Origin of the sequence: Amycolatopsis sp. NPDC051106 (assembly GCF_040682775.1) — a bacterium.
Taxonomy (GTDB): Bacteria; Actinomycetota; Actinomycetes; order Mycobacteriales; family Pseudonocardiaceae; genus Amycolatopsis.
Genome location: NZ_JBFBBQ010000040.1, coordinates 1 through 55,578, shown reverse-complemented (window position 1 = coordinate 55,578; position 55,578 = coordinate 1). Strand labels below are relative to the sequence as shown.

The 55,578-nt window shown below is 70.5% G+C and carries 54 protein-coding genes and 1 pseudogene (1 of these 55 only partly in view); 20 read left to right on the top strand and 35 right to left on the bottom strand.

The genetic code is table 11. The features are described 5' to 3' along the window. Positions 1-856: the 5' portion of an aminotransferase class I/II-fold pyridoxal phosphate-dependent enzyme gene (locus AB0M83_RS27345; protein ID WP_364521229.1), read on the bottom strand. It extends 386 nt beyond the left edge of the window; the window shows 856 of its 1,242 coding nt (coding positions 1-856); it begins with the start codon at positions 854-856; its stop codon lies off the left edge, out of view. 63 nt (positions 857-919) lie between these two features. Between AB0M83_RS27345 and AB0M83_RS27340 the strand changes: the two genes are divergently transcribed. Then, complete coding sequence (locus tag AB0M83_RS27340; protein WP_364521228.1) at positions 920-1,399, top strand: hypothetical protein; 480 nt, start codon at positions 920-922, stop codon at positions 1,397-1,399. A 272-nt stretch (positions 1,400-1,671) separates the two neighbouring features. Here AB0M83_RS27340 and AB0M83_RS27335 read toward each other — a convergent pair. From AB0M83_RS27335 to AB0M83_RS27270, 14 genes and pseudogenes are all read right to left on the bottom strand, one after another. Beyond that, positions 1,672-2,279: pseudogene (locus AB0M83_RS27335) on the bottom strand (HNH endonuclease signature motif containing protein); the annotation flags it as partial. A 166-nt stretch (positions 2,280-2,445) separates the two neighbouring features. Then, a complete protein-coding gene (locus AB0M83_RS27330; protein ID WP_364521227.1) occupies positions 2,446-2,928 on the bottom strand; it encodes a hypothetical protein in 483 nt (160 codons plus the stop codon). After that, entirely contained in the window at positions 2,925-3,407 is a 483-nt protein-coding gene (locus tag AB0M83_RS27325) for a hypothetical protein (RefSeq protein WP_364521226.1), read from the bottom strand. The genes AB0M83_RS27330 and AB0M83_RS27325 overlap by 4 nt, the downstream gene beginning before the upstream one ends. Beyond that, positions 3,404-4,639, bottom strand: coding sequence for an MCE family protein (locus tag AB0M83_RS27320; RefSeq protein WP_364521225.1), 1,236 nt, complete (start codon positions 4,637-4,639; stop codon positions 3,404-3,406). Before AB0M83_RS27320 ends, AB0M83_RS27325 begins: the two co-directional genes overlap by 4 nt. Then, positions 4,636-5,790, bottom strand: a complete 1,155-nt coding sequence (locus tag AB0M83_RS27315; RefSeq protein ID WP_364521224.1) for an MCE family protein — start codon at positions 5,788-5,790, stop codon at positions 4,636-4,638. The genes AB0M83_RS27320 and AB0M83_RS27315 overlap by 4 nt, the downstream gene beginning before the upstream one ends. Beyond that, positions 5,787-6,980, bottom strand: a complete 1,194-nt coding sequence (locus AB0M83_RS27310) for an MCE family protein (RefSeq protein WP_364521223.1) — start codon at positions 6,978-6,980, stop codon at positions 5,787-5,789. Before AB0M83_RS27310 ends, AB0M83_RS27315 begins: the two co-directional genes overlap by 4 nt. Further along, on the bottom strand, positions 6,977-8,008 hold the full coding sequence (locus AB0M83_RS27305) for an MCE family protein (protein WP_364521222.1): 1,032 nt from the start codon (positions 8,006-8,008) through the stop codon (positions 6,977-6,979). Before AB0M83_RS27305 ends, AB0M83_RS27310 begins: the two co-directional genes overlap by 4 nt. After that, on the bottom strand, positions 8,005-9,042 hold the full coding sequence (locus AB0M83_RS27300) for an MlaD family protein (RefSeq protein ID WP_364521221.1): 1,038 nt from the start codon (positions 9,040-9,042) through the stop codon (positions 8,005-8,007). Before AB0M83_RS27300 ends, AB0M83_RS27305 begins: the two co-directional genes overlap by 4 nt. Next, positions 9,039-10,373, bottom strand: coding sequence for an MCE family protein (locus tag AB0M83_RS27295; protein ID WP_364521220.1), 1,335 nt, complete (start codon positions 10,371-10,373; stop codon positions 9,039-9,041). The genes AB0M83_RS27300 and AB0M83_RS27295 overlap by 4 nt, the downstream gene beginning before the upstream one ends. Continuing rightward, positions 10,370-11,218, bottom strand: a complete 849-nt coding sequence (locus AB0M83_RS27290) for an ABC transporter permease (RefSeq protein WP_364521219.1) — start codon at positions 11,216-11,218, stop codon at positions 10,370-10,372. Before AB0M83_RS27290 ends, AB0M83_RS27295 begins: the two co-directional genes overlap by 4 nt. Further along, positions 11,218-12,006: an ABC transporter permease gene (locus AB0M83_RS27285; protein WP_155542112.1), complete on the bottom strand. Its 789-nt coding sequence runs from the start codon at positions 12,004-12,006 to the stop codon at positions 11,218-11,220. Before AB0M83_RS27285 ends, AB0M83_RS27290 begins: the two co-directional genes overlap by 1 nt. Positions 12,007-12,100: 94 nt before the next feature. Then, positions 12,101-12,865 carry a glucose 1-dehydrogenase gene (locus AB0M83_RS27280; RefSeq protein ID WP_364521218.1) on the bottom strand — a complete coding sequence of 255 codons (765 nt, stop codon included), beginning with the start codon at positions 12,863-12,865 and terminating at the stop codon, positions 12,101-12,103. After that, positions 12,862-13,719, bottom strand: coding sequence for a 3-oxoacyl-ACP reductase (locus AB0M83_RS27275; RefSeq protein WP_364521217.1), 858 nt, complete (start codon positions 13,717-13,719; stop codon positions 12,862-12,864). The genes AB0M83_RS27280 and AB0M83_RS27275 overlap by 4 nt, the downstream gene beginning before the upstream one ends. An 82-nt stretch (positions 13,720-13,801) precedes the next feature. Continuing rightward, positions 13,802-13,993, bottom strand: a complete 192-nt coding sequence (locus AB0M83_RS27270; RefSeq protein ID WP_364521216.1) for a ferredoxin — start codon at positions 13,991-13,993, stop codon at positions 13,802-13,804. A 70-nt stretch (positions 13,994-14,063) separates the two neighbouring features. Between AB0M83_RS27270 and AB0M83_RS27265 the strand changes: the two genes are divergently transcribed. Next, on the top strand, positions 14,064-15,224 hold the full coding sequence (locus AB0M83_RS27265; protein ID WP_364521215.1) for an acyl-CoA dehydrogenase family protein: 1,161 nt from the start codon (positions 14,064-14,066) through the stop codon (positions 15,222-15,224). A gap of 9 nt (positions 15,225-15,233) precedes the next feature. Beyond that, positions 15,234-16,256, top strand: coding sequence for an acyl-CoA dehydrogenase family protein (locus AB0M83_RS27260; protein WP_364521214.1), 1,023 nt, complete (start codon positions 15,234-15,236; stop codon positions 16,254-16,256). 139 nt (positions 16,257-16,395) lie between these two features. On the opposite strand, the gene AB0M83_RS27255 is transcribed toward AB0M83_RS27260, so the two are convergent. The 4 genes from AB0M83_RS27255 to AB0M83_RS27240 all read right to left on the bottom strand — a co-directional run bounded on the left by AB0M83_RS27255 (position 16,396) and on the right by AB0M83_RS27240 (position 22,451). Then, complete coding sequence (locus AB0M83_RS27255; protein ID WP_364521213.1) at positions 16,396-17,523, bottom strand: serine hydrolase domain-containing protein; 1,128 nt, start codon at positions 17,521-17,523, stop codon at positions 16,396-16,398. A gap of 3 nt (positions 17,524-17,526) precedes the next feature. Further along, entirely contained in the window at positions 17,527-20,208 is a 2,682-nt protein-coding gene (locus tag AB0M83_RS27250) for a GNAT family N-acetyltransferase (RefSeq protein ID WP_364521212.1), read from the bottom strand. A 2-nt stretch (positions 20,209-20,210) separates the two neighbouring features. Next, a complete protein-coding gene (locus AB0M83_RS27245) occupies positions 20,211-21,380 on the bottom strand; it encodes an acetoin utilization protein AcuC (protein WP_364521211.1) in 1,170 nt (389 codons plus the stop codon). A gap of 225 nt (positions 21,381-21,605) precedes the next feature. Then, complete coding sequence (locus AB0M83_RS27240; RefSeq protein ID WP_364521210.1) at positions 21,606-22,451, bottom strand: sulfurtransferase; 846 nt, start codon at positions 22,449-22,451, stop codon at positions 21,606-21,608. A gap of 213 nt (positions 22,452-22,664) precedes the next feature. Between AB0M83_RS27240 and AB0M83_RS27235 the strand changes: the two genes are divergently transcribed. The 3 genes from AB0M83_RS27235 to galE all read left to right on the top strand — a co-directional run bounded on the left by AB0M83_RS27235 (position 22,665) and on the right by galE (position 25,645). Continuing rightward, entirely contained in the window at positions 22,665-23,381 is a 717-nt protein-coding gene (locus tag AB0M83_RS27235) for a metal-dependent transcriptional regulator (protein ID WP_284741136.1), read from the top strand. Beyond that, positions 23,378-24,562, top strand: coding sequence for a galactokinase (gene galK / locus AB0M83_RS27230; protein ID WP_364521209.1), 1,185 nt, complete (start codon positions 23,378-23,380; stop codon positions 24,560-24,562). The genes AB0M83_RS27235 and galK overlap by 4 nt, the downstream gene beginning before the upstream one ends. Positions 24,563-24,664: 102 nt before the next feature. Further along, on the top strand, positions 24,665-25,645 hold the full coding sequence (galE, locus tag AB0M83_RS27225; RefSeq protein ID WP_364521208.1) for a UDP-glucose 4-epimerase GalE: 981 nt from the start codon (positions 24,665-24,667) through the stop codon (positions 25,643-25,645). Positions 25,646-25,725: 80 nt separating this feature from the next. Here the strand turns inward: galE and AB0M83_RS27220 are convergent, their stop codons facing one another. Next, a complete protein-coding gene (locus AB0M83_RS27220) occupies positions 25,726-26,850 on the bottom strand; it encodes a DUF4192 domain-containing protein (protein WP_364521207.1) in 1,125 nt (374 codons plus the stop codon). 158 nt (positions 26,851-27,008) lie between these two features. After that, entirely contained in the window at positions 27,009-27,863 is an 855-nt protein-coding gene (locus AB0M83_RS27215; protein WP_364521206.1) for a M23 family metallopeptidase, read from the bottom strand. A gap of 97 nt (positions 27,864-27,960) precedes the next feature. On the opposite strand from AB0M83_RS27215, the gene AB0M83_RS27210 reads away from it, so the two are divergent. Together AB0M83_RS27210 and AB0M83_RS27205 are read left to right on the top strand one after the other, a co-directional pair. Then, complete coding sequence (locus AB0M83_RS27210) at positions 27,961-29,073, top strand: histidine kinase (RefSeq protein ID WP_364521205.1); 1,113 nt, start codon at positions 27,961-27,963, stop codon at positions 29,071-29,073. Next, the gene (locus tag AB0M83_RS27205) at positions 29,070-29,711 is read left to right on the top strand and encodes a response regulator transcription factor (protein WP_364521204.1); all 642 of its coding nucleotides are present in this window, start codon (positions 29,070-29,072) and stop codon (positions 29,709-29,711) included. Before AB0M83_RS27210 ends, AB0M83_RS27205 begins: the two co-directional genes overlap by 4 nt. Before the next feature lies 1 nt (position 29,712). On the opposite strand, the gene AB0M83_RS27200 is transcribed toward AB0M83_RS27205, so the two are convergent. Beyond that, the gene (locus tag AB0M83_RS27200; protein ID WP_364521203.1) at positions 29,713-30,351 is read right to left on the bottom strand and encodes a YdcF family protein; all 639 of its coding nucleotides are present in this window, start codon (positions 30,349-30,351) and stop codon (positions 29,713-29,715) included. Continuing rightward, the gene (locus tag AB0M83_RS27195; protein WP_364521202.1) at positions 30,351-32,159 is read right to left on the bottom strand and encodes a Xaa-Pro dipeptidyl-peptidase; all 1,809 of its coding nucleotides are present in this window, start codon (positions 32,157-32,159) and stop codon (positions 30,351-30,353) included. The genes AB0M83_RS27200 and AB0M83_RS27195 overlap by 1 nt, the downstream gene beginning before the upstream one ends. 84 nt (positions 32,160-32,243) lie before the next feature. Between AB0M83_RS27195 and AB0M83_RS27190 the strand changes: the two genes are divergently transcribed. The 5 genes from AB0M83_RS27190 (at position 32,244) to AB0M83_RS27170 (ending at position 37,525) form a co-directional block, all read left to right on the top strand. Beyond that, a complete protein-coding gene (locus tag AB0M83_RS27190; protein ID WP_364521201.1) occupies positions 32,244-33,797 on the top strand; it encodes a DUF4139 domain-containing protein in 1,554 nt (517 codons plus the stop codon). Between the two features lie 655 nt (positions 33,798-34,452). Then, the gene (locus AB0M83_RS27185; protein ID WP_364521200.1) at positions 34,453-35,940 is read left to right on the top strand and encodes a hypothetical protein; all 1,488 of its coding nucleotides are present in this window, start codon (positions 34,453-34,455) and stop codon (positions 35,938-35,940) included. Continuing rightward, entirely contained in the window at positions 35,937-36,530 is a 594-nt protein-coding gene (locus AB0M83_RS27180; RefSeq protein ID WP_364521199.1) for a sigma-70 family RNA polymerase sigma factor, read from the top strand. The genes AB0M83_RS27185 and AB0M83_RS27180 overlap by 4 nt, the downstream gene beginning before the upstream one ends. Continuing rightward, positions 36,523-37,173, top strand: coding sequence for a hypothetical protein (locus AB0M83_RS27175; RefSeq protein ID WP_364521198.1), 651 nt, complete (start codon positions 36,523-36,525; stop codon positions 37,171-37,173). The genes AB0M83_RS27180 and AB0M83_RS27175 overlap by 8 nt, the downstream gene beginning before the upstream one ends. Positions 37,174-37,177: 4 nt before the next feature. Then, positions 37,178-37,525, top strand: coding sequence for a hypothetical protein (locus AB0M83_RS27170; protein ID WP_364521197.1), 348 nt, complete (start codon positions 37,178-37,180; stop codon positions 37,523-37,525). Positions 37,526-37,604: 79 nt separating this feature from the next. On the opposite strand, the gene AB0M83_RS27165 is transcribed toward AB0M83_RS27170, so the two are convergent. The 3 genes from AB0M83_RS27165 to AB0M83_RS27155 form a co-directional block, all read right to left on the bottom strand. Then, the gene (locus AB0M83_RS27165) at positions 37,605-38,036 is read right to left on the bottom strand and encodes a CBS domain-containing protein (protein WP_364521196.1); all 432 of its coding nucleotides are present in this window, start codon (positions 38,034-38,036) and stop codon (positions 37,605-37,607) included. Between the two features lie 101 nt (positions 38,037-38,137). Then, positions 38,138-38,560, bottom strand: coding sequence for a hypothetical protein (locus AB0M83_RS27160; protein WP_364521195.1), 423 nt, complete (start codon positions 38,558-38,560; stop codon positions 38,138-38,140). Continuing rightward, complete coding sequence (locus AB0M83_RS27155; RefSeq protein WP_364521194.1) at positions 38,557-39,969, bottom strand: PLP-dependent aminotransferase family protein; 1,413 nt, start codon at positions 39,967-39,969, stop codon at positions 38,557-38,559. Before AB0M83_RS27155 ends, AB0M83_RS27160 begins: the two co-directional genes overlap by 4 nt. Positions 39,970-40,046: 77 nt before the next feature. Here AB0M83_RS27155 and AB0M83_RS27150 point away from each other — a divergent pair, with 77 nt between their 5' ends. Continuing rightward, on the top strand, positions 40,047-40,619 hold the full coding sequence (locus AB0M83_RS27150; protein WP_364521193.1) for a TIGR03086 family metal-binding protein: 573 nt from the start codon (positions 40,047-40,049) through the stop codon (positions 40,617-40,619). Here AB0M83_RS27150 and AB0M83_RS27145 read toward each other — a convergent pair. After that, positions 40,612-41,568 (bottom strand): neutral zinc metallopeptidase, encoded by a 957-nt coding sequence (locus AB0M83_RS27145; RefSeq protein ID WP_364521255.1) that lies wholly within the window; start codon positions 41,566-41,568, stop codon positions 40,612-40,614. The two genes, AB0M83_RS27150 and AB0M83_RS27145, sit on opposite strands and share 8 nt — an antisense overlap. A gap of 173 nt (positions 41,569-41,741) precedes the next feature. On the opposite strand from AB0M83_RS27145, the gene AB0M83_RS27140 reads away from it, so the two are divergent. Continuing rightward, positions 41,742-43,757: a prolyl oligopeptidase family serine peptidase gene (locus AB0M83_RS27140; protein WP_364521192.1), complete on the top strand. Its 2,016-nt coding sequence runs from the start codon at positions 41,742-41,744 to the stop codon at positions 43,755-43,757. Between the two features lie 83 nt (positions 43,758-43,840). Here the strand turns inward: AB0M83_RS27140 and AB0M83_RS27135 are convergent, their stop codons facing one another. Together AB0M83_RS27135 and AB0M83_RS27130 are read right to left on the bottom strand one after the other, a co-directional pair. Next, complete coding sequence (locus tag AB0M83_RS27135; RefSeq protein ID WP_364521191.1) at positions 43,841-44,161, bottom strand: multidrug efflux SMR transporter; 321 nt, start codon at positions 44,159-44,161, stop codon at positions 43,841-43,843. Then, a complete protein-coding gene (locus AB0M83_RS27130; RefSeq protein ID WP_364521190.1) occupies positions 44,161-44,772 on the bottom strand; it encodes an NAD(P)H-dependent oxidoreductase in 612 nt (203 codons plus the stop codon). The genes AB0M83_RS27135 and AB0M83_RS27130 overlap by 1 nt, the downstream gene beginning before the upstream one ends. Positions 44,773-44,849: 77 nt before the next feature. On the opposite strand from AB0M83_RS27130, the gene AB0M83_RS27125 reads away from it, so the two are divergent. Further along, on the top strand, positions 44,850-45,389 hold the full coding sequence (locus AB0M83_RS27125; RefSeq protein WP_364521189.1) for a helix-turn-helix domain-containing protein: 540 nt from the start codon (positions 44,850-44,852) through the stop codon (positions 45,387-45,389). Here AB0M83_RS27125 and AB0M83_RS27120 read toward each other — a convergent pair. Next, complete coding sequence (locus tag AB0M83_RS27120; RefSeq protein WP_364521188.1) at positions 45,386-46,120, bottom strand: ferritin-like domain-containing protein; 735 nt, start codon at positions 46,118-46,120, stop codon at positions 45,386-45,388. The two genes, AB0M83_RS27125 and AB0M83_RS27120, sit on opposite strands and share 4 nt — an antisense overlap. A 100-nt stretch (positions 46,121-46,220) precedes the next feature. Here AB0M83_RS27120 and AB0M83_RS27115 point away from each other — a divergent pair, with 100 nt between their 5' ends. Beyond that, positions 46,221-46,373: a ribbon-helix-helix domain-containing protein gene (locus AB0M83_RS27115; RefSeq protein ID WP_364521187.1), complete on the top strand. Its 153-nt coding sequence runs from the start codon at positions 46,221-46,223 to the stop codon at positions 46,371-46,373. Further along, positions 46,373-46,699: a VOC family protein gene (locus tag AB0M83_RS27110; protein ID WP_364521186.1), complete on the top strand. Its 327-nt coding sequence runs from the start codon at positions 46,373-46,375 to the stop codon at positions 46,697-46,699. The genes AB0M83_RS27115 and AB0M83_RS27110 overlap by 1 nt, the downstream gene beginning before the upstream one ends. A 4-nt stretch (positions 46,700-46,703) precedes the next feature. Here the strand turns inward: AB0M83_RS27110 and AB0M83_RS27105 are convergent, their stop codons facing one another. After that, positions 46,704-47,402 carry a TetR/AcrR family transcriptional regulator C-terminal domain-containing protein gene (locus AB0M83_RS27105; RefSeq protein ID WP_364521185.1) on the bottom strand — a complete coding sequence of 233 codons (699 nt, stop codon included), beginning with the start codon at positions 47,400-47,402 and terminating at the stop codon, positions 46,704-46,706. A 91-nt stretch (positions 47,403-47,493) separates the two neighbouring features. Here AB0M83_RS27105 and AB0M83_RS27100 point away from each other — a divergent pair, with 91 nt between their 5' ends. Further along, a complete protein-coding gene (locus tag AB0M83_RS27100; protein ID WP_364521184.1) occupies positions 47,494-49,056 on the top strand; it encodes an FAD-dependent monooxygenase in 1,563 nt (520 codons plus the stop codon). Continuing rightward, positions 49,053-49,844, top strand: coding sequence for an isocitrate lyase/phosphoenolpyruvate mutase family protein (locus tag AB0M83_RS27095; RefSeq protein ID WP_364521183.1), 792 nt, complete (start codon positions 49,053-49,055; stop codon positions 49,842-49,844). Before AB0M83_RS27100 ends, AB0M83_RS27095 begins: the two co-directional genes overlap by 4 nt. 97 nt (positions 49,845-49,941) lie before the next feature. Here the strand turns inward: AB0M83_RS27095 and AB0M83_RS27090 are convergent, their stop codons facing one another. The 4 genes from AB0M83_RS27090 to AB0M83_RS27075 all read right to left on the bottom strand — a co-directional run. After that, entirely contained in the window at positions 49,942-50,085 is a 144-nt protein-coding gene (locus tag AB0M83_RS27090; protein ID WP_364521182.1) for a hypothetical protein, read from the bottom strand. A 265-nt stretch (positions 50,086-50,350) separates the two neighbouring features. Further along, positions 50,351-54,235, bottom strand: a complete 3,885-nt coding sequence (locus AB0M83_RS27085) for a vitamin B12-dependent ribonucleotide reductase (RefSeq protein ID WP_364521181.1) — start codon at positions 54,233-54,235, stop codon at positions 50,351-50,353. Between the two features lie 31 nt (positions 54,236-54,266). Then, positions 54,267-54,761, bottom strand: a complete 495-nt coding sequence (gene nrdR, locus AB0M83_RS27080) for a transcriptional regulator NrdR (RefSeq protein WP_364521180.1) — start codon at positions 54,759-54,761, stop codon at positions 54,267-54,269. 463 nt (positions 54,762-55,224) lie between these two features. Next, the coding region (locus AB0M83_RS27075) for a LysM peptidoglycan-binding domain-containing protein (protein WP_364521179.1) at positions 55,225-55,578 on the bottom strand (354 nt) is incomplete at its 5' end.

Genomic DNA, 55,578 nt, shown 5'->3' with positions numbered 1-55,578 from the left:
TGACCTTGTCCGGGCCGATGGTGCGCTTGCCGACGTTGCCGACCCACCAGGCGAGGTTGGCCTCGGAGGCGCCGAAGAAGCCGACGCCGGCGCCGGCGTAGGTGATCTTCGAGGTCGAGCCGAAGACGAACACGCGGTCGGCGTTGCCTGCCTCGGTGGCCAGGGCCAGGATGTCGGCCAGCTCCGGCTCGTCGTCGGTCAGGTGGTGCACGGCGTAGGCGTTGTCCCAGAAGATCCGGAAGTCGGGCGCCGCGGTGGTCATGCTGGCGAGCCGCCGCACGACGTCGTCACCGAACGTGACGCCGGTGGGGTTGCTGTACTTCGGCACGCACCAGATGCCCTTGACGGCGCTGTCCTCGGCGACGAGCCGCTCGACGACGTCCATGTCGGGGCCCTGGTCGGTCATCGGCACCGGGACCAGCTCGATGCCGAAGCGCTCGGTGAGCGCGAAGTGGCGGTCGTAGCCCGGGACGGGGGCGAGGAACTTCAGGGTCGGCTCGTCGGCCCAGCGGCGCTCGGCACCGGGGAGCTTCGACAGCAGCGCCTGGACGACGGCGTCGTGCATCAGCTCGAGGCTGGAGTTGCCCGCGGCGAGCAGCTGCTCGGCCGGGACCTGCAGGGCGCCCGCGAAGATGCGGCGCAGCTCCGGCAGGCCCTTGAGGCCGCCGTAGTTGCGGACGTCGGTGCCGTCCTCGGCCTTGAAGGTGCCGTCGCCGGGGAGGTTCAGCAGGCCGTTCGCGAGGTCGAGCTGCTCCGGGGAGGGCTTGCCGCGGGTGATGTCGAGGGAGAGGCCGCGGTCGACCAGGGCCGCGTAGTCGCGGCGGGCCGTGTCGACGTCGACGGAAGCAGTGGTCATGACGTCAACGCTAAACCCGGCGTCGATACCATTTCGGGGCGGGTCCTGGCTAGGGTGGTTGGTGTGCATTTGGTAGTCCACGCCGACCAGCGGCAGTTCTCGTTGCGCGACTCCGGTTCCCGGCTGGACGGAAGCGGCTGGACCGCGCTCGCCGTGGAATCCCACCGGATCGGGGTGGAGCCGGGCGGGTTCGCGATCGCCACGGCGAGGTCCGACCTGGTGGAGTCGTCGATCACGCTCCTTCCCGCACCGCCCGCGTTGTCGCCTTCCGCGGAGCACGTGGTGGAAGCGGATCTTCCGGTTCCGAGCGGAAAACTCGTGATTTCCGGTCCGGCGGACTACCCATCGCAGGAAAAGCTCTTTTCGGTGCTGCCGGGTTTGTACCGCGCCCGGGTCTCGTACGTCCCGGCCGGGCCGCCGCCAGTCGACTGGAACGACCACGAGTACGGCGAGCACTACCGGTACGTGGTGGAGATGTGGCCGGCGTCGTCGGAGTCGGACGTCGAGGTCCTGAGGCAGGGCGCGGCGGTCTGGGACGGTTAGGCGTGGGTGGCACGCATGCCGCTCGTCGTAGCTGCCTGGCGGGTGGCCGGTGCGCCGTTGAGTGCGGTGCGTGGCGGCGGTGGCTGCTGTTCGGCGTTGAGGACTCGAGCCGGCTCGGCCGCGCTGGGTAGCGATGGCTGTTCCGCCACGGCCGGGCATTGGTCGCGCGGTTCGTTGGTGCCGATCGTGACTGGTGCTGCTGTTTGGGCTGCTGTGGCCGGGGCGTGGGTGTAGGCCCGTAGCCGGTTGGCTGCGGGCCTTTCCCGTTTTGTTCACGCCGCGAATGGCAGTGGTTGGTGCAGGTTGTTGCGCCGGGGTTTTCGGCGTTTGTCCAGGAACACCGGTGGCAGGAACTCCGGTAGGCCGTCGGCGGCGATGCGGACTTGCCAGCCGGAGCGGTGCAGGAGTCGGTGGTGGTGGGCGCACATGAGGACCAGGTTGCCCAGCTCGGTCGGCCCGCCGTCAGCCCAGTGGTGGATGTGGTGGCCCTTGAGCAGTGGCGGGGTGGGCGGTTACAGCCGGGGAAGGCGCAGCCGCGGTCGCGCAGGTACAGCGCGTGGCGGAGTGGGGTGGAGACAAGGCGGTGGCGGCGGCCGAGATCGAGAAGCTCGCTCTTGGTGCCAAGGACGGCGGGGATGAGTGTGCAGTCGCAGGCGTGGATGCGGGCTTCGGCGGCGGAGATGGTGCCGAGGTCACCGAGCACGGCGCGGCCGACGCTGACCTTGGGTGCGGTGTCGAGGGCGGCTTGATCGGGAGCCGGGTCGGGCAGGGTTCCGGTGTTGCCGAGCATGGCCTGGCCGATGCCCGACCTCAGGTCCGCCAACGACACCGCGACCATCACGTGGGTTCGCTCGCCGGCCTGCATCGGCAACTCCGGAGAGTTGAAAGCCAGGTCGATCGCGTCGGAGAAGGCGTCGCTGGAAGCTGTACAGCGGCGGGGACACCACTGCGTGGGGAATCGGCGCTCCGGCACCGAGCGGCAAGCAAGGACAAGAAGCGCCGATTTCCCACGCCCCGGCGAAGCCGTATCTTGAAACTAAAGAACCCTAAAGCGCAGTAAGCGAAGCCAACTTCCAGCGCCCATCAACCCGCTTGGCAGTCACCGCAAGCTGAGCAACGGAAGTAGACGGCGCACCCCCACCCTGGGTAACAGTCTGCTGATCCAAGAACAACAACAACGAAGCATCATCCCCCACCAAGGTCCGCACCCCCACCGCCCGAACAGTCGTAGTCCGAACCAGCTTCTCCGCCGTAGCCCGCGTACGCGCCGAAGCGAACTGGTCGCGGTACTGGCCGACCGCCGCCCCCGTCAGCACCTCCGAAGCCGCCCGCTCGGTGCGCGGCAGGTTCGCGTAGTCGTACGAAAACACCGACTTCACCGCATCGCTCACCTCGGACGAAACCGAGGCAGTAGCCGAAGTGTCCACCAAAGCGAGATTGTCCCCAGGGGACAAGGAAGCGGTCTCGATACCGAACCACACAGCGCTGCCCAGCGCCACCGCCACGACCAAAGCCAGCACCCGCGTCACGAGCCCGCCGCCTGCACACCCGCGACCTTCCAGCCGGAGCCGGAGCGCGCAACGTCCACCGTCAGCCGGTTCAAGCGAGGCGAAGCGGGAGAACCGCCCGTCGAGACCCGTACGTCCAGCACCGCCAGCAGACGCGCCGTCCCGCGGGACACGTCGATCTCCGTCACCGCGGCCTGGACCAACGACGCCGTCGAAACAGTGCGAGCCGTGGTCGCCCGGTCGATCTGCACCTGGCGGTCGCCCGCGAGGTCCTTGCCGTACTGGCCCGTAGTAGCCGCGATCCAGCGGTCCACGTCCGCGCCCGCCGCCCGGTAGTCGATCGTGTTCAGCGTGACCAGTTCCGGGCCCGCCGCCGCCAGCACGGCGTCGCGCTCGCGGCCCCGGGCAGAAGCATCGTCCGAAGCGGCCCGCCACCAGGACCAGCCGGAGAACAGAGCCGCGAGCACCGAAACCACCGCGGCGACGACCAGAACCTTCACGGCGCGCCCAGCAGCTTGCCGAGCCCGCCCGCCGACGGCCCGGTCAGCAGGCTCAGCATCCCCGGCAGCTGCGCCGGCGAAGAAGCGGCCGCCTGCTGCTGAGGCGCGGCCGGGATCGCCGGCGGCTTGCCCGCGTAGGGCGCGTTCTGCGACCCGCGCACCCCGGTCGGGCTACCCGGTGGCTCGGCGCAGTACGCGTTGAGGTTCACCGGCGCTTCGGACTCGTCGTTCGCCGGACGCTGCTTCGTCCCTTCGTAGCCCTTCGTGCACGAAGCCGGGTCGAAGAAGTTCAGCACCACGCCCAGGTGCCCGGTGCCGTCCGGGGACGTCGACGGCGAGAACGCCGAGATGATCGGGTACGCCACCAGCAGTTCCTCGATGGCGTCCTTGCGCGACGTCGTGATCTGCGCCGTGGTCAGCAGGTTGGCGAACAGCACACCCAGGTCGGTCCCGGACGCCGCGAGCACGTCGCTGATCTGCCGGCTCAGCGCGGGCGCCTCGGCGATCACGCGCCGCAGATCCGGGTCCGACGTCTTGAGCTGACCCGCGATCGTCTTCAAACCGGAAGCGAAGTCGGTGATGTTCGCGGCCTGCCGTTCCTGCGTGTCCAGCACGATCCGCGAACTCGCCAGCAGGCCCTGCGTTTCCGGGAGGTACTGCGTGGCCACGGAGGTCAGCGAACTCGTGCTGTCCAGCAGCTGCTGCAGTTCCGGGCCCGCGCCGGCGAACGCGTTGTACGTCTCGTCGACGACCGTGCGCAGCGAGTCCGGGTGCACGCTCGCGACCAGGTCGTCGAGGTGGGTCAGCACGGTGTCCGGCGACGGCGGCAGCGACGTCTTGTCCGCGGTGATCACGGACCCGTCCGTCAAGAACGGACCGCCGTCGTGCAGGGGAAGGAGGTCGACGAACTGCTCCCCCACCGCCGACCGGTTCGCCACCTGCGCGTGCGCGTCGGCCGGGATGGCCGGGGCGCCGGAATCGATGTCGAGCGCGACGTCGACGCCGTGCTCGGTCAGCGTCATCCCGGTCACCCGCCCGACCGTGACCCCGCGGTAGGCGACCTCGGAGTTGACGAAGATGCCGCCGGAGTCGGTCAGCTGCGCGGTGACGACGTAGCCGCGGTTGCCGAAGAGCCGGTCCAGCCCGGCGTACCGGCCGCCGGCGTAGACGACCGACACCACCGCGATGACGACGAACGCGAACAGCTGGATGCGGACCTTGCGCGTGGTCACCTGCCGCCCCCGATCAGGCCGAGCAGCCCGCCCAGCAGATCCGGGCCCGCGCTCTGCGGACCCGGTCCGAGGTCCGGCAGCGGCAACGGCGGCGCGACCGTCGACGGCTGCCCGCCGATCCCGGAAGGCAGCGCGATCGGCGGCTGCGACGAGTTCGTGAAGTTCTGGATCAGCGTGTCCAGGTCGAGGTTCACGTTCGCCTCGACGTTCGCGTAGTCGCCCTTGATCACGTTGCCCGCGTAGTCCGGGAACGGGTACGTCAGCAGGATCTGCAGCGCGTTCGGCAGGTCGGAACCGGCCTCGCCGAGCTTGGTCAGCGTCGGCTGCAACGCCTTGAGGTTCGCGACGAGCTGGTCACGGCTCTTCGTGACCGTGTCCACCGCGACGCCGGAGAGCGTGTTCAGCGCGTTGAGCATGCTCACGAGCTGGTCACGCTGGTCGGTGACGATCTTCAGCCCTGGCGCGAGGTTGTCGAGCGCGTCGGAGAGATTCTGCGTCTGAGCGGTCAAGGTGTGAGACAGCTTCCCGAGCCCGTCGATCGCGCGCAGGATCTCCGTCCGGTGCCCGTCGAGCTGGGTGGCCAGTTCGTCCACTCGCGACAGCAGCGCGCGGATCTCCGGCTCGTTGCCGGACAGCGCGTCGTTGAGCTCGTGGCTGATCTTCTGGATCTGCTCGACGCCGCCGCCGTTCAGCAGCAACGAAAGCGCGCCGAGCACCTCCTCGACCTCGGGGTTGCGGTTGGTGCGCCCGAGCGGGATCTGCGCGCCGTCGGCCAGCTTGCCGCTCGCCGGTTCGGCGGCCGGCACGCTCAGCTCGACGAACTTCTCCCCCAGCAGCGAAGACTGCTTCAGCTCGGCTCGGGCGTTCGCGGGCAGCGCGATGTCGCCGTTGACGGTCATCGCCACCAGCGCGGACCGCGTGTCCGGCGTCAGGGTGATCTTGTCGACCCGCCCGACCGCGACGTCGTTGACCTTGACGCTGGACTGCGGGACGAGGTCGAGCACGTCGGTGAACAGCGCGGTGACGTGGTACGGGTGGTCGCCGACGTCCGCGCCGCCGGGCAGCGGCGTGCCGTAGAGGCCGTTGAACCCGCCGTCGCTGCAGGCCGCCAGCACCAGCACCCCGGCGAGCACTCCCGCGAGCCGCTTCACTTCGCACCCCCCGAAAGCTGCTCCATCACGTCGACGAGCGGGAGCGGCAACGGCGGGAGGGTGCCGTTCTGCAGGGAGTTGAGCACCTGCGGGATCGTCGGCAGCTTCAGCACGCCGTCCAGCACCGGCGCGAGCTGCTTGCAGATGTTCCCCAGCGTGTCGGGGACTTCCTTCGGGGTGCCCGCGCTGATCAGCCGGCACACGGTGAGGATCGGCGGGTTGGTGAGCTCGTTGAGGTTGTCGCGGACGGCGATCGTGCCCGACGCGGCGTCGTAGGAGTTGATGAAGTTGGTCGCGCCGGTCGGCGCGATGTCCAGCACCTCGGCGAGCGACGCGCGCTGGTCGACCAGGACCTTCGACAGCGACGCCAGCTTGTCCACATTGGACTCCAGTGCGCCCTTGTTGTCGTTGACGAACTGCTGGACGTCCCCGAGCGCCCCGCCGAGGGACTGCAGTGCCGCTCCGACGTCGGAGGAGCCCGCGGCGAGGAACTGGCTGACGTCGGCGACGCGCCCGTAGAACTCGTTGAGCTGCTGGTCGCTCTGGGCCAGCGCACCGGTGAAGGAGTTGAGGTTCTGCACGGTCGAGAACAGGTCGTCCTTCGAGCCGTCCAGGGTCTTCGCGAGGTCGGCGAGCTGCCCGACCGTCGAGTTCAGCGAGGCGCCGTTGCCCTTCAGCGCGTCCGCCGCGGTGTCCAGGACGCCGGACAGCGCGCCGTCCTTGTTGGCGCCGTTCGGGCCGAGCGCCGTCGACAGCTTGTCCAGGCTGGAGTACAGGTCGTCCAGCTCCACGGGCGTCGCCGTCCGGTCCTTCGCGAGCACCGTGCCGGTGGCCAGGGTCGGGCCGCTGTCGTAGGCCGGGGTCAGCTGGACGTACCGGTCGCTGACCAGGCTCGGCGCGACGACGACCGCGCCGACGCCGGCCGGCAGCGGCACGTCGTCGACTCGCATGTCCACGCGCACCGCGTCACCCTGTGGCGTGACGTCGGTGACCTGCCCGACCGGCACGCCGAGCACCCGCACCGACGAACCCGCGTAGAGCCCGACGGTCTTGCCGAAGTACGCCGACAGCGTCGTGCCGGTGGAGGCGCGGAACACCAGCCACAGCCCGGCGGTGACGACCAGTGCCACGATGCAGGCGAAGGCCAGCCACGTCACGAGGCTGCGGCCGCGGTAGGTCCGGATGGTCATCGGCCGCCCACCCCCTGGTTCGGCGCCGCGATCGGCGGGGTGCAGCCTTCGGGGTTGATGTGCAGCCCGGCCGCGGTGATCGTCGGCGGCAGCAGCCCGCACAGGTAGCCCTCGAACCAGCGGCCGTTGCCGGTGGCGTTCGCGCCGACGCGGGCGAACGGCGCCATCAGCTTGAGGCTCTGGTCGAGGTTGCCCTGGTTGCGCTGCAGGATGTCGGTCACCTTCCCGAGCTTGTCCAGCGTCGGCTTGAGCTGCGCGCGGTTGTCCGCGACGAGCCCGGACAGCTGCGCCGACAGCTGCTGGGTGCCGGTGAGGAGCGCGTGGATGGCGGTCTTGCGGTTCTGCAGTTCGGTGAGCAGCAGGTTGCCGTCGCTGATCACGCGCTGCAGCTGCGCGTTGCGGTCGGACAGCGTCTTCGAGACCTGGCTCGTGTTGGCCAGGAGCGTGTGCAAGTCGTTGTCGCGGGAGGAGACGGTCTTGGCCAGCGAAGACAAGCCGGTCAGCGTGTCCTTGAGGTACTGCGGGCTGTCCTTGAGGCTGTCGGAAAGCGCGTTGAAGCTGTCCGCGAGCTGTTCCGTGTCGATGTCGCCGACCGTCGTCGACAGCTGTTCGAAGGCGTCCTGCAGCTGGAACGGCGTGCGCGTGCGAGTCTGCGGGATCGTCGCGTCCGGCTCCTGTGCGCCGCCGCCCTTCGGGTCGAGCGCGAGGTACTTCTCCCCCAGCAGCGTCTTGATCTCGATGGACGCCGTCGTGGCGTCACCGACCCGGACGTCCTTGACGCGGAAGCGCACGAGCACCTGCTTGCCTTTGAGCGTCACGGACGACACCGTGCCGACCTTGACGCCGGCGACCTCGACCTCGTTGTCCGGCGCCAGTCCGGCGGACTCGCCGAAGTACGCCGAGTACGTGGTGCCGTTGCCGAAGAACGGGAGCTGGTCGGAGAAGTACGTCGTGGCCGTGACGAGCACGATCAGCACGAGCGCGACCGCCCCGACCGCGGCCTGGTTGCGATCCTTCAACGGCTTCACGGACCACACCTTTCCGCGCGCTGGGTGCCGGGGATCGGGATGATCGGCAGAGTGATGTCGAGCGACGAAATGCCGATGGTGCCGGTGATCCCGCACAGGTAGTAGTTGAACCAGCTGCCGTAGCTCAGCGTCCGGGTGAACTTCTGCAGGTTGCCCGGCAGCACTTCGAGCAGGTGGTTGAGCAGCACGCCGGAGTCGCCGAGGTGCTGCGACAGCACGCCGAGCCGGTCGACGTCGTCCTTCAACGCGGGTCGCGCGTCGGCGAGCAGGCCCGTCGTGGACACCGCGAGGTCGCCGAGCGCGCTGACCGCGTCGCCGATCGGCTTGCGCTGCTCGGCCAGCCCGCTGACGAGCTTCTGCGTCTGCTCGATGAGGTCGCCCAGCTGCGGGCCGTGGGCGTTGACCGTGCCGAGCACGGTGTTGAGGTTCGCGATGACCTGCCCGATCACCTGGTCCTTGCTCGCGATCGCCGTGGTGAGCGACGCGGTGTGCTGCAGCAGGCTGGTGATCGTGCCGCCCTCGCCCTGGAAGACGCTGATGATCTCGGCCGAGAGCTGGTTGACGTCCTTCGGGCTCAGCGCCTTGAACAGCGGCTTGAACCCGTTGAACAGCACGGTGAGGTTCAACGCGGGCTTGGTGCGCTCGGGTGGGATCGTGCCGCCCTCCGGCAGTGCGCGCTCACCCGGGACGTCGGTGCCGAGGGCGAGGTAGCGCTGGCCGACGAGGTTACGGTACTTGATCGTCGCGGTCACCGTCTCCGGCAGCCGGTAGGTGTGCTCGACGTCGAACCGCACCTCGGCGAGGTTCCGCTCGCCTTCGACGACCTCGATCGCGTCGACCTGGCCGACCTTGACCCCGGCGATGCGGACGTCGTCGCCTTCCTTGAGACCGGACGCGTCGGTGAACTTCGCCAGGTAGCCGGACGTCTCGCCGAAGTTCGTGTTCGCGATGGTGGCCGCGAGGACGCCGGTGAGCAGAACGGTGACGACGGCGAACACCGCCAGCTTCACCAGGGACGGGACGAAACTCCTCACTTCAGCTCCACCTCCGCCCCGCGGTAGAGCGGCCCCACGAGCAGGCCGGCCCAGCCGGGCACCTGGTCCGGCCGGGCGCCCAGCGCCGGCGACGCCAGCAGCGCGATCAGGTCCGACTCGTCGGCCGAGCCGACGATGCTGCCGGACCCGCCGATCGCGCCGCCGCCCGCGGTGAACGGGCCGGGCAGTTCCCCGGACGGCGACTTCGGCGGCGCGGGCTTGCTGGAGCCGTCCTCGATCGGGCCGTCGGGCGGGTACTGCGGCCACACTCCCGGCTTCGGGACCGAGGGGTAACACCGCGGCCCGCGCTTGTCCTCGTACTTCGGCTCGTCGACGCCGGGCAGGTACTTGCCGCGGCTCGCGGCGAACTCGATGGTGACCCGGCTGACCTCGGGGTGCGCGGTGCCCTTGCCGAACGCCAGTTCCGCCCGCGGCACGGACTCCGCCAGCTGCCGCATCAGGCACGGGTACTCGGGCGCGTACTTGGCGAGGACGTCCAGCGTCGGCTGGACCGCGGTGGTGAGGCGGATCAGGTTGTCCTTGTTGACCTGCAGGAAGCTCGTGAGGTCCACCGACGCCGCGGTGACGGTGGCGTAGAGGTCGGTCAGCCGGGCGCGCTGGTCGACGATCGTCCGGCTCGTCGTCGTCAGGTCGGACAGCGCCTGCAGCAGGTCCGGCGCCGCCTTGTCGTAGGTGTTCGCGACGTTCGCGAGTCCGGTGATGTCGGCCTTGATGTCCGGCAGCGACGGGTTGAGCTTGCCGAGGTAGTCCGACAGCTGCACGAGGGTCTGGCCGAACTGCTTGCCGCGGCCTTCGAGCGCGGTCGACACCGCCGTCAACGTGCTCGACAGCTTTTCCGGCTGGACCGCCTGCAGCAGCGGCATCACGTCGTCGAGCACCTTCTGCAGCTCGATCGCGGTGCTGCTGCGGTCCTGCGGGATGACGTCGCCGGCCTCGATCGGGCCTTGTGACGTCTCGGGCAGCTGCAGCGAGACGTACCGCTCGCCGAAGAGCGTCTTCGGCAGCAGCCGCGCCGAGACGTTCTTCGGGATGACGTGCGTCTTGTCGGCGTCGAGGGCCAGCTCCAGCTCGGCGTGGTCGCCCTTCGCCAGCACCGACCGGACCTCGCCGACGAGCATGCCGCGGACCTTGACGTCGCCACCCGTGCGGAGCTGGCTGCCGACGCGGTCGGTCTCCAGCTTCACGAGCGTCACCGGCGTGAACGCCTTGTTGTAGACAGCGAGCGTGAGCGCGATGAACAGCGCGGCCACGAGCAGGAAGGCGAGCCCCAGCACCTGGTACCGAAGCCGCTGCCAGAGCTCGCGCCTCATCCCGAGATCCTCACCGTGGTGTTCGCGCCCCAGATCGCGAGGGACAGGAAGAAGTCCAGCACCGAGATCAGCACGATCGACGTCCGCACCGCGCGGCCGACCGCCACGCCGACCCCGGCCGGGCCGCCGCTGGCGTTGAAGCCGTAGTAGCAATGGGAAAGGATCACGAGCACGCTGAACACGATCACCTTCCCGAACGACCAGAGGACGTCGCCGGGAGGCAAGAAGAGCGTGAAGTAGTGGTCGTAGGTGCCCGCGGACTGGCCGTAGAGCCAGATGGTGATCTGCCGCGACGCGAGGTAGCTCGAGAGCAGGCCGACCGCGTACAGCGGGATCACCGCGGCGACGCCGGCGAGCACCCGCGTGGTCACCAGGTACGGCATGCTCGGCACGCCCATGACTTCCAGCGCGTCGATCTCCTCGGAGATCCGCATCGCGCCGAGCTGCGCGGTGAAGCCGCAGCCGACGGTCGCGCTCAACGCGAGCCCGGCCGAGAGCGGCGCGACCTCGCGTGTGTTGAAGTAGGCGGAGATGAATCCGGTGAGGGCGGCGGTGCCGAGCTGGTTCAGCGCGGAGTAGCCCTGGAGCCCGACGATGAGGCCGGTGAACAGCGTCATCCCGATCATCACGCCGAGCGTGCCGCCGATGACGGCGAGGCCGCCGGTGCCGAAGCAGACCTCGGTGAGCAGCCGCAGCGTTTCCCGGCTGTAGCGGCGGATCGTGCGCGGCGACCAGGCGAGCGCCTTCGCCGCGAAGGCGAGCTGCTTGCCCAGGCCTTCCAGGCTCTGGCCCGGGCGCGCGATGTACTCGAGCGTCCGGTCGTGGTCGAGGGGCTCCGCCGTCATCACATGGCCTTCGGCGGGACGATCCGCAGGTAGATCGCGGTGAGCACGACGTTGATGAGGAACAGCAGCAGGAACGTGATGACGACGGCCTGGTTGACCGCGTCGCCGACGCCCTTCGGCCCGGGCGGCGGGTTCAGCCCGCGGAACGCCGCGACGACCCCGGCGACGAAGCCGTACAGCAGGGCTTTGATCTCGCTGACCCACAGGTCCGGGACTTGGGCGAGGGCGTTGAAGCTGGCCAGGTACGCGCCGGGCGTGCCGCCTTGGAGGACGACGTTGAAGAAGTAGCCGCCGAGCACGCCGACGACGCTGACCAAGCCGTTGAGCAGCACCGAAACGACCATCGCGGCGAGCACGCGCGGCACGATGAGGCGCTGGATCGGGTTGACGCCGAGGACCTCCATGGCGTCGATCTCTTCGCGGATCTTGCGCGCGCCGATGTCCGCGCAGACCGCGCTGCCCCCGGCGCCGGCCACGAGCAACGCGGTGATCAGCGGGCTGGCCTGCTGCACGATGGCCAGCGCGCTGGCCGCGCCGGTGAACGACTGGGCGCCGATCTGCGCGGTCAGCGAGCCGAGCTGCAACGCGATGACCGCGCCGAACGGGATGGCCACGAGCGCGGTCGGGAGGATGGTGACGCTGGCGAAGAACCAGCACTGCTGGATCCACTCGCGGGTCTGGAAGGGGCGCTTGAAGATCGCGCGCAGGACCTCCCACGAGAGCGTCGCGAGGCGTCCGACCTGGGTCAGGGCCGCGGTTCCCGGGAGCGTGCCCGTGCTCTCGCTCACCACACCTCCCAGTAGGTCGTCGCTGACCCCCGAGTGTTCTCCATACCCGGTGCCCGATTTTCGTTAGCGGTGTTAACTGATCTCCGTCAAGGCGTCAGAAGCTGAGGTTGAGGGCGTGCGACGCCGTGGCACCGCCGTCCGCGACGAACTCCGCTCCCGTGCAGTACGCGCTCTCGTCGCTGGCGAGGAACAGCACCAGTTTGGCGACGTCCTCGGGCTGCCCGACCCGGCCGAGGGCGACCTTCTTCCCGACGTACGACATGTCGACTTTCTGCCCGCCGGCGGCGGTCTCGACCATCTGCGTGTCGATCGCGCCGGGGTGGACCGAGTTGACCCGGATGTGCTTCTTGCCGAGCTCCATCGCCGCGACCTTGGTCATCCCGCGGATGGCGAACTTGCTCGCGGTGTAGGCGACGAGGTAGGGCATCCCGGCCAGACCCTCCACAGAGGACACGTTGACGATGGAGCCACCGCCGGCGGCGGTCATCGGTTCAACGACCGAGCGCATCCCGAGAAACGCCCCGATCTGGTTCACCCGGATGACGCGTTCGTAATCGGCCAGCTTCGTCTTGCCGAGTTCCGAGAAATGGAGGATCCCGGCGTTGTTGACCAGCACGTTCGGCGCGCCGAACTCGGTGGTCACGCGCTCGAGGGCGGTGACCCAGCCGTCCTCGTCGCCGACGTCCAGGTGCTGGTAGACGGCCTGCTCCCCGAGCTCGGCGGCGAGCTGCTTGCCCTCGTCGTCGAGGATGTCGGCGATCAGCACCCGCGCGCCTTCGGCGACGAACGCGCGCGCGGCGGCCGCGCCCTGGCCGCGCGCGGCGCCGGTGATGAGGGCGATCTTCCCGTCCAGCCTCATGACTCTCCCAGGATCTCGGTGGCGGCGAACATCCGGCCGGGGTCGCGCTCGGCGAAGAACGCGCTGACCGACGTCTCGAGCTCGTCGAGGGACCAGCGCCGCTCGATCCGCGGGGCCTCGACCAGCGACACCGTGCCGCCGTGGACGATGAACACCTGGCCGTTCACGTGCTCGGCCGCAGGTGAGGCGAGATAGGCGACGAAGGGTGCGACGTGCTCGACCGAGAGCGGGTCGGTGCCCTCGGCAGGGGCCGCACCGAACACGCCCTCGGTCATCGCCGTCCGCGCGCGCGGGCAGATCGCGTTGGCGCGGACGCCGTACTTGGCCAGGCCGCGGGCGGCCGACATGGTGAGCGCGGTGATGCCCGCCTTCGCCGCGGCGTAGTTGGGCTGGCCGGGCGAGCCGATGAGGAAGGCTTCGGACGCGGTGTTGATCAACCGCCCGTAGACCGGCTGACCGTCTTCTTTGGACTTATCGCGCCAGTACTTGGCAGCGTTGCGGGACAACAGGAAGTGGCCGCGCAGGTGCACGCGCAGCACCGTGTCCCAGTCGTCGTCGGACATCGAGAAGAGCATCTTGTCGCGCAGCACGCCGGCGTTGTTCACGACGACGTCGAGCCCGCCGAGGTCGAGGGCGGCACTCACGAGCGCGTCGGCCGTGGCGCGTTCGCCGACGTCACCGGCGACCGCGACGGCCTTGCCACCGGCGGCTTCGATTTCTTCGACGACGTCCTTCGGCTCGCCGATGTCGTTGACGACGACCGTGGCGCCCTGGGCGGCGAGGGCGAGCGCTTCGGCTCGGCCCAAGCCCGCGGCGGCGCCCGTGACGATCGCTGTCCTGCCGGTCAGGCTCACGCGAGGCCTCCTCGTCGAGTCCGGTGATCGGGCCTACATTAGAATCTGTTCTTGCCGAGGGCAAGCCCTTGAGTGAACACCGCTAACTGGCGATGAACAGGGCATTCTTGGGGCAACCCTTCACGGCATCTGTAACATGTTCTACTCGACTGGCCGGAACCGGTCCCGGCTGGATGACGAGTTCTTCGTCGTCGTCCAGGTCGAAGACGTCCGGCGCGAACCCCACGCACACCGCGTTCGCCTCGCAGAGCGAACGATCGACGCCGATCTCCATGCTTCCTCCGTCGCGTGAGTCCTGGTACAACTAGAACAGGTTCTACTATAACGCCGGATCGAGGTGACGGGTGCGGATCGACTACACGCCGGAGCAGCGGGCACTGGCCGCGGAGCTCCGGGAGTACTTCGCCGAGCTGATGACGCCCGAGCGGCGCGAAAGCCTCCGCGCGGGCGACGAGTACGGCGATGGCGTGGCGTACAAGGAGATCGTCCGGCAGCTGGGCAAGGACGGCTGGCTGGCGCTCGGCTGGCCAAAGGAGTACGGCGGGCAGGGCCGGCCGATGCTCGACCAGCTCATCTTCACCGACGAGGCGGCCGTCGCCGGGGTGCCGGTCCCGTTCCTCACGGTGAACACCGTCGGACCGACCATCATGCGCTACGGCACCGACGAGCAGAAGGCGTTCTACCTGCCGAAGATCGCCGCCGGTGAGCTGCACTTCTCGATCGGCTACTCCGAACCGGAGGCCGGCACCGACCTGGCGTCGCTGCGGACGCGCGCGGTGCGCGACGGCGACGAGTACGTCGTCACCGGGCAGAAGATGTGGACCAGCTTGATCGAGTACGCCGACTACGTGTGGCTCGCCGTCCGGACCGACCCCGACGCGAAGAAGCACCGCGGCCTGTCGATGCTGATCGTGCCGACGTCGGCTCCCGGGTTTTCGTGGACCAAGGTGCGCACGGTCGCGGGCGCCGGGACGAGCGCGACGTACTACGACGGCGTGCGCGTGCCGGTGTCCGCGCGGGTCGCCGAGGAGAACGCGGGCTGGCCGCTGATCACCAACCAGCTCAACCACGAGCGCGTCGCGCTGACGTCGTCGGCGCCCGTCCGCAAGGCCCTCGCCGACGTCCTCGCGTGGGCGAAGGAGACCGGCGCCATCGAGCAGGAGTGGGTGCGGCTGCACCTCGCGCGGGTGCACGCCGGCGCGGAGTACCTGAAGCTGCGGAACTGGCGGATCGCCTGGGCGGCCGCGGCGAGCGAGCTCGGCCCGGCGGACGCGTCGGCGACGAAGGTGTACGGCACCGAGTTCGCGATCGAGGCCTACCGCCTGCTGATGGAGGTGCTGGGCGCGGCGGCCGTCGTCCGCGACGGTTCGCCGGGCGCGCTGCTGGCCGGGCGGATCGAGCGGCTGCACCGGTCGGCGCTGATCCTCACCTTCGGCGGCGGCACCAACGAGATCCAGCGGGACATGATCGCCGCGACCGCCCTCGGCCTGCCCGTCACGCGCTAGGAGCGTCTCATGGACTTCACCCCCTCCGAGGCGTCGGCCGACCTCGCCGCGCTGACCCGGCGGATCGTCACCGACAAGGCCACCCACGACCCGCACGGCACCGGCGGCTTCGACGCTCCACTGTGGACCGCTCTGGGTCAGGCGGGCGTGCTCGACGCGGCATTGCCGTCCTCGCTGGGCGGCGGCGGGTTCGGGCTGCTGGAACAGTGCGCGGTGCTCACCGAGACGGGCCGCGCGGTGGCGGCGGTCCCCTACCTGCCGTCGATCACGATGGCGGCGTCGGCGCTGGCCGAGTTCGGCACGCCGGAGCTGGTGGACCGCTGGGTGCTGCCGGTGCTGCGAGGAGAACGCGTTCTAGCGGTGGCACTGGACGGCTTCACGGCGTCGGACGGAGTGCTGTCGGGCTCCCGGTCCGCGGTGCACTTCGGCGCGTTCGCCCACGGGTTCCTCGTGGCGGCGTCCGGCGAGGTCTTCCTGGTCGACGCGTCGGCGCCCGGCGTGACGGTGCGGCCGCAGCAGACGACCGACCACGCGGACGCCGGTCTGCTGGAACTGTCCGGCGTGCCCGGGACCTCGCTGGGCGACATCGGCGAATGGCTGCGCCTGCGCGGGACGGTGGGGGTGTGCGCCCAGCAGCTCGGCGTGGTCGAGCGGGCACTGGAGCTGACGGCGGCGTACGCGGCCGAGCGGAAGCAATTCGACCACGTGATCGGCGGGTTCCAGGCGGTCCGCCAGCGGCTGGCGGACGCGTACGTGGACGTGGAGGCGGTCCGGCTGACGTCACTGCAGGCGGCCTGGCGGCTGGCTTCGGACCTCCCGTCGGCGGAAGCGGTGGCGACGGCCAAGTTCTGGGCGGCGGAGGCCGGCCACCGGGTGGCCCACACGACGGTCCACATCCACGGCGGCGTCGGCATCGACGTGGACCACGAGGTCCACCGCTACTTCACGGCGGCGAAGCGCCTGGAGTTCCTGCTGGGCTCGGCAACGACCCAGCTCCTGGCCCTGGGCGACGAGCTGGCCGCGGACGCCTGACGTACCCAGGAGGTCGGCTCACGTACCCAGACAGTCGGCTCGGGTACCCAGCCGGTCGGCTCACCGGCCGACCCTCCAGGTACGCAAGCCGACTCCCCAGGTACGCGAGCCGACCCTCCGGGTACGCCCGGGTGCCTGGCTACTGGGCCGCGTAGGTCCAGAACTCGCGCATCAGCCGGGTCGGTTCCGGGCTCGTCATCTCGACCTGCGTCAGCAGGATCGTCACCGTGCCCGTCGCCGGGAGCACGTGCCAGGCCGTTCCCGCGCCGCCGACCCAGCCGTAGCGGCCCGGGACCTGCCACGGCTGCTCCGCCTCGACGTCCACCGAGCCGCCGTATCCCCAGCCCTGGCCCTGCAGGAACATCCGGCCGGCCGCGCGCTGGGCCGGCGTCAGGTGGTCGGTGGTCATCCGGTGCACCGACTCCGGCGTCAGCAGCCGGTGGTCGCCGACCCGGCCCTCGGCCAGCAGGAAGCGGCCGAACGCGAGCAGGTCGCCGGCCGTCGAAACCAGGCCCGCCGCACCGGACGGGAACGGCGGCGGCGCACTCCACCGGCCCTCCGGCGAGTCGATCAGCCGCAGCCCCGCCTCCCCCGGCCGGTAGGCGCTGGTGAACCGGCCCAGCGCCACCGTCGGCACGAAGAACCCGGTGTCGGCCATGCCCAGCGGCTCGAACAGCCGCTCCGCCAGGAACTCCGGCAGCGGCCGGCCGGCCACCCGCGCGATCAGCACGCCCTGGATGTCCGATGCGGTGTCGTAGAGCCACGCCTCCCCGGGCTGGTGCAGCAGCGGCACCTGCGCCAGCGCGGCCATCCACTCGTCCGGCGCCAGTGCCCGCGGTGCCGCCGCCGGGTGGCCCAGCACCTGCAGCAGCAGGTCGACCGCGGGCAGCGTCATGTCCGCCGCGAGGCCGTACCCGCACCGGAACGTCAGGAGGTCGGCCACCGTGATCGGGCGGACGGCGGGCACGACGTCGTCGACCGGCCCGGCCGGCGTCCGCACGACCACCGGTGAGGCGAGCTCCGGCAGCCACCGCGCGATCGGGTCGTCCAGGGCGAGCTCGCCGTCGTCGACGAGCAGCAGCACCGCCGCGGCGGTGATCGGCTTGGTCAGCGACGCGACGCGGAACAGCGAGTCCCGCGCCATCGGCACGGTTCCTTCGGCATCGGCCGAGCCCACGGCCGCCGCCTCGACCTGGTCGCCGTGCGCGACGAGGGCGACCGCGCCGGGCAGGTCCGAAGCGTGCCGCTTCAGCAGTTCGGTCAGCACGGTTCAGTCCACGGGGTTGATGGCGCGCAGGCGCCGCGGGCCGGTGTCGGGCCGCGACGGCGGCGCCCCCAGCACGAGGCGGGCGTTGGCGACGAAGGCGCCGTCGGGCGAGGCCAGGATCGGGTCGAGCACCAGGGACCGCACCTCCGGGTTGTCCTCGGCCAGCGCGGCGACGCGCAGCACCATGTCCTGCAGGGCGGCGAGGTCGGCGGGCTCGTCGCCGCGGTAGCCGGTGAGCAGCGGCGCCGTCCGCGGCTCGCGCAGCAGCGTGGCCGCGTCGACGTCGGTGAGCGGCACCGCCCGGTAGGCGCGGTCGCCCAGCAGCGTGCTGACCAGCCCGGACAGCCCGAACGACACGAGCGTGCCGAACGAGGGGTCGTCCTGCAGGCCGATCACGCACGACAGGCCCTTCGGGGCCATCCGCTGGACGTACACGTCATCGTCGTCGGAGATCTCGCGCAGCGTCTCGTAGGCGGTGCGCACGGCTCCGTCGGAGGCCAGGTCGAGCCGCACCCCGGCCAGGTCGGGCCGGCCGCGCAGGCGTTCGTCGACGGCCTTGAGCGTCACCGGGTAGCCCAGCTCGGCCGCGGCCGCGACGGCTTCGTCCACTGTGGACGCGACGCGGAACGGGACGACGTCGATGCCGTAGCAGCCCAGCAACCGCACGACGTCGGTGTCCGAGAGCAGCGTCGTCCGGCCGCTCTCGTTCTCCAGGAGCTCGCGCACGATCACCTGCGCCTGCTCGGTGTGGATCCCGGCCGGCGTCACGAGCGTGCCCTGCGGGCGCTGCCGCCACGCGGCGTACCGGATGACGCGGGCCAGGGCGGTCACCGCGCGTTCCGGGCTCGGATAGGACGGGATCGAGCCCCGGGTCGGAACGCCGTCTTCAGCGACGACGGCGAGTTCGTCCGGGACGCCTTCGGCGGCGAGGAACGTCGAGACGATCGGCTTGCGCTGCCCGAGTTCGACCACGGTTTCGCGCAGCGCGCGGGCGTACGCGGTGCCCGGGATCGCCACCGGCGGCGCGAACACGACGACCAGCGCGTCGGTGTCCGGTGAGGTGAGGGCTTCGCCGACCGCCTTGGCGAAGTCGTCCGGCCCGGCCTGCGGGCCGACGTCCACCGGGTCGAACGCGAGCCGCAGCCCCTGCATCCGCGCGGTGTCGGCGGCCAGGAGCCCGATCGCGCTGGAGTTGCCGACGATCGCGACCCGCGGCCCGGCGGGCAGCGGCTGGTGGGCGAACACGAGCGCGGTGTCGAACAGCTGCGCCAGCGACTCGACGCGCACGACGCCTGCCTGTTCGAACAGGGCCTGGACGCTGGCTTCGTCGATCTCCGTCGACGTCGCGGCCAGCTGCGGGCGCACCGCGTGCCGCCCCGACTTCACCGCGACGATCGGCTTCGTCCGCGCGAGCCTCCTGGCCAGCCGCGCGAACTTGCGCGGGTTGCCGAAGGACTCGAGGTACAGCAGCACGAGATCGGTGTCCGGGTCGGTTTCCCAGTACTGGAGCAGGTCGTTGCCCGAGACGTCGGCGCGGTTGCCGGCCGAGACGAACGTCGACAGCCCGAGGCCGCGCGACTCGGCGTCGGCGAGGATCGCGGTGCCCAGCGCGCCGGACTGGCAGAAGAACCCGGTGCGCCCGCGCACCGGCAGGCGCGGCGCGAGGGTGGCGTTCAGCCGGACGCCGGGCGCGGTGTTCAGCACGCCGAGCGCGTTCGGGCCGACGACGCGCATGCCGTGCGCCCGGGCCTCGCCGACCAGCCGCAGCTCGGCGTGCAGGCCGTGCGGCCCGGCTTCGGCGAAGCCGCTGGAAAGGATCAGCAGCGTCTTCACGCCCTTCGCGAGGCAAGCGTCCAAAACGGACTCGACGGCCTCGGCGGGCACCGCGACGACGGCCAGGTCGACCTGGTCCGGGATGTCGAGCACCGAGGCGTACGCGCGGACGCCGCGAACCGAGTGGTGCTCCGGGTTGACCGGGTAGACGGTGCCGGTGAACGCGGCGGCCAGGAGGTTCGCGAAGGCGACGTGCCCGACCTTGCCCGGCTCCGCGGACGCGCCGATCACCGCGACCGACGTCGGGTGCAGCAGGTTGTGCACGCTGCGCGCCTCGGCGGCCTGTTCCCGGGAGCGCGCGACGGCGAGGGACTCCTCGGTCGGGTCGATGTCGAACTCCAGGTGCAGCACGCCTTCCTCGATCTCGCGGCTGACCTGGTAGCCGGCGTCGCGGAAGACCCGCACCATGGCGGCGTTCTCGGCGAGCACCTCGGCGACGAACCGGCGCAGCCCGCATTCGGACGCGGCCGCGGCGAGGTGTTCCAGGAGGATCGAGCCGAGCCCGCGGCCCTGGTGCGCGTCGCTGACGACGAAGGCGACCTCCGCCGACGGCCCGTGGTCGAGCCGTTCGTACCGGCCGACCGCGACGATGTCGTCGCCCAGGAAGGCGGCGAACGCGACCCGGTCGTGGTGGTCGACGGTCGAGAAGCGCTTCAGGTCCCTCTCGGGGATCCGCGGGTAGGCGCCGAAATAGCGGAAGTAGCGGGTGCGCTCGGACAGCTTGCCGTGGAAGGCGACGAGGCCGTCGGCGTCGGTGGGGACGACCGGGCGCAGGTGGACGGTGCCGCCGTCGGACAGCACGACGTCGGCCTCCCAGTCGCGGGGGTAGTCGAAGGGGTCCCGGCCGGCCATCGTCAGTCCCTGGGGTCGTCCGGGTCGAGGCCGTGCAGGGGGAAGACGGCCCGGCGGGTGTCCCGGACGGCGATGTCGACCGGGTCGTCCTGGCCGTCGCCCCACGGCTTGAACTCGGTTTCGCGGTCGTCGGTCATCGCCGTCGGCAGCACGGCGTTCGGCGCGGCTTTGGTGACGGTGGAGACCCAGCCGGGCGGCAGCGGCGTCGACGGGGCGACGTCCCGGTCGAGGACGGTGGCGATCAGGTGCGTCCACGACCGCGGGACGACCCGGATCAGCTGGTACCCGCCCCCGCCTACGGCGATCCACTTGCCGCCCGCGTACGTCTCGGCGAGGTCGCGGAGGGTGGCGTAGATGGTGCGGTGCCCGTCGACGCTGAGGGAAAGGTCGGCCAGCGGGTCCTCTTCGTGCGAGTCGACGCCGCACTGGGTGAACAACAGCTGCGGCTCGAAGTCGGCGAGGAGGGACGGGACGACGGCGTTGAAGGCGCGCAGCCAGCCGGGATCCCGGGTCCGCGGCGGCAGGGGGACGTTGACCGCCGTGCCGTCCGCCTTCCCGCGGCCGGTCTCGGCGGAGTAGCCGGTGCCCGGCCAGAGCGTGAAGGGGTGCTGGTGCATCGAGATGGTGAGGACGCGCGGGTCGTCGTAGAAGGCGGCCTGGACGCCGTCGCCGTGGTGGACGTCGGTGTCGATGTAGGCGATGCGCTCGAAGCCGTGGTCGAGCAGCCACGAGATGGCGACGGCACAGTCGTTGTAGACGCAGAAGCCGGCCGCCTGGTCGCGCATGGCGTGGTGCAGGCCACCGGCGATGTTGACCGCGCGCGTCGCCTCCCCTTCGGCGATCTTCCGGGCGGCGAGCAGCGTCGAGCCGACGACCAGCGCGGAGGCGTCGTGCATGTCGGGGAAGACGGGGTTGTCGGAGGTGCCGAGCCCGTGCCCGACATCCCACCCGACGAGCGGCGCCTCCCGCACGGCGGCGAGGTATTCGGGGGCGTGGACGCGAAGCAGCTCTTCGTCCCCGGCGCCGGTGGGCACGAGGAGGGGGACGTCGTCGAGCACGCCGAGCTCGGTGGCCAGCCGGACGGTCAGTTCCAGCCGGACGGGGTTGAACGGGTGGTCCCCGCCCAGGTCGTAACCCAGCAGGGCGGAGTCCCAAACGACAGCCGGCGCCATGCGGTCGACTGTAGTGCCGATCGGGGGAACGCGTGGACCGGAAGTGCCGGGCGCGGGTAGCCCGGCGGGGCGGCAGCTCGGTGCGCTGGGGCTGCCGCCCCGCCGGTCCGCGATGGCGCGGCCAGGCCAGTTGCCGCCACGGCCCGCTCTCCGGCGTACCGCCGCGGCGGTACGCCGGCACCCACCAGCCGGCGACGGCTGCCCGCCCCGCCGGTCCGCGGCTGCTCAGCCCGGGAGGGTGCCCGTCGCCGCGGGGCGGTTCGGGTCCCGGGACCAGTGCGACCACGAGCCCGCGTACAGGCCCGCGCCCGGGTGGCCCGCCAATTCGAGGGCCAGCACCACCGAGCTCGCCGTCACTCCCGAGCCGCAGTACGCGCCGACCGGCTCGCCCGGGCGCAGCCCCAGGTCCGCGAACCGGGCGGCCAGTTCGTCGGGGGCGCGCCAGTGGCCCTCGTCGTCCGTGTGGGCCGCGAACGGCGCGTTCACCGCGCCCGGGATGTGCCCGGCCCGCGGGTCGACCGGCTCGGTCTCGCCGGTGTAGCGCGGGGTGGCGCGGGCGTCGAGCAGCAGGCCGTCGCGGGCCAGCGCCGCCGCTTCGTCCGCGTCCAGCACCGGCATGCCGCCCGGGCGGACCGTGAGGTCGCCCGGCTCCGGCCGCGCCGGTTCCGTACTCACCGGGTGGCCGTCGGCGGTCCACGCAGCGTAACCACCGTCGAGCACGGCCACCTCGTCGTGCCCGGCCCAGCGCAGCAGCCACCACGCCCGCGCGGCCACCGAGCCGTCGGCGTCGTCGTAGACCACCACCGGCGCACCCGTCCGCACGCCGGCCGCGCGCAGGTCGCGCTGCAGGGCGGCCGGGTCGGGCAGCGGGTGCCGGCCGCCCTCGCCCGGCTCGCCCGCGAGGACGCGGTCGAGGTCGGTGAAGACCGCGAAGGGCACGTGCCCTTCGCGGTAGGAATCGGCGCCGGGCGGGCCGGCGAGCCGCCAGCGGACGTCGAGGACGACGGGCCGGTCGCCGCCCGGGCCGGCCAGCGCGGCGGCGAGGTCGGTGGTGCTGATCAGCGGACGCATGCCTCCCATCTTCCAGCGGCCGCCCGCCCGGCCGCGCCGGGGTGCGGACATGTCCGTCACCGGCGGGTTGTCTCCGATCCGGCCAAAGCGGGCGGAGACGGACCGCCGCCGACCTGCCGGTGGTGCGAGGTGCCGCCTGGCTGCCGGACCGAGCGGTAACCATCGGTGCGGTATTAGCAAGGCCCGCCGCCGCTGTCGGGGTCAACGACTACGATGAGCAACGCGGACGAAGGGGACAGCGTGAACGATCTCATCGACACCACCGAGATGTACTTGCGTACGATCTACGAGCTCGAAGAAGAAGGTGTCGTCCCACTGCGCGCCCGCATCGCCGAGCGCCTGCAGCAGAGCGGCCCGACCGTGAGCCAGACCGTCGCCCGCATGGAGCGTGACGGACTGGTCGTGGTGGCCGACGACCGGCACCTCCAGCTGACCGACCACGGCCGCGAACTGGCCATCGCCGTCATGCGCAAGCACCGTCTGGCGGAGCGCCTCCTCGTCGACGTCATCGGGCTCGAGTGGGAGCACGTGCACAACGAGGCGTGCCGGTGGGAGCACGTGATGAGCGAGGCCGTCGAGCGCAAGCTGGTGAAGCTGCTCGACCACCCGACCACCTCCCCCTACGGCAACCCGATCCCCGGGCTGGACAAGCTGGGCGACGGCGACCCGGCACCGCCCGCCGAGGCCGACCTCGTCCGGCTCGACGAGTTCGCCCGCACCGGCGGCGGCCGCGTCGAGATCCGGCGCATCGCCGAGCACGTCCAGCTGGACGAGTCGCTGATGACCGAGCTCAAGTCCGTCGGCATCGTGCCGGGCGGCACGGTCACCATCGGCCGCGCCAACGGCGGCACCGTCGAGGTCACCGGCGGGGACACCACCGCCCAGGTCGCCAGCTCCGCGCTGCACGCCGTCCTGGCGCTGGCCAGGTGAGCCCCGCTTCGGAGGCCGTGGCGGCGTTCCGCACGGTGCACGGCGGCGAGCCCGCCGGCGTGTGGTCCGCGCCGGGGCGCGTCAACCTGATCGGCGAGCACACCGACTACAACGACGGCTTCGTGCTGCCGTTCGCCCTGCCGCACCGCCTGGCCGCGGCGGCGTCACCCCGCGAGGACGGCATCCTGTCCGTGGCCACCCTGGGCGACGACGGCCAGCTCCAGCGCTCCGGCGAGCTCAAGATCGCCGACCTGGCACCGGGCACCGTCGACGGGTGGGCCGCGTACCCGGCGGGAGTCGCCTGGGTCCTGCGCGACCAGGGCTTTTCGGCCGGCGCCGACCTGGTCGTCGCCGGGGACGTGCCGTCGGGGGCGGGTCTGTCCTCCTCGCACGCGCTCGAGTGCGCGGTCTCGCTGGCGTTGCTGGGCCTGGCCGGGCTGGAGCTGGGCGCGCCCGGCGACCGCGTCCCGACGCGGCCCGAGGTCGCCCGGTGGGTCCAGCGTTCGGAAAACGACTTCGTCGGCGCGCCCACCGGCCTGCTCGACCAGACGGCGTCCCTCTGCTGCACCGAGTCGCACGTGCTGTTCCTCGACGTCCGGTCGGGCGAGCAGGAGCAGGTTCCGTTCGGCCTGGCCGACGCCGGGCTGCAGGTACTGATCATGGACACCCGCACGAAGCACTCGCACGCCGAGGGCGGGTACGGCGAGCGCCGCCGCGGCACCGAGCGGGCTGCCGAGCTGCTCGGCGTCAAGGCGCTGCGCGACGTCACCGTCGAGGGGCTGTCCGCAGCCCTCGACCGGCTGCCCGACGACCTCGTGCCGCTCGTGCGGCACGTCGTCACCGAGAACCAGCGGGTGCTCGAAGTGGTCGAGCTGCTGCGCGCCGGCCGGCTGGCCGACATCGGCCCGTACCTGGACGCCTCGCACGTCAGCATGCGCGACGACTACCGGATCTCCACGGCCGAGCTGGACCTCGCGGTCGACTCGGCGCGGGAGGCCGGCGCCCTCGGCTCCCGGATGACCGGCGGCGGCTTCGGCGGCTCGGCGATCGCGCTGGTCCGCGACGCCGACCTGGACGGGGTCAAGGCGGCCGTCGAAGCGGCGTACGAAAAGGCCGGCTACCGGCGGCCACGGATGTTCACCGCGGTGCCCTCCCGCGGCGCCGGGCGCGACGAGCTCTGAGGCCGCGCGGGTCCGTCCGGGGCAACCCCCGCGCGGACCCGCGCGTCGCCGAGGGGGAAGACTGGACAGCACAGTCATCACCCTCGGCAGGAAGGCCTGGATGTGTCCGAGCAGAGCAACGCCCTGAAGCTGGTCGTCACGGGCGGGGCCGGGTACGTCGGCAGTGTCTGCGCCGCCCGGCTGATCGAGGCCGGGCACCAGGTCACCGTGGTCGACGACCTGTCGACCGGCCACGCCGACGCCGTCCACCCGGACGCGCGGTTCGTCGAGGGCGACGCCGCGGAGGTGGCGGGCAGCCTGCTGCGCGAAGGCTTCGACGGCGTGCTGCACTTCGCGGCCAAGTCGCTGGTCGGCGAGTCGATGGCGGAGCCGGCGAAGTACTGGGAAGGCAACGTCGTCACGTCGCTGCGGCTGCTCGAGGCCATGCGCGAGCACGGCACGCCGCGCCTGGTGTTCTCCTCGACCGCGGCGACTTACGGCGAGCCGGAGCAGTCGCCGATCCCGGAATCCGCGCCCGCCCGGCCGACCAACACCTACGGCGCGACCAAGCTCGCCATCGACCACGCGATCACCAGCTTCGCCGGCGCGCACGGGCTGGCGGCGGTGAGCCTGCGGTACTTCAACGTCGCGGGCGCGTACGGCGCGTTCGGGGAGCGCCACACCACGGAAACCCATCTGATTCCCCTCGTCCTCCAGGTCGCCACGGGCGACCGCGAACAGATCAAGATCTTCGGCGACGACTACCCGACGCCGGACCACACGGCGATCCGCGACTACATCCACGTCGCAGACCTCGCGGACGCGCACCTGCTGGCGCTGAAGCACGCCACGGCGGGTGCGCACCGCATCTACAACCTGGGCAGTGGCACGGGGTTCTCCGTGCTCGAGGTGATCGAGGCGTGCCGCGAGGTCACCGGCCACGCGATCCCGGCCGAGGTGGCCCCGCGGCGGGCGGGCGATCCGTCGGTGCTCGTGGCGGCCAGTGACCGGGCCCGGGAAGAGCTGGGCTGGAAGCCGGAGCGGACCGAGCTGACCCGGATCGTGCGCGACGCCTGGACCTTCACGCAGGCTCGACAGGGCTGAGGCCGCCGGCGGCACCAGGCAGCGGTAGTCCGCCGCCTGGCGCCGCCGAGCGCGAGAACCGCCGGGCGCCCGCGGCCCGGTCACCCCGGCTCGACGACGAACTCCGACCGTCCACACGCGACACCCAGCGGCAGGCACGGACCGGGTTCGCCGAAATCCGCCGCCGTCAGGCCGAAACCGGACAGACCCGCCGGGTCCGCGGTCAGCGCCAGGCCCAGCAGCTGCCCCGGGGGCATGCCGTGGTCCAGCACCGTCTTCAGCAGCCCGGCCAGCACGTGATCCGGCTTCGCCGCCAGTGCGGCCTCCAGAGCCATGCCCGCGAACGTGCCGTCTCCGCGCATGAACGCCGTGTACCCCAGCAAGGCCGCCGCTTCCGCGCGTCCCGGGGCCGGGAGTTCCTGGACCAGCGTCAGCCACAAGCGTTCCGCCTCGTACGCGGCCGGGGTGTGGGGCGGGACCGCCATTCCCAGGCACGCGTCCCGGATCTCCGGGAGCTTCAGGGCGCTCGCGAGCGCGACCGCTTCCTCGTCCGTCGGCGGCCCCGAGCCGCGCAGCTGGCGCTCGAACGCCGCTCGGATCGCCGACGCCGCTTCGGAGACGCATGTCGCGTCCGGCCAGGGCAAAGAGGGCAACCTGGCCAGTGATTCGGCCCGGCGGGCGAGTGCTTCCGGCGACCGTGGGGCGAGCAGCGCCGCCAGTTCGTCGCGGCTGTCGAACGCCACCGAGCCGCCGCCCGTCGCGACCGCCGCCACCACGGTCGCGCGGGGATCCGGCAGCTCGCCGCCGCAGTCCGGGTCTGCGTAACAACCCCACTGCGCCCCTTCGGCGATGTCCGCGGCCCACATCGCGTGCAGCACCGGGAGGCCGAGCTCGCCCAGGGCGTCACCCAGCAGCTCGACGAACTCCGCGTGCGGCGGTGGGCTGCCGGGTCTTCGCCGGCCGCCGACCACCACCAGGGTCACGCCCGTGTGCGGCGCCAGGGCGAACCGCGGGGCGAGCGCCCGGGCCTGGTGGGCCCGGTCTTCGGGACGCGGGAGGTCGCCGCGCAGCACCAGGCCCAGCCGGTTGCCCTCGGGTGCCCGGTGGCCGAGCAGGACGACGGAGTTCGCGGGCCGGAACCCGACCAGGTAAGGGAGCGCGGCCAGCAGCTGCGCGGGGCTTCGGAGGTCGACCGGCGGCCGGCCGGTCGGGGTGGCAGTGGTCATGCCTCCACGGTGGGGCAAAACGGGGCCGGTGGGGGCGGTGGCGGCAAATCTGTGGACAACCGGGGCCGATGTGGACGGAATCGGCCGGGAGCCGGCCGCTCGGCGGTTTCTTGTCGGTGGGGCGGGCTATGCTGCCCGGCCCCACCGACCGGTCCGGCTCAGCCGCAGTGCTCGAAGCCGCTCGTGTAGGTGTTGCTGCCGACCGAGCCGCCCCACTTCACGCAGGTCGCTCCGGCGGTCTTCTTCACCGGCCCGGCGTAGTAGGTGAAGCTGCCGGAGTCGGTCACCCGCGCCGCACCCTGGACCTCGAGGAACGCCGAGACCGGGCTCGCCGTGCCCAGCGACGTCGCCTTCAGCGTCGTCACGCAGTTCGCCTTGGTGGAAGCGTTGTAGAGCAGGTAGGTCGTGCCGGACGAACCGGCCAGCGCCTGCTGGTCGACGACGGAGAAGCCCGAGCCGCAGACCTCTTCGGCCGAGTAGGGGTTGCCGCCGCAGTTGTTCTTGCTCGTGAAGTTCGTGTGCCCGTAGTACGGCACGGCGACGCCGTTCAGCTTCGCCTTCTGCACCACGCCGTTCAGTCGCTCTTCGAAGTGCAGGTGCGGGCCGGTGACCCCGCCGGTCGCGCCGGCTTTCCCGATTTCCCGGCCGCCGGCGACCGACTGCCCGACGGAGACCTCCTGGGCCGACAGGTGCGCGTACCGGGTGCGCCAGCCGCTGCCGTGGTCCACCTCGATCCACTTGCCGTAGCTCGTGCTGCCCTCGTCGGCGACCCGCGTGATCGTGCCGGACGCCGCGGCCAGCACCGGCATGCCCGTGATGCCCGACTTCTGGAAGTCGACCGAGTACTCCGGGCTGTGTCCGCTGAACGTCGCCGCGGTCACGGTGACCCCGCACTTGAACGGCACCTGGAAGTTCGGCGCGGCCGACGCGGTCGCCGAGCCGGCGAGGGTGAGGCCGAGCGCGGGCAGCGCCGCGGCGGCGGCGAACACGGCGAGCCGTCGCAACCTGGACATGGGGAAACCTCCTGCTCGAACGGGACATCTCGACACCACACAGGGAAGCCTCCGTCGGTACATTTTCCGTACAAGCACCCAGCGGAGGGCACTGAAGATGATCACCAGGCGACCCGGGCGTCCCCAGGCCCAGGACTGGGTGCGCTGGGGGTTCGTCGCGGTGCCGATGTTCGCCGCGATGCCCCGCGCGAACACGCTCTCGTGGATCCTGATCGGCATCACCCTGGCTCTGTCGCTTCCGCTGTTGTGGATCTTCAACGCCGGTGCGAGCCGCTTCCTGCCGGTCGTGACGATCACCGTGATCACGGCGGCGGGCACCCTGTGGGCGATCGTGCCGAACAGCTGGGCGTCGGTGACGATGTTCAGCACCACGTTCTTCGTCGTGCTCTGGCAGCCCAAGCTGCCGATCATCCTCGCGGTGACCATCGATCTGGCCGCGATCTCGTTCTGGGCGGGCTACCACCACGCCTGGGAGAGCGCCCTGGGGACGTACGCGATCGTCGCCGTGATCGTGCTGCTCGGGCTGAACCGGCGGACCCGGCTGGCCCGGCTCGAGCAGACCGAACTGGCGCTGGCCCGCGCGCAGACGGCGACGGAGGAGCACGCCCGCGCCGCGGCCCTCGCCGAACGCGCCCGCATCGCCCGCGAGCTGCACGACGTCCTGGCGCACTCACTGGCCGGGCTGTCCCTCAACCTGCAGGGCGCGCGGCTCATGCTGGTGCGCGACGGGGCGAGCCCGGACGCCGTCGCGCAGATCGAACGGGCGCAGAAACTGGCGTCGGAAGGCCTCGCCGAAGCCCGCAAGGCCGTCGCCGCGCTGCGCGAGGACGCCGTCCCGGTCGAGCGCACGATCGCCGACCTCCTCGCCGCCTACCGGCTGGACAGCGGCGCCCGGGCGGACCTGACGATCGAGGGCGAGCCGCGTGAGCTCGACCCGGCGGTCGGCACGGCGCTGGTCCGCGCGGTGCAGGAGGCCCTGGCCAACACCCGCAAGCACGCCGCGCGGGCCGAGGTCGACGTCATCCTGGACTACGGCTCCGGGAGCGTCGCGCTGACCGTGGCCGACCGGCAGGGCAGGCGTCCGCCGGACGCGCCGGCGGCAGGCTACGGTTTGCGCGGGATGAGCGAACGGGTCGCGCTGCTCGACGGGCGGTTCGAGAGCGGGCCGGGGGAGGACGGATGGCGGATTCACCTGACGGTGCCGGCGTGAGCTTGCGCGTCGTGCTGGCCGACGACCAGGCGGTGGTCCGGGAAGGCCTGGTCACGCTGCTCGGGCTGCTGCCCGGCGTCGAGGTGGTCGGCGCCGCCGCCGACGGCCTGGCCGCTCTCGAGCTCGTCGCCGAGCACCACCCCGACGTCGTGCTCGTGGACCTGCGGATGCCGCGCTGCGACGGCGTCGAGACCACCGAGCGGATCCGCGCCGAGCACCCGGGCACCGAGGTCGTCGTGCTGACCACGTACGCCGACGACGAATCGCTGCTGGCCGCGTTGCGCGCCGGCGCCCGCGGGTTCCTCACGAAGGACGCCGACGCCGAGGCGATCGCCCGGGCGCTGCGCTCGGCGGCCGCCGGCCAGTCCACAGTGGACGGCGAGCTGCAGCGCCGCCTCGTCGAGGCCGCCACCCGCAGCACACCCCAGCGGATCAAGGAGATCGAAGGCCTGACCGCGCGCGAGATCGAGGTGCTGCGGCTGATCGCGGCGGGCCTGTCGAACACGGAGATCGCGCGCACCCTCGTGGTGAGCGAGGCGACCGTGAAGACCCACGTGAACCACCTGTTCACCAAGGCCCGGCTGCGCGATCGCGCGCAGGCGGTCGCCTTCGCCTACCGGACGGGCATCGCGGACTGACTCACAGCATGCGGTGCGTGAACCCCGCCGCGGCCAGCCGGCCGAACGCGCGCTCGACGCCGGCCGGAACGTGCTGCGGGATCGCGAAGCCCCGCGCCGCGTACTCGGTGATCCGCTGTGTCTCGCCGACGAGCATGCTGATCACCCGGTCGGCGTCCTCTTCGCCGGTCAGGTGGTCCTCGAACGACACCGCCTTCGACGCGCAGACGATGTCGACGCCGGCCCAGAGCAGCTTCGCCGTGGCGTAGGCCCGTCGTTGCTGGTACGGCCGCGTCACCAGCGTCACGGACCGGATCGCCCGCCCGGCGAGCAGCCGGCGGGTGAACACGATGTTCTCCCCCGTGTTGCGCGCCGCGGGCTCGACCAGGATCACGTCGTCGGGCACGCCGAGCTCTAGCGCGATCTCGCGGTAGTGGACCGCTTCGCCGCGCGGGAAGCGCTCCACCGTCGTCGGCGCGTTGGCCCCGGTGAACACGACGAGCGGGAACCGCCCGGCGTGGAACAGCTCCGCCGCGTGCACGGCGACGCCGGGATCGCGGCTGCCCAGCCCGATCCCGGCGTCGCAGCGCCGGGGCTCGTGCCGCAGGTCGTGGTAGTCCCACAGTGTGCGGACGTCGGCGTGGAGACGCTCCGGCAGCATCAGCCGAACGCGGCTCGCAGGGCCGGCTTGCCGCCCGTGACCGGCAGCGTCACCGACGTCTTGGTCAGGTCGAGCGCCAGTCCCGCGCCCGGCTTCGGCCGCAGCGTGTAGTCGTGGTCGCTGGACGCCAGCAGGAACTCCAGCCGGTGCCCCGCCGCGAGGACGTAGTCCTTCGGCATCAGTTCGACGCCGATCTTGTACGTCCGGCCGGGGGTGATCGGCTCGGTCCGGGCCGGTGACGTGCGGTTCTGCGGATCGGTCCAGCCGCGGCTGATCACGTGGAACGTGCCGTCGGGGGCGCGGTCGAGCAGGATCGCGGAGACGTTCGCCGCGGGCCGGTCGAAGGCCAGCGCCAGGTCGGCCCGCGCGGTGCCCGAGAGCCGGACGGACTGCTTCGCCGCCGAAGTCGCGTACAACAGCCGGTTGCCCGACGAGGCCAGGCCTGCCAGCTGCTCGATCGTCTTCGACGAGTCGTCGGCGAGGGTTTCGACGGCCGCCCTACCAGGCACCGGGTTGCGCGTGTCGATGGTGCCCTTCGCCTTGCCGCCGGGCCACGGGTAGACGCGCACGTCGGCCGTCGTGGGCGCCGGCCAGTCGGCTTCGTCGACCCAGGAGAGGTCTTCGCGCTGGATCGTCGCCTTCGGCTCGTTCTGGATGCCGTTGTCGACGCCGTAGAGGTAGTGCGACATCCACTTGTTCAGCGTCGCGAGCCAGACGTCGCGCCGCAGCGAGTACGGGTCGGCGTGGCCGGACTGGTGCAGCCAGATCTTGTGCTCGACGCCGTGCGCCTTCAGCGCGTCGTACCACTCGGCGACCTGGTCGGTCTTGACGTTCCAGTCGTTGAGGCCGTGCACCGCGAGCACCGACGCGTGCACTCGTCCGACGTCGTTGCGGTAGTTGCGGACGTCCCAGAACGGCGTGTAGTCGCCGGTCACGCGGTCCTGGTCGCGGGCCAGGCCGTCGATCACCGGGCGGCAGACCTGCCGGTCTTCGCGGGTGTAGACGTACTCGGCGAGCACGTCGGCGTCCTCGCCCTGGAAGCCGCCGGCCGCGACGACGGCGCCGTCGTTGCGGTAGTACTGGTACCAGCTGGAGATGGCCGCGATCGGCACGATCGTCTCGAGGCCTTCGACGCCGGTGCTCGCGACGGCGTTGGGCAACGTCCCGTTGTAGGAAACGCCCATCATGCCGGTCTTGCCGGTGCTCCAGTCCGCCTTCGCCGCGGCACCGGCGGCGTCGCGGGCGGGCGTGCGGCCGTTGAGCCAGTCGACGACCGAACGCGCGCCGATCGTCTCGTTGACGTCACCGGTGGTCGGGCAGCCGGTGGAGAGGCCGGAGCCGAGCGACTCGCCGTAGACGACGGCGAACCCGCGCGCGGTGAAGTAGTCCTGGTAACGCCAGGTGATCGGGGCGGCCGGGCCGACGCCGTGCGCGGCGACGCGCGGGCCTTCCGGGCCGCGGGCGTACCCGGGCGCGTAGAGCTCGACGTCGACGTCGTGGTTCGCGATGTCGTTGCCGCCGGCGTAGTAAGGGCTGGCCTGGTAGACGACGGGGACCTTCAGGCCCTGCTGCGTCGCGCGCGGGCGCACGACCTGGGCGTGGACGAGGTCGTCCTGGCCGTCGTGGTCGCTGTCGACGGGCGCGGTGACCCAGACGTCCTCGCGGACGACGTCGGCCGGGTCGAACACCGGTTGCGCCTGGCCGCCGGTGAAGACCGGGCCGGGCGGATCGGCGGCTTCGGCGGCGACCGCCGTGAGCGGCAGGGTGGCCAGTGCGAGGAGCAGGACTGCGGTTCGTGCGGCTTTCACTCAAACCCCCAAGCCGGGCGAAGCGGACGACTGTCGAGACTTCCGCCCCGGCCTCGGGAGTGTCAAGAGACTAACGTCGGGGGCATGCCGACCGTGGAAGCGCCGATCGCCGCCGTGACCGTCTACCCGCAGCAGGCCCGGATCACCCGCCGGGGCAAGGCACCGCTCGACGGCGGGCCGCGCCTGACCTTCGCCGGGCTCCCCCTGTCGCTGGACCCGGGCTCGGTGCGCGTCACCGGGACCGGCCCGGCGCTGATCACGGGCGTCGACGTCCGCACCGAGCGGCACGCCTCACCGGCCGATGCCGCGTTACGCGCTTTGGTGGAGCAGCGGCGCGCGGACCAGGCAACGCTCGACGGCGTCGTGGACGACGAAGCGGCCGAAGCGATGAAGGTGGATCTGCTGACTTCGCTCGCGAAGCGCAGCGGCGGCAGCTTCGCGAAGGCGCTGGCGGCCGGGACCGCCGAGCCGTCGCGCGTCACCGAGGTGACCGACGCTTTGAGTTCGAGACTGGCGTCGGCGTTGAAGGCCCGGCGGGTGTTGTCCGATCGGATCGCACGGCTGCGCGAAGACCTCGCTGCTTTGGATCGGCGGATCGAATCCCACAGTGCCCGGTCCGAAGAGGACAGTACGTCTGTGGTGGTGGAGCTGGAGATTTCGGATGCTTCCGGTAGCGCCGAACTGGAGTTGTCCTATGTGGTCCCGGGTGCGAACTGGGAGCCGGGGTACGACATCCGGGTCCGCGGCACGGACGTGACGGTCATGTCGTACGGGCTGGTCAGCCAGCACACGGGCGAGGACTGGCCGGAGTGCGAGCTGGCGCTGTCGACGGCGCGGCCGGCCGTTTCGGTGGTCGTGCCGGAGCTTTCGCCGTGGTACCTGGACCGCGTCCACCCGGTCCCCCCGGCCCCGGCGGCGGCTTATGGCGGTTCCGGGGGTGGCATTCCGGAGGGTTCGCGGATGCGGTTCGCGGCGGCCGCTCCTGCCATGGCACCGAAGTTCGCCGCGGTCGAGCAGGGGACGACGGCGGTGACGTATCGGCCGTCGCGTCCGGTGGCGGTGCCGTCGGGGGCTTCCGGGCATCGGACCACGTTGGCTCAGCTTTCACTGACGGCGGTTTTGGGTTACGTGACGGCGCCGGTGTTGGCCGAGGAGGCTTATCTGCGGGCGACGGTCGTCAATTCGTCCTCTTTCGCGTTGCGGCCGGGACGGGCTTCGGTGTTCCACGACGCGGAGTTCGTCGGCACGACTCGGTTGGAGCCTTGGGCCCCCGGCGAAGAGCTCGAGTTGGCTTTGGGGGTCGACGACCGGATCCGGGTCGAGCGGGAGCTGGTGCGCCGGACGGCTTCGAAGGCGACTTTGTCGGGGCAGAAGCGGCGTGAGGCGGAGTATCGGATTTCTGTTGGTAACCACGGGCCTCGGGAAGCTGTCGTGACCGTGGTGGACCAAGCGCCGGTCTCGCGGGATGACGCGGTCACGGTGAAGGACGTGAAGACGTCGCCGGAGCCGGTGGAGACGTCGGCGCTGGGCGAGTACACGTGGAAGCTGACGCTGGCGGCGGGTGAGACCAAGACGGTGACGTTGTCTTACCGGGTGGATGTCGCGAAGGGCGTGGAACTCTCCGGCTGGCGGGAATAAATCCGCGCGGCGCCCTGCGCACGACACGTCTTGCAACCTCTTCGAAGACGTGGCCGAAAATTTCCGACAGCAAAGTGTGAATTTCCACCCAGGTCACCTTGTCACGTTATTCACGATAATTAGGGTCTTTGTGCCCTACGTGAGCCGTAACAGAGCGGTGGCCGAACGCGAATCTGACGGTGCAATCCAGCTACGACCCTCGGGAAGTGCACCGTGACGACACACCTGACTTTCTCTGTTACGCCGAACGTGGCGCCTGGTTCAGTCGAGGCGTGTCACACGGCTGTCAACTACAGATGGCGAGCCTGCTCCGGGTGGCCCGCCGGCTCGCGCATGCGGTCCATGCCATGCGAGGACGGAGGCAACTGTGAACGGGCTCCAAGCACACGCTCACCGAGAGGTCGGTTCCTTCCGAGATCGGAGCGAGCACGATGGCACTACAGAACCAGAGCTACGACGAAGTCTTCGGATCCGGTACCCCCTTGTCCCTTCTACGTACAGGCCTCCACTACCGACCTCGGAGCGAGGTTCAAGACTTCGAACTGCCAGCCGAGGTTGCAGCTCAGGTGGCCGAGCGCCTCGACCGAGTGGACCGCCTCCACCAGCGGCTCGACCTCGAACAACTCGGATGGCTGGGCGGCTAATGGAGGCCGGCATGAGGCCTAACGGATGGTCACATCAGACACCGGCGGCGATCGTCGACCTCACGAAACCGGGCACGCTTGCCTTCTTGGTGGACCGCTACTGCGGAACGGATCCCGAACCGGTCAGCCGCCGGCGAGCATTGATCAATGTGATCGAGACTGCACTGAACAACGGAGCTCGGACCGCGGTTATCGAGTACCGGTACAACGACCTTGACTACCAAGACGAGCACAGTCGGTTCTACTCACGCACGTTCCGACAGTACCCAGGCTTCACTCATCGTCTCCATTTCTTTCTCGAACCTCCACCGACTGAGGTGTACGACGACCATGTAGCAGCCGTATTCGACGACATGCAGTATTTGGGCTACTGCGTCCTGCGACCCGTTTCTGGAGCGCCGGTAGGACGCACGATGCTCGCCGTTCCCGATGAACTCGCACCTCACGTGGCCTGCGCCGCAACAGACGTCGTGAACTTTTTCGGAAAAACCTACTCCGTAACAGCCGCCCCGTTCATGGCGCAAGACAGCCAGCTCGGCATATGTGCCCACGCCGCCGCGTGGACCGTGTCGTACTTTCACCGCTTACGGTATGGTTCACCCCGCCACCTGCCCGGAGCCATGGCAGCCGCACCCATGGGCACCGATCTAGGCAGGCCAGTTCCGTCACCAGGACTCACCATCGGGCAGCTGTCCGCTGTGTTGCAGAACGCAGGACTGCCTCCATTGGTCTACCGGCCCGAGATGCTTCGGCCCACCGGCGAGACTCTCGAATCACTCGCTTGTCGCTACCTGGACTCGGCCCTCCCGGTCATTGTGGGTACTCATCACCACTGTTTCGTACTCGTGGGATACAAGCCCGGATCGGGCCGGAACTCCGAACCGCAATTCATTTGCCAAGACGACGAAGTCGGTCCCTACCAACTGCTTCCAGCGCGTACAGCCTTTGCCGGTGACCCATGGCAGTGCCTTGTTGTCCCACTCCCCGATCAACTGTACGTTCCGGTTGAGCGCGCCGAGCCTATCGGACGAACAAGGCTAGAGTTCGACCTCACGCAGTCGGCCGAAAACCTCTGGCTTCGCTCAGGCCGCGCTGAAGGAAAGGAACTATTAAGGCGCCTGAGAAAACGGAACGAGGTGGAGTACGTCACAACGGCGATCCGGTCCACCGAGTTCAAGCAGACTAGGCACCATCAGCTTTTCCTCGACTCGGTCAAGCACGCATACCTCCGAATTCCCATGCCCAAGTGGATCTGGGTCGTGGAGCTGGTAGACCGCGCAAGATTCCGTCGGGGCGAGCCGGCTGTACTCGCTGAAGCAGTGATCGACTCGACCGACCACAGCCGCGACATGCATGTGATCGCCTGGCGCGTGCCCGGACTATTGCGCCACTGGGACAGCGACGATGACCGAATCGGTGACGTATTGATCGACGACGCTCAGCCGCCGACAAGAAGCGTATGTGCGACCTTATCGGCGCGAGGAACCGAGCAGCCATGATCAACGTAGTCAGCGCCGGCGATGTCCAGACACTGGTCGATCTCGCCAAAGCAGGCGTACCTGAAGCCGGGCCGTACCTTGTGAGCCTGTGCGGCGCGAGGCTCACCCACTACGCGTCCCTGATCGCACCTGACTTGTCCGCCGCCGACAGGGAAAAAGTGTGCGAAAAGGCCGTCGAACTCGCCGTCGAACGCATCACCAAGTTCGACGGCTCACGAGCCTCATTCGAATCATGGCTACGCGGATTCGTCCGCAATGTTCTACGCACCCAGTACCGGGCAGGTCGTGAGATCCCTACCGACCCCTTGGAGATGCCCGAGCCGCGCTCGGAGGCTGGAAGACCAGCTACGCAGGACTCGCTGAACCGACGTATCAACGACCTGGTGACAAATCTGAGTCAGACAGATCAGCTGATCATCCAGCTACGACACTACGAGGCATTGACGTACGACGTGATCGCCGAACTTCTCGAAGTAAATCCGACCGCCTGCCGTCAACGTCACGCCCGCGCGATCGGAAGACTTCGACACCTGATTCAGAGTGATTCGGAATTGGCGATTCTACTGCAAGGAGGAGCATCAAATGAATGATTCTTCGACTAAAGCATGGGCGATCGCGGTCACCCTATCGGAAGAGGTAGACGCGGAGGATACCTCTGCACAGGTAATCGCCGAAGACAGCGACATCATACGCTTCCTGCACGGGCGAATTGGCGCCGTGGTGTTCGATGAAAAGGTCCGCCGTTCAGCAGATCTGATACTGGCCCGGCGAGCGGTCCGACTCGAGCCCGAGGCATGGCACGCGATGATCACCGGCGCGCGGCGCGGGGTAGGTAATCTGCGGTGGAGACGACGTCTCGACGGCGCGGAAGCCGCGGTGCAGATGCACTCACAGCTCATGGAGCTCACGTGCGGCACCGATCGCGACCAGCCGGGAGAGGCCGACGACTTCCGTGCGCTCGCCGCTCGAAGCCTGGACGACCTCCTCGCTCACCTATTCGACGGCAACGTCAACGTTGACCGGGTCGATGCCGAACAAGTTGTGGATTGGATCGACGACGCCGGAATCAACCACAGCCTGGCCGAAGCGGCGCTTCGCACCGCAATGGAACAAAGACACAGAATTAAGGATGATGAGCTCATCATGCTGGGCGAAGCCGACGAGTGGTCCCCCCTTCTGACCGCCATAACGTCCGCACTGCATCGGCGTCGGTACGAGCAAGAAGAGTCGTGAACTAATGCAGATAGACCAGCTGTTCACCGTTGAAAGCGTTCTCACTCTACAGGGTGCGACAGCAGCGACACTGCTGGTACCACACGTCGTCCAAAGCTTGGCAGGCCGGCGATACACCGAGCTATGGCGGCTGCGAACTGCATTCGTCGTCGCCATGGCACTTGCCTTATTGACGGCGGCGATAGCGGATGGCTCACCGCTGAAATGGTTGATAGCCGTACTGAACGGCTGTTTGGTGTTCGCCTCGGCTGTCGGGATCAACCAGACCGTGATCGCGCCCGAGGGGCGGTCCGTGATTCTCCGTGGTGGTCAGCCGCGCACGTCTCAGCGCAGCTGGCTTCGACGCGCGTGAGCTCTTTATCTCCGGCCGGAATCTTACGCATGGTCTCGCCCGATGTGTCCCACATCAGACGAGACCATGCGGAGCACCGCTAACCCTGGGAGATGTAGGCCTCCAGCTGTTCCTGGCTCTTCTCCAGCTGCTCCATCCGGTTCTTCACCACGTCACCGATGGAGACGATCCCCGCCAACCGCCCGTCGACCAGGACCGGCACGTGCCGGATCCGGCGCTCCGTCATCAGCACCGACAGCTGGTCCACCGAGTCTTCCGGGCCGCAGCTTGCCACCAGCTTCGTCATGATCTCCGACACCGGCCCGTTCAGCAGGGCCGGGCCGTGCTCGTTCAAGCGGCGGACCACGTCGCGTTCGGACACGATGCCCGCTATCGAGCCTTCCGGGGACACCACCACCATCGCGCCCACGTTGTGCTCGGCCAAGCCGGCCAGCAGCGCCGTCACCGTGGTCTCCGGGGTGACCGTCGCGACTGCCGACCCCTTCTTGCGCAGCAGATCCGCAATCCGCATGGCGATCCTTCCCGTCGGTGAGCTGGATCACCACAGGGTAAGGGCACCGGGACGTGCGCGAAAGTCCGGCAAACGGGGCGAATTCGTGGTATGAAAAAGATTCAGCCGAGGCGTTCGGCCAGGCCGTCCAGGGCCAGGCGGAGGCCGGTCGCGTAGTCGTCGTCGGCCAGGGCGTCGAGGCGGGCGCGCGCCAGCGCCAAATGCTCGCGCGCCACCTCCACGTCACCCAGTTTGCGGTAGTCCTCACCCAGGTTGAGGTGCAGTGACGGGTAGAAGCCGCGCGCGGTCGCCGAGTCGGTCATCGCGCCCGCCGCCTCCAGCGCACGCAGGTCCCACTCCAGCTCCTCCGCCGGGTCGTCGCAGACGTCGGCCATGTGGTGCGCCAGCGCGACGCGGTGCAGCGGGTCGCCGTCCGGGCCGATCGACGCCCACAACGCCGTGAACGTCGCGTACGCGCCCGCGCGGTCGCCGCCGATGTGCTGACGCAGACCCGCGTCGATCGCCACCAGCACGTCGTCGGTCATGCCACTCCCTCGTCCGCCAGCGCCCGCAGCCGGGCCAGCCCCGGCTCGATCCGCTCGGCCGCGACCGCACCGTAGCCGAACACGAGCCCGTGCCGCCGCTCCCCCACGGCGAAGTCCCCCAGCGAATACAACCGGACACCGGCGTGCCGGGCGCGGCGGACCAGGGCCGAAAGATCCGCCGGAGAAGTGGCGCTCAAGTGCAGGCCCGCGGAAGACGGCAACGGTGTCAAGAAATCGGCGAACGACGCGGCGAGCGAACCCGACAGCAGCTCGTGCCGCGCGCGGTAGACCTTCCGCATCCGCCGGACGTGCCGCGCGAAGCCGCCCTCGGCCATGAACGCCGCCAGCGCCGCCTGCTCGACGTTCGGCGCGTGCCAGTCGGTCAGGTACCGGGCCTTCACCAACGCCGGCACCAGCGACGGCGGCGCGATCAGGAAACCCAGCCGCAGCGCGGGCGAAAGCACCTTCGAGAACGAGCCGACGTACACGACCCGGCCGCGGGAATCCAAGCTGTGCAACGGTTCCAGAGGCCGTCCGGTGTAGCGGAACTCGGTGTCGTAATCGTCTTCGACGAGCACGGCGTCGTTGCGCTCGGCCCAGTCCAGCAGCTCGAGACGCCGCTCCAGCGACATCGACAGCCCCAGCGGGTACTGGTGCGACGGCGTCACGTACACCAGCCGCGTCCCGGCCGGAATGGCCCGGACGACGATCCCGGACGCGTCCACCGGCACCGGCGCGACCCGCACGCCGCGCGCGGCCAGCACCAGCCGCGGCGGCGGGTAGCCGGGGTCCTCGACGGCGGCCACGTCCCCCGCTCGCAGCAGCACCCGCCCGACCAGATCGGTCGTCTGCTGGGCCCCGGCGGTGACGACGACCTGGTCCGGGCTCGCCCGCACGTCCCGCGAGACCCCGACGTGCCGCGCGATCTCAGCGCGCAGTGAAGCGAGACCCTGCGGGTCGCCGTAGGTCATCAGGTCGGCTTGGCCCGCGCGCAGCCGCTGCGTGACGAGCCGGCGCCAGGTGTCGAACGGGAACCGCGTCAGGTCCGGGACGCCCGGCCGGAAGTCGAACTCGGGCGCCGGGGCGAACGGCGCGGGCGGCGACGGCACCGCGTCCCACTCCGGCAGCGGGCGGACTCCCGAAACCGAGGACGGCGCGGGACGCGTCACCGACGACGCCGTCACGAACGTGCCCGCGCCGACGCGCCCGGCGAGGAAGCCCTCGGCGGTGAGCCGGTCGTAGGCCGCGCTGACCGTCGTGCGGGAGACCGCCAGCTGCTGCGCGAGCTCCCGCGTGGGCGGCAGCGCCTCGCCGGGCCGGATCCGGCCGTCCAGGATCGCCGCGCGCAGCTGCCGGTAGATCGCGTCGCGGTGCCCGCGCGTCCCGGTCAGGTCGATGTGCACGTCCACCACTCCAGATTGGCACACCTGAAGTAGCACGGCTTTGGCACTGTTCGTGGTCCGCTGACCCGCCTAGCGTCCGACGCATGGATCTCCGCGAACTCGACCGCCGCAGCCTGCTCGTCCTCGACAAGATCGTCGCCGCCGCCACGCCCGCCGACCTCGCCCGCCCGACGCCGTGTGCCGGCTGGACCTTGGCCGATCTCCTCCGCCACCAGGTCAGTGAGAACCACGCCTTCGCGACCGCGGCCCGCGAGGGTTCGGCGCCGGACTGGGACGCCGGCGACCTCGGCGACGACGCCCGCGCCGCGTACCGGGCGTCCGTCGACGACTTCCTGGCCGCCATGGCCGACGACGCCGTGCTGGACCGGCAGCTCACGATCAACCACTTCGGCACGTTCCCCGGCACGATCGCCGCGCACATGCACCTCGTCGACACCGTCGCGCACGGCTGGGACCTGGCCCGTGCGCTCGGCTTGCCCTACGAGCCGGACGCCGAAGCCGTGCACGCCGCGCTGCAGCTCGCCGAACGCATCCCGGACGAAGGACGCGAGAAGAACGGCTCGTTCGCGCACCGCGTCGAAACCGGAGCGGACGCGGGCGAACTCGACCGGTTCCTCGCCCTCCTCGGCCGTGACCCGGCGTGGACCGTCAGCTGATCTCGGCGGGCGCGGCGCTCCACGTGTCGCACGCCTTCGTCGTCTTGACGTCGTAGCCGGCCTTCGCCCAGGACAGCTGGTGGGCGCGCGAGCCGTGGGTGTCGCTGTCGTTGGCGCGGCCGTAGTCGGCGACGGCGGCGTTCGCGAGCGACCGGCTGACCGAGCCCGAGCCGGCGACCGCCGCCAGGAACAGCGCGCCGAAGCAGTTCGCCTGCAGCTCGATCCGGCGGACGACCTCCTTGTCGGCCGCGCTGTCCTCGTCCGGCGAGGTCATCTTGTCGGCCGCCGCGGACAGGATGCCGCTTTCCCGCTGGACGTGGTGGCCGTACTCGTGGGCGATCGTCGCGATGTGCCGGGCCTTGTTGAGCCCGGCGTCCGACAGCATCCAGTCGGTCGGGGCGTAGATCGTGGTGTCGCCGCCGCAGTAGTAGGCGACGGCTTCGTTCTCCGTAGGCGCTTCGCCGCACGCGCTGTGCTCGGGCAGGGTCACCGAGACGGTCGCGGTCAGCGTGGGCTCGTTCGCCTTCTGCAGCGCCGGGCGCCAGGACTGCTCCAGGCAGTCGACGAGTGCCCCGTAGTAGGCCTTCAGCTGTGCGGCGGCCCGGCCGAGATCGGGCAGGGAGCACGTCGCGGGTCCGGGGGTGATGGCGTCGGAGAGCAGCGGGTTGCGGGCGAGCTCCGGCACGGGCTTCGCGGGCTTCCCGTCCGAACCGCCGCTGTACGCGCGGCCGGTGTCGGCGCCCTGCGCCACGACCGCGTGCCCGTCGACCCGGCGCGGGATGGTGGCCGCGATCAGCGAGATCGCCAGCACGACGATCATGACTCCGGCGACAGCGCCCCAGAGCCGGTTGTGCGGCGGGGCGATCGGCACGGGCGGCGCGGCGGCCCAGTTCGGCGCCCACGGGTTCGGCTCGGGCACCCACGCGGGTTCCGGTGACCGGGCCACCATCGGCGGCGGTGATGGCGGCCCGGAGTGCCCCGGCGGAGCCGGGCCGTCGGTGTCGGTCACGTTCTCCCCCTGCTCAATGGCACCCAGCATACGGACGCCCGAAGAGGGATGGATCACGAAACGAAAACGCCGCCCGGTGGCCATCAGGACCGGGAGCAGGCGAAACTATCGGAATGAGTGTCGAGGACCCGTACCTGTGGCTGGAAGACGTGACCGGCGATGACGCGCTCGGCTGGGTGCGCACCCGCAACGACGAGACGCTGGCCGAGCTGACCACCGGCGCCCGGTTCGCCGAGCTGCGTGCCGAGCTGCGCGAGGTGCTCGACGCCGACGACCGGATCCCGTACGTGCGCCGCCGCGGCGAGCTCCTCTACAACTTCTGGCAGGACGCGAGCCACCCCCGCGGCCTGTGGCGGCGCACGACGCTGGAGTCCTACCGGCGGGCCGAGCCCGAGTGGGAGCTGCTGATCGACGTCGACGCGCTGGCCGAGGCCGAGGGCGAGAACTGGGTCTGGCAGGGCGCCACCGTGCTGCGGCCGGGCTACCGGCGCGGCCTCGTCGAGCTGTCCCGCGGCGGCGCGGACGCCACGGTCGTACGCGAGTTCGACCTCGACGCGCACGAGTTCGTCGAGGGCGGCTTCACCGTGCCGGAGGCGAAGACCCGGATCGGCTGGATCGACGAAGACCGCGTCTACGTCGGCACCGACTTCGGCGAGGGCACGCTGACCAGCTCCGGGTACCCGCGGCTGGCCAAGGAGTGGCGCCGGGGCACGCCGCTCGAGGCCGCGACGACGGTCTACGAGGGCAAGCCCGACGACGTCTCGATCGGCGCGTCGCACGACCCGACCGAAGGCTTCGAACGCGACTTCGTCAGCCGCGCCGTCGACTTCTACCGCTCCGAGCTGTACCTGCGCACGCCCGGCGGGCTGGTCAAGATCGACGTCCCGGACGACGCGAGCGCGTCCGTCCACCGCGAATGGCTGCTGGTGCGCCCGCGCACGGCGTGGACCGTCGGGGGCGTGGAGCACCCGGCGGGGTCGCTGATCGGCATCCGGTTCGACGACTTCATGGGCGGCGACCGGGCGTTCACCACGCTGTTCACCCCCGACGAGCACACCTCGCTCGACTACTGGGCCTGGACGCGCCACCACCTGCTGCTCGGCCTGCTGCGCGACGTCCGCACCGAGCTGCGCACGCTGACGCCGGGCCCGGACGGCTGGGCCGAGGAGCCCCTCTCCGGCGGGCCGGAGTTCGGCAGCGCGGACATCTTCGACACCGATCCCGACGTCAGCGACGAGTACCTGATCAACTCCAGCGGCTTCCTCCAGCCGTCGACGCTCAGCTACGGCCACGTCGGCGAAGAGGCCGAAGTGCTGAAGCAGGCTCCGGCGTTCTTCGACGCTTCGGGCATGAGCGTCGCGCAGTACTTCGCGACGTCGGAGGACGGCACGAAGGTCCCGTACTTCGTCGTCCGGCCGTCCGGCGCCGAAGGCGGGCCGACGCTGCTGACCGGCTACGGCGGCTTCGAGGTTTCGCTGACGCCGTCCTACAGCGGGATGATCGGCCGCGGCTGGCTCGCGCGCGGCGGCACGTACGTCGTCGCGAACATCCGCGGCGGCGGCGAGTACGGGCCGAGCTGGCACACGCAGGCGATCAAGGCGCGGCGCCACCGCGTGTACGAGGACTTCGCCGCCGTGGCCGCGGACCTGGTCGAGCGCGGCATCACGACGCCGGACAAGCTCGGGATCCAGGGCGGCAGCAACGGCGGCCTGCTGATGGGTGTCATGCTGACGCGCTACCCGGAGCGGTTCGGCGCGATCGTCAGCCAGGTGCCGCTGCTCGACATGCGCCGCTACCACCTGCTGCTGGCCGGCGCGTCGTGGATGGCCGAGTACGGCGACCCGGACGAAGCCGCGGAATGGGAGTACATCTCGAAGTACTCCCCGTACCAGAACGTCCACAGTGGACGCGCGTACCCGCCGTCGCTGTTCGTGACGTCGACGCGCGACGACCGCGTGCACCCCGCCCACGCCCGCAAGATGGTGGCGCGCATGCGTGAGCAGGGGCACGACGTCCGCTACCACGAGAACATCGAAGGCGGCCACGGTGCCGCGGCCGACAACGAGCAGCTGGCGTTCAAGTGGGCACTGGTCTTCGAGTTCCTGTGGGAGCAGCTCACGAAGTACTGAGCCGTTAGTTACTAATCCGACCACAGTCACGGCCGGATGGCTTTCGCGGCAACGGTTGCCTGCCGCTCAGGGGCCGGCCTACTTTAGGTCGGATTAGTAACGTGGGCGAGCACGACGCCGCCGACGATCAGGGCCAGCGCGGCCACCCGGCCGACGCTCAGCGGGTCCTTGGTCACGACGACGCCGAGCACGATCGCGCCGACGGCGCCGATCCCGGTGAACACCGCGTAGGCGGTGCCCACCGGGACGGTGTCCATCGCCCGCGAGAGCAGGTAGACGGCGGCGGCTCCGAGCACGAAGCACAGCAGCGTCGGCCACGGCTTCGTGAAGTTCTCGGTCGGTTTGATGCTCTGGGACCAGGCGATCTCGACGAGTCCGGCGAAGACGAGCGTCACCCAGCCCATCAGAGCGCCTTCAGGGCCGCTTCGCGCGAAGCGGCGCGCTCACCTTCGCGCGCGGCCAGGTGCGGGTCGACCAGCGCGTTGGTCAGCTCGGCGTGCACGAACCGGACGTCGTCGACGTCGTAGTGCCCGGCGATGAAGTCCCGCAGGTAGCGCTCGTGGTGGTCGAACGGCGCTCGCGGCGTCCCCGGCGCGTACGTCCCGCCGCGAGCACCGGCGATGACGAAGGCTTTGCCCCGCAAGGACATCCGCGGAAACGTCACCTGGTCGATCCACGTCTTGAGCGCGGCCGGGATCGAGAAGTTGTACATCGGCGCGCCGATCAGGACGACGTCGGCTTCGAGCAGCTCGGCCAGCAGCGGTTCGATGATCGCCCAGGCCTGCTTTTGCGCGGGCGTTTCGACGACGTCGGCGTAGTGCGCGGGATCGGTGATCCCCGCGGTGAGCAGGGCGTCGCAGATCTCGGTCCACGCCTCGCCGATCACCGGAACCGGGTCGGCGGCGAGGTCGCGGTAGGTGCGGGTGCCGGTCCAGTTCGCGGCGTAGCGAGCGGACAGCTCGCGGGAGAACGACGTGCGGCGGGCACTGGAGTCGAGGTGCAGCAGGTGGCTCACGGTTCCTCCTCAAGTGGACACGATGTCCGCTTGAGGTCAACTGGACGCCCCGTCCGCTTATTCCCTAGGCTGCCGCCATGCCCGAACGCGCCGACGCGGCCCGCAACCGCGCGAAGATCCTCGCGGCGGCCGACGAGCTGTTCACCGCCCACGGCGCGGCCGACGTGACGATGGAGGACATCGCCCGCGCGGCCGGCGTCGGCCGCGGCACGCTCTACCGCCGCTACCCGGACCGCGCGGCGATCGCCGTCGCTCTCCTGGACGAGCACGAACGCCGGCTGCAGGAGTCCCTGCTGCGCGGCGACCCGCCGCTGGGCCCGGGCGCGCCGCCGGCCGAGCGGCTCGCGGCGTTCTACGCGGCGATGGTGGACCTGCTGGAGCGGCACGCGCACCTGGTGCTGGGCACGGAGGTCGGTCACTCCCGCTTCACGACGGGCGCGTACGGCTTCTGGCGCACGCACGTCCGGATCCTGGCCTCCGGCACCCCCGACCCCGACGTGCTGGCCGACGTCCTGCTGGCGCCCCTCGCGCCCGAGCTGTACCTGCACCAGCGCGCGCGGGGCGTGACGCCGGAGCGCATCACGGCGTCGCTGCGGGAGCTGGCCGGGCTTCTTTAGACGAGCCCGCGTGGCCGGGCGCGCTTCGGCGTGTACCTCGGCTTCGGTTTCGGTTCTTCACCGCGGATCCGCGCGAGGGCGGCTTCGAAGGCGGTGAGGACGTCGGCGACGAAGACGAGCCGTCCGACGCCGAGCCGGTGCAGCGCCGGCCCGTGGTCGGCGGCGACCGTCACCGCGACGCCGAGCAGCAGCACCCGCCAGGCACCGAACACCGTGGCGCGTGCCGGCTTGGAGAAGCCCGCGAACCCGATCCGCAGCCGGTGGCAGTGGAAGGGCACGTGCCGTTCCTCGTCGGCGAGGATCCGGGCGGCGACCTGCGTGACGAGGGGGTCGCCGGCGCCGTCGCGCAGGGCGCGGTAGTACCGCAGCGCGACGACCTCGGCGATGAGCAGCACCATCAGCTCCAGCCGCAGCCCGAGCGCCCGCCGCAGCCGGACGAACACGGTGTCGGACCAGTGCGTCGCGATGGTGGGCACTTCAGCTGCTCGGAGCAGTTCGGCGAGCATCCGCGCGTGGTTCTGCTCCTCGGCGACGAACAGCTTGACGGCGGCGAGGTAGTCGCCGCCACCGGCCTTCGCGATGAGGTTGGCGCCGTCCCCGGCTTCGCCGACCTGGAACCGCTGAACGCTCTTGGCGACGTCAGGATGCAGCCTGGCCCCGCGCGCCCACGGCGGATCCTCGCGACGGCGTCGGCGTTCGGCTTCCTCTTCGAATTCCCGTAGCCAGTTCATCGGGCCCGATCCTGCCGTGCGGCCGTGGATTTCCCGAGCGGTTCCGGTGGAGATCCGGTGGAGGTCGACGGCTACCAAGTTAGGATGCTAGCATCCTGTCATGGCGGACAAGGACGTCAAGCAGTTCAACGTGTACCTCCCGGTCGACCTGATCCGGGAGGTCAAGCACCACGCCGTCGACACCGGGCAGTCGCTGTCGGCGCTCGTCACCGAGGCGCTTCGCCATTACCTCGCCACCGAAGGAGAAAAGTGATGACCACCAGCGGGATCGACGCCGTGTACCTCGAGACGCACAACTGGGGGAAGACGGCCAAGTTCTTCCAGACCCTCGGCTACGAAATCGACTTCGCGACCGACCACAACTCGGGACTGCTGCGCAACGGCGATGGGCCCTACCTGTTCATCGCCGAGGTCCCCGAAAGCCGGCCGACCGGAATGCGGCTCGTGCTCAAGACCCCCAGCGACGCGACGCCCGACGTCGAAGTCGTCTCTCCGTTCGAAGACACCCACTTCGGGACCCGCGAGATGACCGTCCGGGATCCGGACGGGCGGGAATGGATCCTCCAGGCCGGGAGCTGACGCCTCAGCGCGGCGAGCGGGCCGCGATGCCGTCCAGCACGCAGCCCAGGCCGAACTCGAAGACCTCCTCCGCGCCGCGATCCTCCCCCTCGATCACCCGGCGCGAGAACTGCGGGTACTCGCCGCTCTCGATGACTTCGCGGATGTACGGGCCGACGCTGGCCTGCCACTGCTCCTTCGTCAGCCCCGACCGGCGCTGGGCCTGCAGCTCGGCGAGCTCCTGCGTCACCGTGCCGAAGACGTACGCCAGGACCACGTCCACCGCCCCCGCGACGAACGTGATGTCGCCGGCCAGCGGGGCTGCCGCCGCGAGGGCGGCTTCGTGGCGGCGCAGTGAATTCGTTCCCAGCGCCGGGCGGCCGGGGATCTCGCCGCTCAGCCACGGGTGCCGCAGCAGCGTCGCGCGGACCTGCCGGGCGACGCTCGCCAGGTCCGCGCGCCAGTCCCCGGTGAGCTCGGTGTCCTCGGCGCCCTTGACCTCGTCGATCATCAGGTCCAGCAGGTCGTCGCGGCTCGCGACGTAGCGGTAGAGCGACGCCGTGCCCGACCCGAGGTCGGCCGCGACCCGGCGCATCGAAAGCGCGGGCAGGCCTTCGGTGTCGGCGATCGTGATCGCCGTCCGCACGATCTGCTCGACGCTCGGGGCCTGACGCCGCGGCCTGCGCCGCTCCTTCGCCCAGACCAGCGCCGGCTCTTCCGCCATCGTCGTCCTCCCGGGTTCGTTGCGAACAGCGTACCTGAGTGGCTACGGTGTATCCGTAGTGAGAACACTGTAGCCATACCTGGGGGTAACCATGACTCGCGTGCTCGTTGCCGGCGGCGGCACCGTCGGCCTGTCCACCGCGCTCTTCCTCGCTCACCACGGCGTGCCCGCACTCGTCGTCGAACGCGCCGACGGGCCGTCCACGCACCCGCGTGCCACCGGTTTGGGCTTCCGGACCTTGGAGTTCTTCCGCCAGGCGGGGATCGCCGACGCGGTCGAGGCGGTCTCCGTCCGGCGTTCGGCCGGTCTCGGCAAGATCTCCGCGCCGACCCTGGTCACCGCGGACCTGCCCGACACGCCGCCCGCGACGCCGAACAGCCCGAACGTCGCCGCGTCCCGGCACAGCCCTAGCGTGCTGCGCGGCACCTGCCCGCAGGACCGGCTCGACGCGGCGCTCCTCACCGCGGCCCGCGAACGCGGCGCGACGGTCGAGTACTCGACCACACTCGTCTCGTTCGAGCAGGACGACACCGGCGTCACCGCGGTCCTCGACGGCCCGGACGGGCGGCGCACCGAGCGCGCGGACTACCTGGTCGCGGCCGACGGCGGCCGCAGCGAGGTGCGGGCCACGCTCGGCATCGGCACGACCGGGCCGGGCGCGGTCGGGAAACCCCTGCTCAACATCCTGTTCCGCGCCGACCTGACGCCGTACACGAAGGGCCACCACTTCGCGAACTGCACGATCACGACCCCCGAGTCGCCCGGGATGCTGGTGACCGTCGACGCCGAGAAGGATTGGATCTTCCATACCGAGCTCGGTGACGAGCCGGTGGACGCGTTCCCGCCGGACCGTTGCGCCGCGCTGGTCCGGGCGGCCGTCGGTGTCCCGGACCTGCCCGTGGAGGTGCTGAGCGTGCTGCCGTGGCGGGTGCGCGGGCTGCTGGCCGACCGGTTCCGCGCCGGGCGCGTGGTCCTCGCCGGCGACGCGGCACACGCGGTGCCGCCGCTCGGGGCGTTCGGGGCGAACACCGGCATCGCCGACGCGCACAACCTGGCGTGGAAGCTGGCCGCGGTCCTCGACGGCACCGCGGGCCCGGCACTGCTGGACACCTACGAAGCCGAACGCCGTCCGGTCGCGGCGCTGGCGCTCGACCAGGCGCTGCGGCGGCTCGAAGACCCCCGCTTGCACTGGGAGCAGGGCCCCGCCGCCGCGGCGGCCCGGGCGGCCGCCGGCGTCGTCAACGCCCCGGTCGTCCACCTCGGCTACCGCTACGACTCGGCGGCGGTGCTCGGCGCGCGGCCCGGACTGCCGTCCACCGAGGACGTCGTGCTCGACGGGTCACCCGGTTCACGGCTCCCCCACGCCTGGCTCGCCGAGAATCTGTCTACTTTGGACCTGGTCGGGCGGAAGCTCACGCTGCTGACCGGGCCGGGCGGCGACTGGCCACGGACGGGTGATTTCGACGTCCACGTCGTCGAGGACGACGAATGGCTGCGCGCCACGGGGATCTCGGACGGCGGCGCGGTGCTGGTGCGCCCGGACCACTTCATCGCCTGGCGCGGACGGCCGGACGAGCTCGCCGGGGCGGTGGCGCGCGTCCTCGCCCGCGGACCGTTGTCCGCCGGCCGTCCGCGGAGGAAGGTGGACGCATGACGACCGCCGACGAGTTCCGGGCGCTGCACGAGCGGCCTGAGCCCTTCCTGCTGCCGAACCCGTGGGACGCCGGGACGGCCCGGCTGCTCGCCGGTCTCGGCTTCGACGCCCTGGCCACGACGAGCCTCGGCGTGGCCAACGCGGTGGGCCGGACCCGCGCGACCCGGGCGGAGATCCTGGCCAACGTCCGGGAGATCGCCGAGGCGACGCCCCTGCCGGTGAACGCCGATCTCGAGAACGGCTTCGCCGACGACCCGACCGAAGCCGCGAAGATGATCGACGCGGCGGCCGACGCGGGCGCGGTGGGCGCGTCGATCGAGGACCAGTCGAGCGACCCGGACAGCCCGATCTACGACTTCGGCTTGGCGGTCGACCGGGTCCGCGCGGCGGTGGAGACGGCCCGGGCGCGCTCGGTGGTGCTGACGGCCCGCACCGAGAACCAGCTGTGGGGCGCGAACGACTTCGCCGACACGATCAAGCGCCTGCAGGCGTTCGGCGAAGCGGGCGCCGACGTGCTGTACGCGCCGGGGTTGCGGACACTCGACGAGATGCGCGCGGTGGTGTCGTCGGTGGACAAGCCGGTCAACGTCGTGATGGGGTTCGCCGACCCGTCGATCACCTTGGAGCAGCTGGCCGCGATCGGCGTCCGCCGCGTCAGCATCGGCGCGGCGCTGTCCCGGCTCGCGTTGAAGTCCTTCATGGACGGTGCTCGGGAGATGCGCGCGGGCCGGTTCGGCTTCGTCGGCGACCTGCCGCCGGTTTCCGAGCTTCAGCAGGCGTTCGGCTGACCCGGTTGAGGCGGCGGCCAGGACTTCGAGCAGCACCGAGCCAATGGGCTCGAGTCCACTAGCGCGCTGCCCTGGTTACAGGCCCAGGGCAGCCTGCTCACTTCTTCTTGCGCGGTGGCGTCTGCGACAGAGCGCTGGCCGCTGCTGACTTCGCCGCACGGGACGACTTGGAGCTCGCGAGCGTCTTGCTGGCGGCAGACGCGGCTTTCGAGCCGGTCTGGCGCGGGTTCTTCGCTGCCATAATGATCACCTCCCTCCGCAGAATTGCTCTGCGGCTCGAAAGGTGATCTCATGCAGGCGCGAACCGTGCAAGAGGCACTTTCGTGCCGCGCGCATGCTCTGACTCCTGTACGGCAGGGCAGGCGCCGTCCGATCGCAGCAACGATCGGGACGTTCCGCTCGCGGTGGCCTGGGTCGCAGCAACGGCCCGGGCCACCGTAGATCTGATATCGCGTGCTGGCGTGGCAAGTGACGGGGTGCCCTCACAGCACCCCGTCACCCCTCCTTCAGCTGCAACCGGACGTCGCGCCGCAGCCTTCGCACGCGTAGCACGAGCCTGCCGGGCGCATCTTCGTTCCGCACGTCATGCACAGCGGGGCGTCCGCCGCCTTGCCGAGGCGCAGCTCCATCAGCTCCGTCGTCGTCTGGGCTTCGCGGTGCGGGTGCTCCGGTTCGTCCGCGTGCGGCTCGGGCGAAGAGTCCACTGTGGAGCTCAGCGCTTCGAGGTCGACGCCCGCGCCGCCGCCGTAGGTGGCCTCCACCTCCGCCGAGCGCTCGTCCGCGGACAGGATGCCCAGCTGCGAACGCTTCTCGTACGGCAGGTAGTCCAGCGCCAGACGGCGGAACAGGTAGTCCATCACGCTCGTCGCGATCCGGATGTCCGGGTCGTCGGTCATGCCCGCCGGCTCGAAGCGCAGGTTCGAGAACTTCGAGACGTAGAACTCGAGCGGGATGCCGTGCTGCAGGCCGACCGAGATCGACATCGAGAACGCGTCCATCACGCCGGCCAGCGTCGACCCCTGCTTGCCCAGCTTGACGAAGATCTCGCCGAGGCCGTCGTCCGGGTACGAGCCCGCGGTCAGGTAGCCCTCCGCGCCGCCGACGGTGAACGACACCGTCTGGCTCGGGCGCTTCTTCGGCAGGCGCTTGCGCACCGGCCGGTACTCGACGACCTTCTCCGGCTCCGCCACGGCCTTGTCCTTCTTGGCCGTCGACAGCGGCTGGCCGACCTTGCAGTTGTCGCGGTAGATCGCGAGGGCCTTGAGCCCGAGCTTCCAGCCCTGGAAGTAGATCTCCTCGACCTCTTCGACCGTCGCCGACTCCGGCATGTTGACCGTCTTCGAGATGGCGCCGGAGAGGAACGGCTGCACCGCGGCCATCATCCGGACGTGACCCATCGGCGCGATCGAGCGCTCGCCGACCGCGCAGTCGAACACCTCGTAGTGCTCGGGACGCAGCCCCGGCGCGTCGACGACGTGGCCGTTCTGCGCCACGTACTCGACGATCGCCTCGACCTGCTCGTCCTGGTAGCCGAGCGCGGTCAGCGCACGCGGCACCGTCTGGTTGACGATCTGCATCGAGCCGCCGCCGACGAGCTTCTTGAACTTCACCAGCGAGAAGTCCGGCTCGATCCCGGTGGTGTCGCAGTCCATCATGAAGCCGATGGTGCCGGTGGGCGCGAGCACCGACGCCTGCGCGTTGCGCCAGCCGTGCTTCGCCCCGATGTCGATGCCCTTCTTCCACTCCTCCGTCGCCAGCGCGCGGACCGCGGCGTCGTTGGCGTGGTAGGTGCGGACGAGCTCGTTCGCCGCTGCGTGCTTGCGCATCACGCGCTGGTGCGATTCGGCGTTGCGCGCGTACCCCTCGTACGCGCCGACGACCTGGGCCATCTCCGCCGAACGGCGGTACGACACACCGGTCATCAGCGACGTGATCGCCGCCGCGAGCGCGCGGCCACCGTCGGAGTCGTACGCGTGGCCCAACGCCATCAGCAGCGCGCCCAGGTTCGCGTAGCCGATGCCGAGCTGGCGGAACTTCCGCGTCGTGTCGGCGATCGGCTCGGTCGGGAAGTCCGCGAAGCAGATCGAGACGTCCATCGCCGTGATCACGAACTCGACGGCGCGCGCGAACAGCGGCGCGTCGAACGTGCCCTCGGGCGTGACGAACTTGAGCAGGTTCAGCGAGGCGAGGTTGCAGCTCGAGTTGTCGAGGTGCATGTACTCGCTGCACGGGTTCGACGCGGTGATCCGGCCGGACTCCGGGCAGGTGTGCCAGTCGTTGATCGTGCCGTCGTACTGGATGCCGGGGTCGGCGCACTCCCACGCGGCCTGCGCGACGCTGCGGAACAGCTTCTTCGCGTCGGTCCGCTCGATGACCTCGCCGGTCAGCCGGGCGCGCAGGCCGAACTCGGTGCCGTTCTCGACCGCCTGCATGAACTCGTCGGACACGCGGACCGAGTTGTTCGCGTTCTGGTACTGCACCGAGGAGATGTCCGCGCCGGAGAGGTCCATGTCGAACCCGGCGTCGCGGAGGACCTTGATCTTCTCCTCTTCGCGCGCCTTCGTCTGAACGAACTCCTCGATGTCCGGGTGGTCGATGTCGAGCACGACCATCTTCGCCGCGCGCCGGGTGGCGCCACCGGACTTGATGGTGCCCGCGGACGCGTCGGCGCCGCGCATGAACGAGACCGGGCCGGACGCGGTGCCACCGGAGGTCAGCAGCTCCTTCGAGGAGCGGATGCGGGAGAGGTTCAGGCCGGCGCCGGAGCCGCCCTTGAAGATGAGGCCCTCCTCGCGGTACCAGTTGAGGATCGACTCCATCGTGTCGTCGACGGCGAGGATGAAGCAGTTGTGGACGCGGAGGTTCCCGGACAGGTACTCACCGGATTCCGTCTGGATGTCGTAGACGGGCATTTCGCCTCGGCTCTTGATCTCGGCGATCTCGAGCCGCTTCGTGTCGTTGGCCGCCAAACCCGGCTTCTCGAACGAAGCCTCCAGCTTCGCGGTCTTCACGGGATCGACGAAGCCGATCTCGTCCGCGAAGATCCGCCGGTCGCCGGCGTTCTGGATCCGGATCCCCCAGAGGTCGTGCCGATCCGGGCGGCTTTCCTTCTTGCGGCCGACGCGGGCGAAGATGCCGAACCGGGCCAGCAGTTGCTGGAGGCCGCGGACCAGCTCCTCGCCGATCATGTCCAGCGCGACCAGAGTGGACCGTTCCCGGGCCGAGACGTAGCCCTCGGCCTGGAAGATGCTACGCAAGTACGCCGCCACGACCGGGAGAGGTGCCGTGTACAGGTGCGCCGGCACCTCCATGTCGGTTCCGCGGGCGCGCAGCCCCCAGGCGTCGACGAACTCTTCGAGAACGGCGCCGTAGAGCCGGGTGCGGCGGCAGTCGAGCGTCTCGTCCTGCGTCTCGACGGTGCGCTCCTTGCGGTGGACGTCCGGGAAGACCCGATCGAGCGCACTGCGCACCCAGGCGAGTTCCGCGTCGTTCACCGTCATCGCTTCGATGGTGAGCGAACTGTTCGTCCCGTGGTACTGGCCGACGAACCCGTCCGACTGCAGCCAACCGGCGAGCGCGGCTTCGGCGACGTCGATGTCGCGGATCTCCTCTTCACCGAAGGCACTTCGACGGTGCCATTCGAGCTGGTCGCCCACGCGGAGGTCCCCGGCGGGCACGAACTTGCCGCCGCCCGCACTCGCACGCCACACGAGGTGGTCCGCCGTGACGTCGAGGACGTGGCCCGACTTCGTCGTGACCCGCAGGACCTCCTTGACCCCGTTCGCCTTGGTGGCGACGACCTTGGTCAGCCCGTGCGCGTCGTAGACCTTGGCGCCCACGGCGTCCAGCTCGACGAAGCGGCCGATCGGCACGGCACCGCCGGGCGTGCTCACCAGGGCGTCATACGGCTGGCAGGCGCTGACTTGCTGCTTCGACGACGTTCCGACGTTGAACCAGACCGGGGAGTTGAAGCTGAAGACCTGGTGCAGCAGCATCCAGGTGAGCTCGTGCTCGAAGATCTCGAGGTCCTGCGGTGTGGCGAAGTAGCCGTGGTCGCCCGCGGCCTTGACGTAGGTCTTCACCACTCGGTCGATCAGCTGCTTGAGGCTGCGCTCGCGCTGCGGGCTGCCGACCGCGCCGCGGAAGTACTTGCTGGTGACGATGTTGGTGGCGTTGACCGACCAGGACGACGGGAACTCCACGCCGCGCTGTTCGAAGTTGACCGAGCCGTCGCGCCAGTTCGTCATCACGACGTCACGCTGTTCCCAGGTCACCTGGTCGTACGGGTGCTTCCCCTCGGTGGTGAAGACGCGCTTCACGCTCAGCCCGCCGGCCGCCTTGCTCTTCTTTCCGGCGGCCGTGCCGGCCCCGGTTCCCACGGTTTCGGTCATCGGTCGAACCCTCACTCCCGCAGCGGGACGGTCAATCGCCGTCTTCGCGCTGATCGCTGTCCTCCGGGGCAGCAGAAACCGCCATGGCCTCACGAAGATCGGCTATCTCCTTCTCGAAGTCTTCGACCGAAGAGAAGGAGCGGTAGACACTGGCGAACCGGAGGTAGGCGACCCCGTCGAGCTCACGCAGCGGGCCCAGGATGGCCAGGCCGACCTCGTGACTCGGGATCTCCGCCAAGCCGGCGGAGCGGATCGACTCCTCGACGCGCTGCGCGAGCTGCTGCAGCGCGTCGTCGTCGACCGGCCTGCCCTGGCAGGCGCGGCGGACGCCGCTCACGACCTTGTCCCGGCTGAACTGTTCGGTGACCCCGGACCGCTTGACGACGGCGAGCACCATCGTCTCCGACGTCGTGAACCGCCGTCCGCAGGACGCGCACGAGCGCCGCCTGCGGATCGCCTGGCCCTCATCCACCTCTCGGGAGTCGACGACCCGGGAGTCCGCATGCCGGCAGAACGGGCACCTCATCCGCCGATCACCTTCCCCTCATCGCCGGCCGCCCCGGTCGACGTCCCCGCGGCCACCATGCACCCCTGCACCTGGTGATCGTTTTGTGGACATCCGGTGGGTAAACGCCGACCAGCTGTGGACAACTGCTGCCCAGTCTACCCCAACCTGTGGACCAACTACAGCGGTGTAACTACTACATATAGCGGGGGAGCGTAGAACTCGAAGGGGGTGGGCGCAAGCGGCGCAGCCGGTGCGGGACCCGCCCGGGTGAGGTCCGGCCGGCCGTCGCGCGAAGGCCGGGCCGCGCTCCGCCCGGGGCCGGACCGCCGCGGCGCGGCAGCCGAGGCGGCGTCACCCTGGTGGAGCAGTGCCGAGCACCGCGGGGACCGGCGCGCGAGCGCGGCGGGACACCGCCTCCCGGGCGATCGGCGGTTTCACCGGAGCGGGTGATTTTCGCCGGGACGTCATCGGCGGGACGGCGTCATGGCGCGGGAACGGCGTCGGCGACCGGGACCGTGAGCGGCAGTCCGGCCACCAGGACGGCCTCGTCCAGGCGGTTGAGCTCCTTGATCCGGGCGACGACCGCGCTCGCGTCACTGTCCGGCGCGAACCGCGCGGCCAGCGAAGAAAGGGTGTCGCCCTGGCCGACCGACACCGTCGCGGTCCGCTCCGGGACCGGGGCGTTCGCGGCGGCGCCGCCGCCGAAGAGTCCCAGCCCGGTGACCACGAGGCAGCTCGCGACGGCGAGCGCGGCCAGCCACGGCCACCGCACCGGCACCCGGCGGGGCGCCGCGCACGGGGCACCGGCCGGGCGGGCCGGGACCCCGGGCGCGGG

What these genes read in the sequence shown, in the direction of transcription:
- AB0M83_RS27310 (WP_364521223.1), bottom strand. Translation starts at nt 6,980, where the DNA reads ATGACCATCCGGACCTACCGCGGCCGCAGCCTCGTGACGTGGCTGGCC.
- AB0M83_RS27295 (WP_364521220.1), bottom strand. Translation starts at nt 10,373, where the DNA reads ATGAGGCGCGAGCTCTGGCAGCGGCTTCGGTACCAGGTGCTGGGGCTC.
- AB0M83_RS27290 (WP_364521219.1), bottom strand. Translation starts at nt 11,218, where the DNA reads ATGACGGCGGAGCCCCTCGACCACGACCGGACGCTCGAGTACATCGCG.
- AB0M83_RS27280 (WP_364521218.1), bottom strand. Translation starts at nt 12,865, where the DNA reads ATGAGGCTGGACGGGAAGATCGCCCTCATCACCGGCGCCGCGCGCGGC.
- AB0M83_RS27270 (WP_364521216.1), bottom strand. Translation starts at nt 13,993, where the DNA reads ATGGAGATCGGCGTCGATCGTTCGCTCTGCGAGGCGAACGCGGTGTGC.
- AB0M83_RS27260 (WP_364521214.1), top strand. Translation starts at nt 15,234, where the DNA reads ATGGACTTCACCCCCTCCGAGGCGTCGGCCGACCTCGCCGCGCTGACC.
- AB0M83_RS27250 (WP_364521212.1), bottom strand. Translation starts at nt 20,208, where the DNA reads ATGGCCGGCCGGGACCCCTTCGACTACCCCCGCGACTGGGAGGCCGAC.
- AB0M83_RS27245 (WP_364521211.1), bottom strand. Translation starts at nt 21,380, where the DNA reads ATGGCGCCGGCTGTCGTTTGGGACTCCGCCCTGCTGGGTTACGACCTG.
- AB0M83_RS27240 (WP_364521210.1), bottom strand. Translation starts at nt 22,451, where the DNA reads ATGCGTCCGCTGATCAGCACCACCGACCTCGCCGCCGCGCTGGCCGGC.
- AB0M83_RS27235 (WP_284741136.1), top strand. Translation starts at nt 22,665, where the DNA reads ATGAGCAACGCGGACGAAGGGGACAGCGTGAACGATCTCATCGACACC.
- AB0M83_RS27220 (WP_364521207.1), bottom strand. Translation starts at nt 26,850, where the DNA reads ATGACCACTGCCACCCCGACCGGCCGGCCGCCGGTCGACCTCCGAAGC.
- AB0M83_RS27215 (WP_364521206.1), bottom strand. Translation starts at nt 27,863, where the DNA reads ATGTCCAGGTTGCGACGGCTCGCCGTGTTCGCCGCCGCCGCGGCGCTG.
- AB0M83_RS27210 (WP_364521205.1), top strand. Translation starts at nt 27,961, where the DNA reads ATGATCACCAGGCGACCCGGGCGTCCCCAGGCCCAGGACTGGGTGCGC.
- AB0M83_RS27200 (WP_364521203.1), bottom strand. Translation starts at nt 30,351, where the DNA reads ATGCTGCCGGAGCGTCTCCACGCCGACGTCCGCACACTGTGGGACTAC.
- AB0M83_RS27190 (WP_364521201.1), top strand. Translation starts at nt 32,244, where the DNA reads ATGCCGACCGTGGAAGCGCCGATCGCCGCCGTGACCGTCTACCCGCAG.
- AB0M83_RS27185 (WP_364521200.1), top strand. Translation starts at nt 34,453, where the DNA reads ATGAGGCCTAACGGATGGTCACATCAGACACCGGCGGCGATCGTCGAC.
- AB0M83_RS27180 (WP_364521199.1), top strand. Translation starts at nt 35,937, where the DNA reads ATGATCAACGTAGTCAGCGCCGGCGATGTCCAGACACTGGTCGATCTC.
- AB0M83_RS27175 (WP_364521198.1), top strand. Translation starts at nt 36,523, where the DNA reads ATGAATGATTCTTCGACTAAAGCATGGGCGATCGCGGTCACCCTATCG.
- AB0M83_RS27170 (WP_364521197.1), top strand. Translation starts at nt 37,178, where the DNA reads ATGCAGATAGACCAGCTGTTCACCGTTGAAAGCGTTCTCACTCTACAG.
- AB0M83_RS27165 (WP_364521196.1), bottom strand. Translation starts at nt 38,036, where the DNA reads ATGCGGATTGCGGATCTGCTGCGCAAGAAGGGGTCGGCAGTCGCGACG.
- AB0M83_RS27160 (WP_364521195.1), bottom strand. Translation starts at nt 38,560, where the DNA reads ATGACCGACGACGTGCTGGTGGCGATCGACGCGGGTCTGCGTCAGCAC.
- AB0M83_RS27150 (WP_364521193.1), top strand. Translation starts at nt 40,047, where the DNA reads ATGGATCTCCGCGAACTCGACCGCCGCAGCCTGCTCGTCCTCGACAAG.
- AB0M83_RS27145 (WP_364521255.1), bottom strand. Translation starts at nt 41,568, where the DNA reads ATGGTGGCCCGGTCACCGGAACCCGCGTGGGTGCCCGAGCCGAACCCG.
- AB0M83_RS27140 (WP_364521192.1), top strand. Translation starts at nt 41,742, where the DNA reads ATGAGTGTCGAGGACCCGTACCTGTGGCTGGAAGACGTGACCGGCGAT.
- AB0M83_RS27135 (WP_364521191.1), bottom strand. Translation starts at nt 44,161, where the DNA reads ATGGGCTGGGTGACGCTCGTCTTCGCCGGACTCGTCGAGATCGCCTGG.
- AB0M83_RS27125 (WP_364521189.1), top strand. Translation starts at nt 44,850, where the DNA reads ATGCCCGAACGCGCCGACGCGGCCCGCAACCGCGCGAAGATCCTCGCG.
- AB0M83_RS27120 (WP_364521188.1), bottom strand. Translation starts at nt 46,120, where the DNA reads ATGAACTGGCTACGGGAATTCGAAGAGGAAGCCGAACGCCGACGCCGT.
- AB0M83_RS27115 (WP_364521187.1), top strand. Translation starts at nt 46,221, where the DNA reads ATGGCGGACAAGGACGTCAAGCAGTTCAACGTGTACCTCCCGGTCGAC.
- AB0M83_RS27110 (WP_364521186.1), top strand. Translation starts at nt 46,373, where the DNA reads ATGACCACCAGCGGGATCGACGCCGTGTACCTCGAGACGCACAACTGG.
- AB0M83_RS27105 (WP_364521185.1), bottom strand. Translation starts at nt 47,402, where the DNA reads ATGGCGGAAGAGCCGGCGCTGGTCTGGGCGAAGGAGCGGCGCAGGCCG.
- AB0M83_RS27100 (WP_364521184.1), top strand. Translation starts at nt 47,494, where the DNA reads ATGACTCGCGTGCTCGTTGCCGGCGGCGGCACCGTCGGCCTGTCCACC.
- AB0M83_RS27095 (WP_364521183.1), top strand. Translation starts at nt 49,053, where the DNA reads ATGACGACCGCCGACGAGTTCCGGGCGCTGCACGAGCGGCCTGAGCCC.
- AB0M83_RS27090 (WP_364521182.1), bottom strand. Translation starts at nt 50,085, where the DNA reads ATGGCAGCGAAGAACCCGCGCCAGACCGGCTCGAAAGCCGCGTCTGCC.
- AB0M83_RS27085 (WP_364521181.1), bottom strand. Translation starts at nt 54,235, where the DNA reads ATGACCGAAACCGTGGGAACCGGGGCCGGCACGGCCGCCGGAAAGAAG.
- nrdR (WP_364521180.1), bottom strand. Translation starts at nt 54,761, where the DNA reads ATGAGGTGCCCGTTCTGCCGGCATGCGGACTCCCGGGTCGTCGACTCC.